Consider the following 57,671-nt stretch of genomic DNA (forward strand, 5'->3'; position numbering starts at 1 on the left):
TCATGACGGCGTCGTCGCCTTCGGCGGCGGCTCGGGCCTCGATCTCGGCAAATGCGTGGCCTTCATGGCCGGCCAGACCCGTCCGGTATGGGATTTCGAGGATGTCGGCGACTGGTGGACCCGCGCTTCGGTCGAAGGCATCGCGCCGATCGTCGCCGTGCCGACGACGGCGGGCACCGGTTCGGAAGTCGGCCGCGCCTCGGTCATCACCAATTCGGCGACACATACCAAGAAGGTCATCTTCCATCCGAAATTCCTGCCGGCCGTCACCATCTGCGATCCGGAACTGACCGTTGGCATGCCCAAGGTCATCACTGTCGGAACCGGCATGGATGCGTTCGCGCATTGCCTGGAAGCCTATTCCTCGCCCTTCTATCATCCGATGAGCCAGGGCATCGCGCTCGAAGGCCTGCGTCTGGTGAAGGAATATCTGCCCCGCGCCGTGAAGGACGGGACCGATATCGAAGCGCGCACGCATATGATGAGCGCCGCCGCCATGGGCGCCGTGGCCTTCCAGAAAGGTCTGGGCGCCATCCATTCGCTCAGCCATCCAGTTGGGGCGATCTACAACACCCATCACGGGATGACCAACGCCGTGGTGATGCCCCCGGTGCTGGCCTTCAATCGTCCGGCGATCGAGGACAGGATCGCGGCCGCGGCCGCCTATCTCGGCATTTCCGGCGGCTTCGACGGCTTCTATGACTATGTGCTGACGCTGCGCGAAGAGTTGGGCGTGCCGGACAAGCTGTCGGCGCTCGGCGTCGGCACGGACCGCATCGACGAGATGGCCGAGATGGCGATCGTCGACCCGACCGCGGGCGGCAATCCGGTGGAACTGACGCTGGATGCGGCCAAGACGCTGTTTGCGCAGTGCATCTGACGAAAACGCATCGAGTTGCAGGAGAGCCCGGCCGTTGCGCCGGGCTTTTTCGTTCAGGCGATGATCGCCAGCGAATGGGCGAGGCTCACAAGTTCGGCGCGGTTCTGCGCGGCGAGCTTCTGCTTGGCGCTTTCGATATGGGCATGGACGGCGCCGCCGCCCAGGCCGAGCATCTCGCCCGTCTTGGCGTCGGAAAGGCCCGTGGCGAGCAGCCGAAGACAGTCGATTTCCTCGGCGCCCAGTCCCGCGGGCGGCGTGCGGAAACCCTCGTTGGGCGCGAGACAGCGCAGGCGCTGATGAAATGCGAAAGCTGCGGCCGTCAGCTGCGCCTTGTCGCCAGTCGCGATCCGTCGAGCCGAAATCAGACTCGCCACCCCGTAACGCAGGCCGCCGCGGTGGATGGGCACGCAGAGCGCATCCTGCCAGCCAAACGCGGCGAAGCGCTGTAGGAGATGCCCGACATCGGCGCTGGGCCTGTTTCGGTTCATTCGTTCGCCGAGCGTGAAAGCGCCGTGATCCCGCTCGATCATTGCCAACAGGGGATCGTGATGGAGATGCCCCGCCTGGCGGCAGAAGCCCCGCCAGCGGTCGTCCCAGGAATGCGCCAGGATTACATCACGCTGGCGGCAGCCGAGATCCGTCTCCAGAATGGTGAAATTCCGTATGCCGAATGCCGAGATGAAATCCGAAAATACTTCGACGCAGGCTGAATAAGCTGTTCTACTATAAATTTCGAAAATGGTATGCGCGGCGTCCTCGGTGTTTCGCACGTTCAGTGGCCCGTTATTCTTGTCGCGTTGGTTCGTGGGACGCTAGTATTCATTTGTGGCGAAATCAGAGTCCAGTAAAATTTAGGGGTAAAATTACAGTTGAGGCCTGTGGGAATTCATTGGGCGCCGTCACGGCGAGGCTAACGTAGCGTGAGGCTCATGGTTCCACCATCACCCCGTTTAATCGGCGTGGCGCCCTATGGGTGTGGGGAAGATCCCAGCGCCGGCAATCATCATCGGGAAATGTCGAAGGGGAGCGAGGCGCGCCGACGGCGCGCCGAAAGCAGTGCCGGCGCGAGACGGGGCTTATCCCTTTCCCGCGCCGATCGAGCCTCTATTCGGCGGCTGCCGCAGTGCTGGGCGCGGCGTCGTTGGCGGCCACCAGGCGGCGTTCGCTTTCCTCATTGTCGTTGGCGGACAGCCATTCGACATGGGCTTCGGCCATGTCGCGCGATTTGACGGCGATGTCGATCATCGCGTCGATCTGTTCCTCGGTGTGATCGGCCATCACCTGCAGCCTCCAGCGGCAGGCGTTGCGCGCCACCGCCGGATGTTCGACGAGGTTGACGATGCCGCCCATCTCGACCGCATAGCGAGTCATCAGCCGGGCGAGCAGCACGTCGCCGATCAGCATGGGCACGACGGCGCTCGGTTTGCCGAGCACTTCGAAGCCTTCTTCTTCCAGACCGGCGCGCAGGCGCAGGCTGTTGCGCATCAGTCTTTCACGGCGTTCGCGGCCTTCCTCGCCCTCGATGATGTCGAGCGAGCCGAGCACGACTGCGGCCTGGATCGGCGACATGGCGTTGGTGAAAGTCGAGGGGCCGCACTGACCGCGGAGGCCGAAGCGAAGGCCGCGGCTGTTGGAGGCGACGAAGCCGCCCATCGAGCCGAAGCTTTTCGAAAAGGCGCCGACGAGAATGTCGACGCCGCCGACGATGCCGAAGTCTTCGAGCTTGCCGCGCCCGGTTTCACCGAGCGCGCCGAGATCATGGGCGCAATCGACCAGCAGGGTGGCGTTGTGGCGGCGGCAGATTTCCTGGATCTCGGGTATGTTCGGCACGTCGCTGTCCATCGAGAACAGCGTTTCGGTGACGACGAGAATGCCGCAATCCTCATCCTCGCGGCGGATGCGCGCCAGCCGGCTCTCGATCGCCTTGACGTTCAGATGCGAATGGACATGCACGTTTTCCGTGGCGTCTCGGGCGGCTTCCTGCAGGCAGGCATGGGCGAGGATGTCGATGACGACATGATCCGTCGGCTTGACCAGCGTTTTGACCGCGCCATAGCCGGCGGCCCAGCCGATCGGGAAGACGACCACGTCCTCGAAGCCCGTGAAGGCGGCGAGGCGGCGTTCGAGTTCGACGGACAGGGCGGTGTTGCCCATCAGCGCGGCCGAACCGGCGCTGTGCAGGCCGTAGCGGTCGATGGCGTCCTTGGCGCGCTGCATGAGTATCGGATGCGAGGCGAGCGACAGATAGTCCTGGCTGGCGAAATTGTGGCCGGCGAAGGTGGAGCCATCGCGATGGGCGCCTTCGATATAGTTGCCGACGCGGCTCGTCGAGTATTTTTGGTAGGGGTCGAGCTTGTGCTGCACGCGGCTTTCCCACCAGGCGCCGGATTCCGACCAGCGATCCAGAAGATTGGTCGGCTGGTTGTATTTTTCGACTGCGGGAAGACTTGTTCTCAATTGTCCGGGAATGTTTTCGAACATAACGCCACCTTTGCCAATACGCGCTGAACTACCGAGGCATGCGGTTCAGATCGGGAGATGCTAAAACCCCGCCTTTCCAGCGGTTCTCAACACTCCGCCGTAACCTTTTATAAAGATTAACGAATGATGAAAATTAGTCAATTGGCCTATAATGAGACATGCGCCAAATCGGGAATATCTCTAAAGACTTGGTTAACGTAAAAGGCCCGGCGTTATATTCGCCGGGCCTGATTTAGAAAGGGATTCAACGCTCTTAATCGATGAACTCGACTGTAACTCCAGGTTTAACCATTTTCGCGAGTTCCGTGGCGTCCCAGTTCGTCAAGCGGATGCAGCCATGGCTCTGGCTGCGGCCGATGCGCGACGGATCGGGCGTTCCGTGAATGCCGTAGGTCGGCTTCGAAAGGGCGATCCAGACCGTGCCGACCGGACCGTTCGGACCGGGCGGAATGGTCAGCACCTTGGTGTTGTTGCCCTGCTGGAAATTGATCTTCGGGTTATAGGTGTAATTGGGATTGAGCGCCACACGTTCGACCGTATGCAGGCCCGAAGGCGAGGGCGTATCGCTGGAGCCGATGGAAGCGGGATAGGCGGCGAGCAACTGGCCCGCCTCGTCATAGGCGTAGACCTGCTTGCGGAACTTGTCGGCGACGATGCGGGCGACCTGGCCGCTCTTCGGTTGGCCGGGATTGACGACCTTCACGATGGAGCCGGGAATGGTGAAGTCCACGCCGGGATTGAGCGCCTTCAGATAGCCCTCGTCCATGTGAAAACGCTCGGCCAACGCCTCGGTGACCGAGGTGTAGCTCATGCCGGGCAGGGCCGCCTTATGGGCATAATCCTCGGGGATCGCCGCGACATAGGGGCCGGCGGCGTCGGCGGCCGTGATCTCGTACTCCATGATCGGCAGACCACCCGTGTAGCCGAGCCGGGTCATGATGTCTTCGATATTGTTGGGGTCGAGAGTCTCGCCGGTGATGCGGTCATAGGCCGCGACCGCCTTGGACACGTTCATCCCCATCTTGCCGTCGATGACGCCCGGAGAGGCACCGGAACGATCGAGAAACACCTGCAGCGCGGTGATTTCGTATTGCGACTTCTTGCCGTCCAGCGTGATGACGGGGTCGGGCTGGCGCTGTTCGATTGCAGGGAGATCGGGATCCAGCGACGCCATGTCGCTGTCACCCATATTGTCGCTGGCGATCCCGTCGCCCGGCAGCGGTTGCTCCTGAAAGCCTTCGTTGTTGTCGGGATAGGTCGGGAGCGAACCGGTCGAGCCCTGATAATCCGATTGAGGGGGCGAGGGGAAGAAGCCGGGATCCTCCTGGAGTTGATCCTGGCCGGCGCGGGCATAGTCGTCGACGCCTGGCAAGCCGCCGGGCGCCCGTCGGCCTGCGCCGAAATCGGAGCGACGCATTTCCGTGGCGACCAGATTGCCGTAATGGTCGATCAACACCCGTTGGCCACGCTTGTTGGTGCGCACGATGACATCGGCGGCGTCCGGCACGTAATCGAGGACATCCCCTTCGGGCGTCATGAGGATGACATCGCCGCCAGCGGGGCTCTGGGCCGATGCGGGCATGGCGATCAACAGCGTCAATACAGAAATGGCGAACGTTCTTGTTAACATGATCCTCAGGTTCCGGCGGCGCTTCCGCCGTGGCGGGGCTGCAAGAGCCAAACATGTCGAATTTGACTCTATTGTGGAATTTCGACAAACGCAGTGAACAAATGCTGAAATTCCCCCTTTGGTTCAAGCGCTTTCGTGTAAATTGCGCGTGAGGATACAAAAGAGGACGACGTGATGAGACTAGGTGACGCGCGGTTCGAACTGGAGCTCGACGAACAATCGGCGCTCGACGTGCTCTCGGCATTGGCCGGCGGCGTCGATCTGGCTCCGGGCGGCGCGGTGCCGGACGACGGCGATCCCCGTATTTTCCGCGCGGTGCACGGCTTTCTCTTCACCTGCGGGCCGGATCACATCCGTCACCCCGAGCCCGTCGCCGCCATGGACGGGACACTGTTTCCGCTCCATGGCTCCCTGAGCGGCAACGGGGCCGTCATCACCGGCAGGCGGGTCGACGAGGCCGGCCAATCGGTCGAAGCGCGAATCAAGGTGACGCTCGCGGATGGAGGCGTCGCCGAAATCCAGAGGCTTTGGCATTTCGACGCCGCATCCGGCGCCTTCACGCTCGAAGACACGGTGCAGAATATCGGCGCGTCGCCGTTTCCGCCGATGATGATGTATCACATGAATGTCGGCGCGCGGTTGTTCGACGACGCCACCGGCTTTTCGGGCGCGTCCTTTCCGGACGGCCGCATCGGCTGGCGCTTCGGGGATGGCGAGGGCGCAGTCGTCTGTTCGCCGGCCGAGGCCGATGACGACGGCAAGGCGCATGTGTCGCTCGGCCCGATCGGCGGCGCCGGCGGCGGCCGGCTCGACGTGTGGTTCGACGCGGACGCCATGCCGCATCTGCAGATGTGGCGCAACGAGGCCGGCCATTGCAGCGTCATCGGAATCGAACCCGCCAGCCATCCCTTGGAGAAACGCGTCCAACTCGAGGCCGGCGGCCTGATGCCCGTGCTGCATCCCGGCGACGCGCGGCATTTTCGGCTGGGATTTCGTTTCGTGTGATCGAGGACGGCGCGGAAAGCGGTTTTCCCGCCGCCTGCGATGGAGTAGGGACATTCCACAAGCCCGAGGAAAGGATGAACCATGCAGATTCGCCAGTTGACCGAGGAATATTCCGTCTCGCCGCAGATCTCGCTCGAAGACGTGCAAACGCTCAAGGACATGGGCTACAAGTCCATCGTCTGCCATCGTCCGGACGATGAAGATCCGGGCCAGCCCGACTTCGGCGACATTGCCGCAAAGGCCGCCGAACTCGGTCTCGAAACCGCCCATATTCCTGTCGTGGGACAGATTCCCGCCGAGGCCGTGCGCGCCATGGTTGACGTCCTCGACGAATTGCCGAAGCCCATGCTCGGCTATTGCCGGTCCGGAAATCGCTCGACCGTCATCTATCAGCAGACATTGCATCTGCGCTGATTGCGTTGCGGGAGGCGGATCGAACCGCGTTCCCGCATCGGATGTCACGTTCATGAATTAACTTTTTAAGCGATCCGTTTACGCAAATCAGAGACATCGCCAGGTTGTTTTCGGGATTCACCCCTGATTTTCGGGGTTTTTCGCTTAACCCTTATTTAAGGGCGTCGTGATCCAATTAACGGAATTTCGGCGGAGAAGGGCTCTGCTCGACGTTGGTGGGGTGCATTGTGAAAATATCCGGAAAAATTTACAGTCTTGTCGGCGTCATGTGCGCGACATCTCTGGTGATCGGCTGCGTATCGCTGTTCGCGATTTCCAGATATGACGAGAAGTTGCACGACTACAAGAATGTGTCTGAACGCGCCTATTACGGCGAGCGCCTGAACCGCTATGTCACGGCCGTCGTCATGGAAGCCCGCGGCATCTATCATGCGCCCTCCACCGAGAAAGCCAAGAAGTTCGCCGACGGGCTGATGGACAATCTCGCCGAGATGGACCGCGTTCTCGCCAAATGGGCTCCGCTCGTTCCGGAAGCGCAGAAAACCCAGTTCGAAGCGCTCGCGGCGAAATCCGCCGAGTTCCGCCAGTTCCGCGCCGAAACCGCGCGTTTGGGGGCCGGGGTCGATCCGAAGGAGGCCGACGCACAGGGCAACAACGAGGCCAACCGCGAAAACCGCAAGGCGTTCCAGAAGCAGATCGACGCCATCGTCGAAACCGATCAGGCGGAGTTGTCGGCGATCGACCAGTCGATCACCAGCTTCAAGACCTGGATCTTTACGATCGTGATGGCCACCGGCGCGCTCGGCATCCTGGCCGGCGCCGGTCTCGGTTTCTACATCGCCCGTTTCCACCTGAGCGCGCCGATCAAGCGCATCACCGACACGATCCGCGCCGTCGCCAACAATAATTTCGAGATCGCCGTTCCCTTCCTCGGCCACAAGGACGAGATCGGCGAAATGGCCCAGGCCGTCGGCGTGTTCAAGGAGAACGGCCGCGCCGTCGTCCAGCTCAACAGCCTCGAAGCGGCGCGCCGCGCCCGCAACGACGAACTGCAGGCCCGGATGTCCGAGGTCGTGGCCGCCGCCGCCGCAGGCGATTTCAGCCGCCGCATCGACAAGGACTTCGGCGACGCCAATCTGAACGCCGTCGCCAACAATGTCGACCTGCTGCTCGCCGGCGTCGACGCGGGCATCACAGAAATGCGCGCCGTGATGGCCAATCTCGCCGAGGGCGTGCTCACCCGCTCGATGAACGGCCGCTACAACGGCGCCTTCGCCGAGTTGCAGGGCAACGTCAACGGCACCATGGAGAGCCTCAAGCGCACCATTCGCGAAGTGCTGGCGACATCGGACTCGATCAACGGCAACATCAACGAACTGGGCTCTTCGACCAACGACCTGTCGCGCCGCACAGAGCAGCAGGCCGCAGCTCTGCAGGAGACCTCGACGGCGCTCAAGGAAATCACCGGCGTCGTCCGCACCGCCACAGACAGGGCCCAGGAAGCCGCCAGCATGGTGACACAGGCCAAGGACAACGCCGCCCGCGCCGGCCAGGTCGTGGGACAGGCGATCGACGCCATGGGCCGCATCGAGCAGGCTTCGCAGGAAATCAGCCAGATCATCAACGTGATCGACGAGATCGCCTTCCAGACCAACCTGCTCGCGCTGAACGCCGGCGTGGAAGCCGCCCGCGCCGGGGAAGCCGGCAAGGGCTTCGCCGTCGTCGCCCAGGAAGTGCGCGAACTCGCCCAGCGTTCGGCCAACGCCGCCAAGGATATCAAGGCGCTCATCACCAAATCCGGCGACGAGGTGCAGACCGGCGTGCAGCTGGTTCAGGCGACCGGATCGGCCCTGACCGAAATCGAACAACGCGTCTATTCGATCAACAGCCACATCCATTCGATCGCCCATTCCGCCAGCGAGCAGGCCACCAGCCTGCATGAGATCAACCAGGCGGTGAACCAGATCGACAACGTGACCCAGCAGAACGCCGCGATGGTGGAGGAGACCTCCGCCGCCACGATGAAGCTGGCGAGCGAAGCCGATCGCCTGGTCGAACTGATCAGCCGCTTCCAGTTGGAGGACCGGTCGGGCGCGCAGCGTCGCTACGCCGCCTGAGCCTGGACCCCCAAACGTTTATCCGAAGGCCGGCGCGAGCCGGCCTTCGTCGTTTCACGATTTCGACCGGACGAAACTTGTCCTCTGTCAAAAACTTGGATAAGAGACGGTCATCCACAAGGACCCGGTGAAAATCCGGGTGGCTCTTCTGGCCGCCGATCCGCCAGACAACACAGCAACGCAACCTATTTCTGGGCCCGATCCTGTCGGCCCGTTGCCTTCAACTGTGGTTTTTTCCCTTATGCAACCGACTTTTTCTCGTTACCGCCACGAGTGGTTCCACAATATTCGCGGCGACATCCTTTCCGGCGTCGTCGTCGCGCTCGCCCTCATTCCAGAAGCGATCGGCTTTTCGGTGATCGCCGGCGTCGATCCCAAGGTCGGCCTCTACGCGTCCTTCGCCATCGCCTGCGTCGCGGCCATTGTCGGCGGTCGGCCCGGCATGGTCTCGGCGGCGACGGCGGCCACCGCGGTGGTCATGGTGTCGTTGGTCAAGGAGCATGGCCTGCAATATCTGTTCGCCGCGACTATCCTGATGGGCGTGATCCAGATCCTCGCCGGCTTCCTCAAGCTCGGACGGGTCATGCGCTTCGTGTCGCGTTCGGTGATCACGGGCTTCGTCAATGCGCTGGCCATCCTGATCTTCATGGCGCAGTTGCCAGAACTGAACGGCGTGCCGCCGCTCACCTATGTGATGATCGCGGCCGGTCTCGCCATCATCTACCTCTTTCCCTATGTCACCAAAGCCGTGCCGTCGCCGCTGGTGGCGATCGCCGCGCTGACGCTGGCGGCTTGGTGGACGGGAATGGACTTGCGCACGGTCGGCGATCTCGGCGAACTGCCTTCGGCGCTGCCGTCATTCGTTCTCCCCGATGTGCCGCTGACCTTCGAGACGCTGAAGATCATCTTTCCCTATTCGGTGACGCTCGCCGCCGTCGGCCTCTTGGAATCACTGCTGACGGCGCAGATCGTCGACGACATGACCGACACGCCCAGCAACAAGAGCCAGGAATGCCTGGGCCAGGGGGCCGGCAACATCGCGTCGGCGCTGATCGGCGGCATGGGCGGCTGCGCGATGATCGGCCAGTCCGTCATCAACGTCTCCTCGGGAGGACGGGGGCGCCTGTCGACCTTCGTCGCCGGCGCTTTTCTGCTGGTGCTCATCGTGGCGCTCGACGATCTCGTGCGGATCATACCGATGGCGGCGCTGGTGGCGGTGATGATCATGGTGTCGATCGGCACTTTTTCGTGGCGGTCGATCCTCGACCTCCGCCGCAATCCGCTGCCGTCGTCGGTGGTGATGTTGGCGACCGTGGTCACCGTGGTCGGCACGCACGACCTCGCCAAGGGCGTGCTGGTCGGCGTTCTCCTGTCGGGCGTCTTTTTCGCCGGCAAGGTGGCGCGCCTGTTCCGGGTGACGCGTCTGGCGGGCGCGACGGAAGGCGACGTGATCTATCAGGTCGAAGGGCAGATTTTCTTCGCGTCCGCCGAAAGCTTTATTGCCGCATTTGACTTCACGGAGGAGGCGCAGAGGGTGGTCATCGATGTCACGCAGGCGCATCTCTGGGATATCACGGCGGTGGGGGCCCTGGACAAGGTGGTGATCAAGTTCCGCAAAGCGGGCGTCGACGTCGAGATCCTCGGTTTCAACGCCGCGAGCGCCGACATGGTCGATCGCTTCGCGCTGCATGACAAGTCCGAAAGGGAGGCTGCGAGCGCGGCGCTTCACTGAGGCGCGGCGACAGCCCCTTTTCCTTCTCGCGCCGTGCGCCTAGTATGGGCGGGCGGCGCGCTTCGTTTGGGCGTCGCCTGCCGCAGCAATCGGAGGAGACTATGCGCGTGAGACAATTTGCCGTTTCGAGTCTGATTGCTCTGGCCGCCGCCTTTCTGACGACAGGTTATGCGCATGCCGCCGACGACTGCCACGACTATCCGCGCGCCGGCATCGACTGGCGCGATTGCAACAAGCGCAATCTCATGCTGCCCGGCGGCGAGTTGCGCGGCGCCAATCTCACCAATGTCGATTTTTCCGGCACCGATCTCGGCGGATCCGATCTCGTCTCGGCGATTTTCGAGAAGGCGACGCTGGTGCGGGCCAATCTCGCCGGCTCCACGGCGTCCGGGGCGCGTTTCGCCCGCGTCGAGGCCTACCGCACCGATTTCAGCGAGATCGATGCGCCCGGCGCGATCTTCCGCAGCGGCGAATTGCAGCGGTCGAATTTTCATGCCGCGGTGCTGACCGACGTGGATTTCACCAAAGCGGATATGGGCCGATCGCAATTCGACAAGGCCGACGTGAGCGGCAGCCGCTTTGCGCTCGCAAATCTCGCCCGCGCCGATTTTCGCGGCGCGCAGTTTTCCAAGCCGGCGGATTTCGACCGCGCCTTTTTCTTCCTCACCCGCATCGAGGGCGTGGATCTGTCCGCCGCCACGGGCCTCAACCAGTGGCAGATCGACATGGCCTGCGGCGACAAGGACACCAAATTGCCGCAGGGCCTGAAGCCGTCGAAAGGCTGGCCCTGCAAGTTTGAGGACGATTGACGCGGCGCGCCCAAACCCGAAAAGCCGGACGCGCGCTGCTTGTTTTGGTCCTCAGCCTTTGGCCGCCTCGCGGATCTGGCTCAGCGTGCGGGTGGGCGTGATGGCTTCCGGATCGAGAATGACCTCGATGATGGCGGGCTTGCCGCTGGCGCGCGCCCTCAGATAGGCGTCGGCGAAATCGGCCGTCTTCGTGACCTTCTCGCCATGGCCGCCGAAGGCGCGAGCATAGTCGGAGAAATCCGGATTTGTGAGCCCGGTGGCCGAGACGCGGCCCGGATATTCCCGCTCCTGATGCATGCGGATCGTGCCGTAGATGCCGTTGTTCACCAGCACCACGATGATGGGCAGGTTGTAGCGCACTGCGGTGGCGAACTCCTGGCCATGCATCATGAAGCAGCCGTCGCCGGCGAAACACACGACTTCGCGCTCGGGGAAGGCGGCTTTGGCGGCCACGGCGGCGGGCAGGCCGTAGCCCATCGAGCCCGAGGCCGGCGCGGCCTGGGTGGCGTAAGCCTGGAACCGATGGAAGCGGTGCAGCCAGGTGGCGTAGTTGCCGGCGCCGTTGGTCATGATCGCCGTCTTCGGCAGATTGCCTTCGAGCCAGGTCATGATCGGGCCCATGGCGACCTCGCCGGGGCCCTGTTCGGGCGGCGTGGACCAGGCGAGATAGTCGGCGCGCATCGCCTTGGTCCGCTCCGACCAGGCCACGGGCGCGCCCGGCGTCATGCCCGCAAGCGCTTCGACAAAGCTCGAAGGATCGGCGTTGATCGCGACGTCGGGACGATAGACGCGGCCGAGTTCCGAGGAGTCGGGATGAATGTGCACGAGCGACTGGCGCGGATAGGGAATATCGACCAGCGTATAGCCCGACGACGGCATTTCCGAGAAACGACCGCCGAGCATGATCAGCAGATCGGCGTTCTTCACCGCGTCGCCGAGCTTCGGATTGACGCCGATGCCGACATCGCCGGCGTAATTCGGATGCGCGTGATCGAACAGCATCTGGCGGCGGAAGGACACGGTGACCGGCAGATCCCAGGCCTCGGCGAAGGACTGGAAGGCGGCGACCGACGCTTCGCTCCAGCGCGTGCCGCCGAGAATGACCAGCGGGCGTTCGGCCTTTTCGAGCCGGGCCTTGAGATCGGCGATCTGGCTCGGCGCGGGGTGGGTGGGAACCGGCTGATAGGGGCGGGCGTCCGTCGTTTCGACGAGATCGGTCAACATGTCCTCGGGCAGCGACAGCACCACCGGGCCGGGGCGCCCTGAAGTGGCCACCGCAAAGGCGCGTGTGACGAATTCCGGGATACGGCGTGCGTCGTCTATCTCGCCGACCCATTTGGCGAATTCGGTGAAGGCGCGGCGATATTCCACTTCCTGGAAGGCTTCGCGCTCGCGGGCGTCGCGCTGCACCTGACCGATGAACAGGATCATGGGCACGGAATCCTGCCGGGCCACATGCAGGCCGGCCGCAGCGTTGGTGGCGCCGGGGCCGCGGGTGACCATGCAGACGCCGGGCTCTCCGGTAAGCCGGCCCCAGCAATCCGCCATCATCGCCGCGCCGCCTTCCTGGCGGCACACCATCACGTCGATATCGGTGTCATGCAGCGCGTCCAGCACCGCCAGATAGCTCTCGCCCGGCACGCAGGCGAGGCGCTTGACGCCATTGGCGACGAGCGCCTCCACGATCAGTTGGCCGCCGGTCTTCTTGGTCATCGCGCACACTCTTCGTCAGCTTCAAGGGAAGCCGAGAAGGCGCGCGCGACGCCGTCAATGGTTGCTGCGCTCCTGCTCGGCCAGGATGCGCTTCTGATAGCGGCCCTGAATGATTTCGACAATGATCAAAGTCACCAGCACGAAGTAGAATGTCGACTTCGCCATCGGCTCGATCGCATAGCCGAAGAAGGAGAGGTGGGCGAGATGGCCGCCTTCGGACATCAGCATGTAGCCGACCAGCAGCAGCACGAAGAGGCCGAGCACCTCATACATCCGATTCTTCTTGAGGAAGTTCGACACCGTATTGGCCATCACCACCATCAACACGCCCGAGACGACGATGGCGGCTGCCATGACGATGAAATTATGCGTCAGCGCCACGGCCGACAGCACCGTGTCGAAGGAGAAGACGATGTTCATGATCAGGATCATGGTCAGCGCCGAGGCGACGCTGCGGCGCGCGGCGCGCACCGCATTGTCTTCCGCATGCGGCGCGCCGATCATGTGAAAAATCTCCTTGATCGCCGTGTAGATGAGAAAGACGCCGCCGAACAGAACGATCAGCGAATGGCCGCTGACGGCGGCGGTGAAGAAACTCGTATGCGCCTCCCAGAGCGGCGCCTGGAACATGTCGATCAGCTTCAGGACCACGAAGAGAAGCACGATCCGCAGGCCGATGGCCAGGATGATGCCGGTGCGACGAACATAGGCCTCGCGGGCGGGATCGACCTTCTTCGCCTCGATCGAGATATAAAGAAGATTGTCGAAACCGAGCACGGTCTCGAGCGCGGTCAGGATCAGGAAGGTGATCAGGCTTTCGAAGGTGAAGAGGTTTTCGAACATCGGCAAGGGGTCCCCATCGGCCATTTTGTCGCGGCCATTGATACTGGTCCGGCTCGCGAAGGCAAGGCGCGGCGGGAAGGAAAAGACTATGGGGCGGTATCGGTTCCCGGCTGATTTGCGGAAATTACCGCGTCCAGCCAGGCGACGAAATTGCGCATGGCTTCGTCCCGTCCAATCTCGTTCAACGTCTCGTGCCGCATGTTTCGATAAACGACCGTGGTCAGGCGGTTTGCGCCGCTCTTTCTCAGGCGGTTTTCCAGCCAGATCATGTCGGCTCCCCGAGCCGTCGCCGGATCTTCGCCGCCGCCGACCAGATAGACCGGCAGATCTGGCGGAAGACGCGCGAGGCGGCTCGGATCACCACCGCCCTGCCGCGACAGCGTCATCAGATCGAGCCAGAGCGACACCGACGCCGCAAAGCCGCATCGGGGATCGGCGACATAGGCGTCGACCTCGGCGGCGTCATGGCTCAGCCAGTCGAAATCGGTGCGGGCGTCGGGAATGCTCTTCGCCCAGGCGTCGAAGGTCGCCTTGGGGCCGATCATGCTCGGCACGTCGGAGCCCTTGAAGAAGCGCTCGGCCTTGATCGCCAGCGTGCCCAGCGCTCCGGCGGCGCCGGGATTGAGCTTGCTGTTGAAGACGGCGAGGGCGGCGTAGTCGCGTGGGCGCTCCTGCACGGCATTCATGGCGATCATGCCGCCCATGGAATGTCCGAACAAGGCGACCGGCAGACCCGGATGCCGCTCGGCCACCAGCGCCCTGATCGCGGCGACGTCGTCCAGCACCTTGGCTGCGCCGTCTTTTGCCGCGAACCGTCCGAGCGGCGCATCGGGCGCGGTGGTCGAACCGTGGCCGCGATGGTCATGGGCGTAGACGTGATAGCCGCGCGCCGCGAGGAAGGCGGCGAACCGACCATAGCGCCCGGCATGCTCGGCCAGGCCGTGGCAGATCATCACCACTGCGCGCGCGCACCCGTCCGCCATGCGGCTGCGCAATGCGATTTCGGCGCCTGCGCGCGCGATCATTTCCGCCGTTTCGAATGCCATGATCTGTTCTCCGGACGGTTGCTGCGCCGATCGCGCCTCAGCTCTAACCTGCCGCGAAAAAAATCCAATCCGAGTCAAACCGTTATCGGTTGCATTTTGTAAGTCTCGATTTTCTGGATTGTAAAATCTAAAGATGTATTCATTATGTTCTCTTAGTGTTCACATGGACTTTAGGAAACCGTTATGTGCGGGCGCAAAATAACTTCAACGATCGCTAATATATTGATGCTTTTTCTTTCGCTCATCGCAAGTTCGCTCCTGGCGGCGGAAACAGAGGCGCCGGACCGGACGGTGATGGCGCTGGGTCTATCCTGGCATCCCGCTTTCTGCGAAGGGCAGCGCAAGCGGCCGGAATGCGCCGATGGCGCGGCGGACGGGCTGTCAGCGAGGCAATTTTCTCTCCACGGTCTCTGGGTGCTGCGCAAGACCTATTGCGGCGCGACCGAGGCTCTGAAGACCGCTGACAAGGCCGGCGACTGGTTGAAGATGCCCGCGCTGGCGCTCGATCCGCTACTGGCACGGGATCTGGCTGCGGCCATGCCGGGCGTCGCCTCCGGCCTCGACCGCCATGAATGGGTCAAGCACGGACTGTGCTCGGGCGGCCTCGCCGACGACTACTTCCGACGCGCGCTCGGCCTGACCGCCGAGGTCAACCGCTCGGCGGTGGGCGCGCTGTTCGTCGGCAATATCGGCAAGACGCTGGACGAGGCGCAGATCAAATCGGCTTTCGACCAGGCCTTCGGCGCGGGCAGCGGCGACAAGGTGAAGATGCGTTGCCGCAAGGATGGAGGCCGCCGACTGATCTCCGGCCTGTCGATCGGGCTCGGCGCCGAAAAAGACGGCGAGAAAGGCCTGGGACTGGCGGCGCTGCTCGCCCGCGCCAAGCCGACCAAGTTCGGTTGCCCGTCCGGAATCGTCGACGCGGCCGGCCTGCAATAGGCTGTGCGCCGAGCCGGCCTCGGCTGGGGGCGATGGCAAAACGGCGTTGCCCCTGAACGGGAATTGCCCTACATAGCCCGCAATTCCCGAATTCCGTTCATCGAGGTTATGGCATGGCGCGTCAATTCATCTATCACATGTCGGGGCTGACAAAGGCCTACGGCGCCAAGAAGGTGCTGGAGAATGTTCATCTCTCCTTCTATCCGGACGCCAAGATCGGCATCCTCGGCCCCAACGGCGCCGGTAAATCGACGATCCTGCGGATCATGGCGGGTCTCGACAAGGAGTTCACCGGCGAAGCCTGGATCGCCGACGGCGCCACCATCGGCTATCTGCCGCAGGAGCCGCAGCTCGACCCCAACAAGACGGCGCTCGAAAACGTGATGGAAGGCGTGGCCAAGAAGACGGCCATCCTCGAACGCTACAACGAGCTGATGATGAACTATTCCGACGAGACGGCCGACGAAGGCGCGGCGCTTCAGGACATCATCGACGCGCAGAATCTCTGGGATCTGGAACAGCAGGTCGAGATGGCGATGGACGCTTTGCGTTGCCCGCCGGGCGACGCCGACGTCACCAATCTGTCGGGCGGCGAACGCCGACGCATCGCGCTCTGCAAGCTGCTGCTGTCGCAGCCCGATCTCTTGCTGCTCGATGAGCCGACCAACCATCTGGACGCCGAGACGATCGCCTGGCTTGAAAAGCACCTGCGCCAATATCCGGGCGCCGTGCTGATGATCACCCACGACCGCTACTTCCTCGACAATGTCACGGGTTGGATTCTCGAGCTCGATCGCGGCCGTTCGATCCCCTATGAAGGCAATTATTCCGCCTATCTGCAGGCCAAGGCGAAGCGCATGCTGCAGGAAAATCGGGAGGAAGCATCTCGCCAGAAGGCGATCGCGCGCGAGCAGGAATGGATTTCGTCGAGCCCCAAGGCGCGCCAGGCCAAGTCCAAGGCGCGTATCCGCTCCTATGACGAACTGGTCGACGCGGCGGAAAATCAGCGTCCCGGCGACGCCCAGATCATCATCCCGGTCGGCGAACGCCTGGGCCAGGTGGTCATCGAAATGGAAGGCGTCTCCAAAGGCTATGGCGATCGCCTGCTGATCGACGGCCTGTCGCTGAAGCTGCCGCCCGGCGGCATCGTCGGCGTGATCGGCCCGAACGGCGCCGGCAAGACGACGCTGTTCCGCATGATCACCGGCCAGGAGCAGCCGGATACCGGTTCGATCCGCATCGGCGAGACGGTGCATCTCGGCTATGTCGACCAGAGCCGCGACGCGCTGGACGGCAACAAGACCGTCTGGGAGGAGATCTCCGGCGGGGCAGAAGTCATCAAGCTCGGCAAGCACGAAATGAATTCGCGCGCTTATTGCTCGACCTTCAATTTCCGCGGCGGCGACCAGCAGCAGAAGGTCGGCAATCTCTCGGGCGGCCAGCGCAATCGCGTCCATCTCGCCAAGATGTTGAAGTCCGGCGGCAACGTGCTGCTGCTCGACGAACCGACCAACGACCTCGACACCGAAACGCTGGCGGCGCTGGAAATTGCGCTGGAAAACTTCGCCGGCTGCGCGGTGATCATCAGCCACGATCGCATGTTCCTCGACCGCCTGGCCACCCATATCCTGGCGTTCGAAGGCGACAGCCATGTCGAATGGTTCGAAGGCAATTTCGAAGACTACGAGCAGGACAAGGTGCGCCGCCTCGGCGCGGACGCGCTCAATCCGAGCCGCGTCACCTATAAGCGCCTGACGCGCTGAGACGCTTCCTCGAGACGCTTCGGAAACCCCGGCCCGCGCCGGGGTTTCTTTTGTGCGGTTATCGGAATTTGACAGGCGTCAGGTCCTAGAGCCGCGATCGTTTCGAATGTGACGGAAAGTTTTCTCCGCGCGCCGTTTGATTTCCGCTTGCGCCATCAATGAAAACATATAAAGATATGTTTATGTCTTGATTGGGTGTTGCATGGCTAATGATCGCGGCTTCTCGCTGAACAGTTTGGTGGAAATTCTCAAGGCCTCGGCCGAGCCGACGCGGCTGCGTCTGCTGGTGCTGCTGTCTTCGGGCGATCTCACCGTCAGCGATCTTACCGAAATTCTCGGCCAGTCGCAGCCCCGCATCTCGCGTCATCTGAAGCTTCTCGCCGAGGCGGGACTGATCGAGCGTTACCAGGAAGGCGCCTGGGCCTGGTTTCGGCTGCTCCGCGACGGCGAGAGCGCCGCTCTCACCCGCAAGATCATCGAAAGCGCCTCCGTCGCCGACGCCGTCATCACCCGTGATCAGGCGCGTCTGGTGCAGGTGCGCGCCAGCCGCGCCGAGAAGGCCAGCGAATATTTCAGCCAGAACGCCGAGGGTTGGGATCAGCTCCGCAAGCTGCATGTCGCCGAGGCGAAAGTGGAGGCGGCGCTGCGCGCCATGGTGGGCGCGCGCCCGGTGGACGCCTTTCTCGACCTCGGCACTGGCACCGGCCGGCTGCTGCAGCTGTTCGAGGGCATCTATCGCAGTGCGACCGGCGTCGACGCCAGCCGCGAAATGCTCGCCGTGGCCCGGGCCAATCTCGAAAAGGCAGGGCTCGCCAAGGCGACGATCCGGTTGGGCGACATTTTCAATCTGCCGCTCGAAAGCGAGACCTACGATCTCGTCTCGATCCATCAGGTGCTGCACTTCCTCGAAAATCCCGAACTGGCGCTGGCGGAGGCCGCCCGAATGCTCAGGCCGGGGGGCGGCTCGTCGTGGTCGACTTCGCCCCTCACGGCCTCGACAGTCTCCGCAGCGACCATCACCACGCCCGCCTCGGTTTCTCGCATCAGCAGATGTCCGATTGGCTCGAAGAGATTGGCCTCGATATCGTCGAGGTCAAGGACCTGACCCCGGAAACGGCGGGCGAGGCGTTGACCGTGACCATATGGCTTGCCCGCGACCGCCGCATTGAAATCGCCGCCGACAGCGCGCCTGCGTTTTCGGCCACGAGCAGGAGATGCTGACATGACCAAATATTGCCGCGACATTGCCCTGTCCTTCGAATTCTTCCCGCCCAAGAACGCCGACGCCGCCAGACAGCTGTGGGATACGGTCGACGATCTCAAGAAGTGGCAGCCGGAATTCGTCTCCGTCACCTATGGAGCAGGGGGCACCACGCGTGACACGACGCTCGACACGGTCTCGACCATTCTCGGCGAGCATGGACTGGACGCCGCCTCGCATCTGACCTGCGTCGGATCGAGCCGCGACGAGGTTCGCCAGGTGGTGGCGGATCTCAAGCGGGCCGGCGTCCGCCGCATCGTCGCTCTGCGCGGCGATCCGCAGGGCGGCTTCGGCCAGGCTTACGCGCCGCATCCGGAAGGATACGCCTATGCCTCGGATCTCGTCGCGGGTCTGATCGACATCGGCGGCCTGGACATTTCCGTCTCCGCCTATCCGGAACGGCACCCGGAAAGCGCCGATTGGGCCGCCGAGATCGACAATCTCAAGCGCAAGGCCGACGCGGGCGCCGATCGCGCGTTGACGCAGTTCTTTTTCGACAATGATCTCTATGAGAGTTATGTCGACAAGGCGCTGGCCGCCGGGGTGACGATCCCCATCGTGCCGGGCATTCTGCCGATCCAGAACCTCGCCCAGGTGCAGCGTTTCGCGGGTCTGTGCGGCGCGAGCGTGCCCGATTTCGTCGTGCAGACGCTCGGCCCGGTCGAGGATCACGCAGAGGAACGTTTCCGTCGCGCCGCCGAACTTGCGGCGACCCAGGTGCTGGACCTCATTCGACGCGGCGTCGACCAGTTCCATATCTACACGATGAACCGATCCGCGCTGACCTCCGAGGCCTTGCGTTTGTCCGGCTTCGAGCCGGCCCGGTTTGAAATGCCGGCGCTCACCATCGCCGCCTGATCCCGTCATTCGCTTGCATGAAAAAGGCGCCGGATCCTGGGATCCGGCGCCTCCAAATTCCGTCGAAGCCTTGTGGTTCGGCCTCTCCCGGCGCGTCTTGTCAGATGAACAGCATTACGCCGACGAACAAAAATGCCGCGCCAACCAACACCATATTGAGGGATTGAGTAATTCCCATGCTCGAACCTCCTGCTCGTGTTGACGAAGAGAGTTAAGCGCGTTTTGGCGTCGCTGGAAAGCGGAAATTATGACGCAGTGCGGCGAAATAAGGCGGACAGGCAACAATCCACAGATCCAACTCCATGAAATTCATAGATTTTCACGATTTCACATTTTTTTCACAGAGCTGACTGAAAAATGAAGATGAACCTCTGATTCACCATGCTTTTTAAGGGGTTCAATTGTGGAGCAGGCGGCGGCGCATCAGCAGGGCGAGTCTGCCGTCGAGCACCACCAGACCCGTTGCGATCACCGCCATGCCGGCCCATTCGATGGTTTCCAGGCGCTCGCCCAGAAACACGATGCCCAGCAGAATGGCGCTCGGCGGCACGAGCAGCGTCACCAGCGACGCATTGGTTGCGCCCGCCAGACCGATGATCCTGAAAAACAGGATATAGGCGAAGGCGGTGGAGATGAGCGCCAGCGCCAGCATCGCGGCAAGCGCCCCCGGCGGCGGCAAAGCCAGGCTCCATGGCTGGTCGACGATCAAGGCCACGGGCGCCATGATCAAAGTCGAGGCGGTCAATTGTCCCGCGGCGATCGCGGTGGGATCGACGCCACGAAAACGCTTGCTGAAGATCGCGGCGAAGCCATAGGAGACCGCCGCCAGCAGCGGCAGGGCCAGCGCCCAGAGCGGCGCATCGGCGCCCGCGCCGAGATGCGGTGAAAACAGCAGCACCGCGCCGAGGAGACCGAGGACGACGCCGGCGAATTTCCGTGGCGTCAGCTTTTCGTCTTTGGTCAAACCATGCGCGATCAACACCGTCCAGACCGGCGTCGTGGCGTTGAGGATGGAGGCGAGCCCCGCTCCGATATGCGTCTGGCCGATGAAGATGAAGCTGTGCGGAATGGCGTTGTTGAGCAGGCCGAGCAGCAGGAAAGCGCCGGCGCGGCGGCGAAGCGTGTCGTAGAAGCCGTCGCGTCCACGCAGGTAGACATGCAGCGCCACCGCCGCAATCACGAAGCGCGACAGCGCCAGCGTCAGCGGCGGCACATGCTGAACGGCCACACGCGCGAAAAAGAAGGAGCCGCCCCAAAGCAGCCCCAGCAGGATCAGAAGCGCCCAGGCGAGGGGCGATATGGTGGATTTTGCGTCGGTGGCGGCGTTCACGATGCGTCCTCTCCCGAATTGCCTGCGGGAGAGGTCTAGGCGAGGGCGGACTGATCCGCCACCCGAAAAATCATAGGGCGTTCAGAAGAGCGGGCGTCGCCCAGCCGTCGGCGGGCATGCCCAGGCGCTGCTGTTCCTTCTGGATGGCGACGCGGGTGCCGCCGCCGAGTATGCCGTCGATCTTGCCGACGTCGTGGCCAAGCGCCTGCAGCTTGGTCTGCAACGCCTTCATCGAGTCGGTGTCGAGACCGGGCTCGGGATTGCCCTTCTGGTAGGGCGGCGCGCCGGCCAGCCGCGTGGCGAAATAGGCGGCGGAGGTGGTGTAGATGAACGACTTGTTCCACTCGAGATAGATGGCGAAGTTCGGATAAGTCAGGAAGGCCGGTCCAAACCTCCCCTGCGGCAGCACCAGCGCCGCGTCGAGCTGGCCGAAACCCGTATTGCCGTCGCGGGGCGTGACGCCGAGCGCGAACCAGTCCTGCGCCTTCAGACTTCCGCCGAGACCGCTTTTCTCGAATGGCACATTGTCCGGCAGGGTGACTTCCTGGATCCAGGGCTCGCCCTTGCGGAAGCCCAGGCTCTGGATGAAGCGGGCGGCGGTGAGGATGACGTCGTCGTCGCTCTTCTTGAGGTTTACATGGCCGTCGCCGTCGCCATCCGTGCCATAGGCGATGATGTCCTTGGGCAGCATCTGCACCATGCCGATTTCGCCCGCCCAGGCGCCGGTGTTGGTCTGAGGATCGAGATCGCCGTCGGCGACCATCTTGACGAGAGCGATCAATTGCGGCCGGAAGAGTTCGGGACGGCGGCAGTCATGCGCCAGCGACACCAGCGCGTTGCGGGTGTTGAAATCGCCCTGTACGGCGCCGAAATCCGTCTCCAACGCCCAGAAGGCGGTGATCACCGGGGCCGGCACGCCATAATCGGCTTCGGCCTTGGCGAAGGTTGCGGCATGGTCCTTCATCTTGCGCCGGCCGATATCGAGCCGCGCCTGGCTGACGACGCGTTTGGAGAATTCGAGGAAGGTCTGGCGGAAGACGCCCTGGCCGCGGTCCATCGAAAGAACTTTGTTGTCGATGCGCGCGCCGGCCAGCGCCTCATCGGCGGCGGTCGCCGAAATACCCTGCGCCATGGCTTCGGCCTTCACGCCGTCGAGGAAGGCTGCGAGATCGCCGCCGCAGGCGACGGCGGGCGCCGCCGGCTGAGCGGGTTCGGCCGTCTGGGCCGAAGCGGGAAGGGAGGTCAGCGCGGTTATCGCGCAGAAGAGGGAAGCGGTCAGCGATCGCTGCATGATGAACCTTCCGAAAGAGCAATTTTCGCGAAAGGTTTTTCAGAGAATTATGGCGGATGCAAGCCAAAATCCCAGAGGATAGGAAGGCGTGAAGCGGGACCGGCGGTCGTGGGCTTCACGCCCGAGGTCACATTTCTGCGACGGCCGTCAGCCAGTTGCGCCAGTTCTTTTGGAGCCGGCGAAGACGTTGATGTCGGTGTCGCCCTTGATGCCGGGAATGCGCCCGGTGCTGGTGTATTGCCAGAAAGCCCAACGGCGGTCCGTATAGATGTTGTTGGGGTGATCAGCCACCGCGCGCAGCCAGAAGTGATAATTCTTGAACTCGCCGACGAGAATGTCGCGATGGAAATCGACCGTGGTGTAGATGATCGGACGCTTGCCGTAATGGGCTTCGAGACGGTTGAGGAAGCGCTGCAATTCCTGCACGGCCGTCAGCTTGGACGGGCGATAGCGGCAGTTCTTGGACTCGCCGTTCCATTCCACGTCGAGCACCGGCGGCAGCACCATGGCGGCCTTCGGCACGTTGGCGATGAACCAATCGGCCTGCTGATCGGCGGTCGAGCAGAAGTAGTAGAAGTGATAGGGCGCATGCGGTACGCCGGCGGCCTTGGCGGCGCGCCAGTTGTCATGGAAACGGTTGTCGATATTGTCCTTGCCCTCGGTCGCCTTGATGAAGGCGAACGCGACGCCGGAGCCGCGCACCTGCCGCCAGTCGATGTCGCCGTTCCATTTGGATACGTCGATGCCATGGACAGGGTGGTGATGCGGGGTCTTCGGCCCGAAATCCTGCGGATCCATGTCTTGGAAGCGCGGAGGCACGGAGGCCGTTTCCACGAGGTCGTACTCGACAGACGAGCATGACGCCATCGCTAGCAGCAAGGGCATGACGAAAAGCGCGAAGCGACGCATTTTTCCCCCGATAAGACGCAATACAAAACCCCTGCCGCCTGCCGCTCATCACGTCAACTCAGGGCGTAAGCGCCGATCCTGCGGCATCATCGTAAAGAATCGGTTAGTTTCCAAGCGGAAATTGCATCTTTCGGCTTGCGCGTCGCTTTCGGCGAGGGCAACTGCCCGTGTCAGCCCCGGGAGCGCCGGATGATCGCCCGCCAGGCGTAACCGCGCCGCAGCGACGAAAATTCGAAATCGCCCCCATTCGCCTGCGAATGTTTCTCCATGACCGTCCCGAGATCTGCTCGGGGAGAAACGTGAAAACGCCCCAACCAGGCGAACAGCATCGTGCGGAACGGCGTCGGCAGATCCTCCTGCTGGCCGAAATCGACCACATGCAGCGAGCCGCCGGGCTTCAGCGCCTGAACGCTTTGCTCGATCGTGCGCTCCCAGTCCGGGATCATGGAGAGCGCATAGGAAATCAGGATACGGTCGAAACCCGCCACGCCGAATTCGGCCGGCGTGAAGCGCGCGGCGTCGGCCAGGCGGAGCACAGGCGCCGGCATGCCTTCGATGGTCAGCGTCTTCTCTGCGCTCGCCAGCATTTCCGCCGATATGTCGAGGCCGAATTGGCGAATGCCGGGGTGCAGTCTTGCGGCGAGCGCCAGGTTGCGGCCCGTGCCGCAGCCGACTTCCAACAGGCTCTGCCGGGCGGTCATCGTCAGCCCGCGGATCGTCTCGTCGCGGCCGAGCAGGTAATATTTGCGGGTGAGATCATAGATATGGCGCTGATGGCGGTAGATGTCGTCCATCAGGCCGGAATGATTGCGGGCGGCGAGGGTCTGGTCGGTCATGGCGTCTTCTCGTAGATGTGGAAGCCGCCATAGATGGCGGAGCGATCCCTTCTGCCGAGCGCGACCGACTGTTCTCGGCGATAAAGCCAGGCGGCGTCGATCTCCGGCGCGAGGCGGCCCGCCACGACGCTCTTGTCCGCGGCGGTGCGGAAGATGACGCGCGCGCCGGGCCGGGCGGTGCGGGTGATTTCACGCCAGAGCGTGTCGATCTGCGCGTCGGTCATCCAGTCCTGCGCGTCCAGCAGCACGTAGCGGTCCATGCTTGCGGCCGCCTTGCCCTCGAGAATATGCACGACATTGTCATGGTGCAGCGTGACGCGGTCGAGATTGGCGCGGATCGCCTGATAATTGTCGAGCGCCAGATAGGGCGGCAGCTTTCCCTCGGTCGGCCGAGGGTAGCGACGCGCGAAAGCCTGCCAGGCGAAATAATTGTCCTGGAGCGGAAAATGACAGGCCAGTTTCTCCACCCGTTCGCGCAACACGCCGGCCAGCGTCTTTTCGTCGGTCAGGCTGGCGAGTTCGTCGAACTGGCGCGGCGGAATGCCCAGGCCGAACAGCGAGCTCTTGCGCGCCGTGATCCAACGCACCGCCTTGCGATCGAAGACGGGGGCGATGCGGCGATCGAAGAAATCGCGCTGTTCCTCGAGGTTGCGGGCCTGCATGAGCTCGTTGAGGTCGACGCCGTAGAAGCGCGCGGCGATGTGGCTGGCGCCGATGAAGCGGCCGAGCAGGCCCGTGCGGTAGAAATTGCCGTTGAACACTTCGATGCGGCGCTTGCCGTTCAGGCGGCGGCCTTCCCAGTAGCGACGGCTCTTCGCATCGAGATGCGGAGCGATGAAGCGGTCATAGGCGGCGCTGTTGGCCCGCTCGTTGGCGGCGCCGAAAAAGCGCATTACGTCGGCATGGGCGGGAAGATGGCGGAAGGCGGCGATCTTCAGCCGGTTGAGCGCGATGTGGCTGGCGTTGAGATCGGCGACGTCGATGCTCTCGGGACCCTTGGCGAGATAGGTCAACATGTTGCAGCCGCCGGAAGCGATCGTCAGCAGGCGGTGATGGGGCTCCAGCTCCATCGCGGCGAGGTCGACTTCGGGGTCTTCCCAAATCTGCGGATAGACGAGACCTGAGAAGAGAAGTCCGAAGATGCGCTCCGATATTCCGTCGAGGCTGAGCGCCCGATGCTGAAGCAGAGCGCCCTTCAAGCGCTCGTCAAGGCCGATGCGTCGCTTGTGGATGATGGCGTCGATCATGTGCAATCCCCTCGATCCAACGGATGCGTAGCGAATATTGCAAATGCGCGACGGTTTGATGACGAAGATTGTGGGCGATTGGCCCGAATTGAACCGCCGGACGCGGAATCCGTTTACCGCAAGTTAAGACTTCGCGACTAGCTTCTGATTCATCACCAGGAGCGGCGAACATGATGTTGCGAACGTTTCTGCCGAGGATGTCTCAGCGATATGCTTTCGCTGGCTCGGCAATAGGGGCGTTACTGCCCATAATCGGATTGACGGCGGAAGCCGTGACGAGAGTGAAGGGAGCGCCCGTCGCATCGACGGGATTGACGCCGACCCAGGCTCTCATGCTGACGGCCCCCATCTTGTGCGGGCTGGCCTTTCATCGCATCGGCGCGCTCAAGGAGGCGCTTGAGCGTCGTCTCGAACAGCGTGACCGCGCCGCCCGGCAACTCTTCGAACTCTCGCTTCGCGACCGCTTGACCGGCGCAGCCAATCGGCGCGCCCTCGAACTCGAAATCGAGCGCTTCGTCGAAGCCAAGCGGCATGGCCGCTTCCGCCCGGCGATCCTGCTGATGGATCTCGACAAGTTCAAGCAGGTCAACGACATGCTGGGCCACGACGCCGGCGACGAGTTGCTGCGCGCCTTCGCCGCCCGCCTCGGCGCCGTTCTCGGTCCGCTGGCGCGGCTGTTTCGCCTCGGCGGCGATGAGTTCGTCGTCACCGTAGCAGGCGAGCCGCGCGACAGCGACGTCGAGCGTCTCTGCCGGGTGATCGAGACTGCGGCGGCCGAGCCTTATGATCTCGGCGGCGGCCGCGTGGCCTGCAGCGTGTCGATCGGCGTCTGCTACATCGAAGAGAACGACCAGAATATCGGCGACCTCATGCGCCGCGCCGACAGCGCGCTCTATGTCGCTAAGGACGTGGCCGGCTCGACACATATCTTTCATACGCCGGCTCTCGGCCGGGCGGTCGACGAACAGGCGCGTCTCGAAGAAGAGATCGCCTCGGGCGTGCGCAACGACGAATTCTTCCTCGAATACCAACCGATCATGCATGCCGAACAGCGGCGCGTGAACGCATTCGAAGCCCTGCTGCGCTGGCGGCATCCGCGTCGCGGCGCGCTGCGGCCGGACGCTTTTCTCGATGTGGCGCGGCGTTCCGGGCATATCATGCGCATCGGGCGGATGGTGTTTTCCAAGGCGATCGCCAACGCAGCCGATTGGCCCGAGGAAATCGGCGTGTCGGTGAATGTCAGCGGCGACGAGTTTCGCGATCCCGGTCTCGTGCGGCATGTCCGGCAATGCCTGGACCAGCATCGCGTCGATCCGCGCCGGTTGACGATTGAAGTGAAGGAAGAAGCCTTCCTCGTCGACGAAGACAGTATTCGCCTGGCGCTTCTCGCCCTCAAGGACATGGGCGTGCGTATCGCCCTCGACGATTTCGGCGTGGGTTGCTCGTCGATCAACCACCTGAGACGGTTTCCGCTCGACCAGTTGAAGGTCGATCGCTCCTTCGCACGGGGCCTGGGAGACGGAGGCCAGGACCGCGAACTGGTCGACATCATGGTTCGGCTCGGAAAGGCGTTCAACATCGGCGCGACGATCGAAGGCGTCGAAACACAGACACAATTGGATCTGGCGGTAGGACTGGGCGCGACGTCGCTGCAGGGCTACATGATCTCCCGCCCGATCGCTGCAGATACGGTTCAGTCGCTGTTTGTGGCTGCGGGTCCATCGCCCCTAGGGCCCGCCCACTTCGCAAGCGCCTGAACCGCGCTCGGAAGTTGGGGAAGGCGCGCCCCTTCGCTCTTCCCCAACAACCGATTTCCTGCTCAAGACAGGAAACCTGAACTGCGTTGACTTCATTGGAAAGCAACAGCCCCCAAAGGCTTTCCTTCGAGGTCGACGCAGTTCATTCTATTGTGGAGACTCTCTATGAAACTCATCGCCCGGATCCTGGCCTGGCTGGTCGCTCTCGTCGTCGTCGCCGCCATCGGCGCCGTCGGCTGGCTATACATCAATCCGCCCGAAGAGTTTCGCGTCGCCAACGCCTATTCGGCCAAGATCGTCTGTTCGAGCGTCTTCGTCTCCGGCCGCAAGGCGGAGGAGGTGCTGGCAGACGATGTGCAGGCCCCCGGCCACTGGCTGCTGAAATATGTATCGGTGTCCAAGGGCCAGGACCTCGTGACGGCCAAGCTGTTCGGCTTCATCGCCGCCGAAACGGCGGTTTATCGCCCTGGTCTCGGCTGTGCGTCGGCCCCGAACGGCGATCCCGACGCAGTCCGCGCCGTGGCCTTCAAGAGCCCGCCCGTGATACCGCCCGTTTCCGACTTCGAATGGCCGCTGGGCGATACGGTCAGCCGCAGCGCCGACGCGCGCGCCGAAGCGCTGCTCGCCGATCCCAAGCTGATCGGACCCGGCGCGCGGGCGTTGGTGGTGGTGAAGGACGGCCGCCTCATCGCCGAGGCCTATGCGCCCGGTTTCAATGCGGAGACGCCGCTGCTCGGCTGGTCCATGACCAAGACGGTCGCCGGCGCGCTCGCCGCGCTGCGCATGCAGGACGGCGCGCTCTCCTGGGACAAGGCCAAGCTTTTCCCCGACTGGACCGATGGTCGCGCCGACATTACCGTCGCGCACCTGATGGCGATGACTAGCGGCCTGTCTCTCAATGAGAGCTATGGCGATGTCGACGACGTCACCCGCATGCTGTTTCTCGAGCCCGACCAGGCGAAATTCGTGCGCGACAAGCCGCTCGAAGCCCAGCCGGGTGAAACGTTCGAATACACCACCGGCACGGCGGTGCTGCTGGCGCGGGCGGTGCAGGACACGTTCGCCGATCGTGACGCTGCGCTCGCCTATCCGCGTCAGGCGCTGTTTGCGCCGATCGGCATGCGCTCGGCGATTTTCGAGACGGATGAGACGGGCACGTTCTCCGCCGGTTCGCTGCTTTATGCGACGGCGCGGGACTGGGCGCGCTTCGGTCTGCTGCTCGCCAATGGCGGCGACTGGAACGGCGAACAGATCCTGCCGGTCGACTATATCGAGCGCGTCGGGCGCGCGAGCGCCCTGTCGGGTGGGCGTTATACAGAGGCTCTGGCCTGGAAAAGCGGCGCCGGTCGCGCTACGGTCGAAGAGACTGGCCTTCCCGCCGACGCCTTCTGGGCGCTCGGCCATGACGGCCAATCTATCGCGATGATCCCCTCGGCCAATCTCGTCGTCGTCCGGCTGGGCCTGACGCCCTCTGCGCTCGGCTATGATCCTGCGCCCTTGGTCAAGGCGTTGCTCGCCGCGACCTTGGAGCCTCTGCCGGAACCCGAGCCGGAACCGGCGCAGCCTTGACCATTCTCGTCGAGTGAGCCGAGACCGCACGTCGTCTTGCGCGGTGCGTGCGGTTCGGTGGCCGGACAATGATCGTCAAGCGGCGACGCTCTGTCGAGCATCCCACGATGACGCCGCGATCCGGCGCAAGCTGATTGTGTTGGTGAGGGCGTTGGCGGCGCGATATCGCCAGAGGTGGTTCGAAGCTGCGCCGGTCTGATCGGCGCCAAGCTCCAAATCAATCCGCGTGAATGACTTCCAGAAGCTGCTTCTTCTTGGCCTGGTAATAATAACCGGTGCGATAGAGCCAGTCGGCCTTGGCGACGTCCTTGTCGGCGGTCAGCCAGGCGCCGCGTAGATATTTCACCGCATATTTCAGATTGGTTTCCGCATCGAGCAAGCCGTTCGGCGAGCCTTTGTAGCCCATGCCCTGGGCGGTGCGATAGCGAATCTGCATCAGGCCGAAATTGCCGCGATGCACGGCGCCGGGATTGTAATTGCTTTCGCGCCGCGCGACCTTGTGGACCAGATGCTCGGGCACCTCGTAGAGCGCCGCATATTTGGAAATGAGCTGATTGAGATCGGCGTTCTTGCTCGACGTGATGGAGCTGAAGGCGCTGGCCGACGGCTGGGCTGCGAAAGCCGTGGCGGCCGAGGGATCGGCGCTGGCGACCTGGATGCTGGCCGCGGGCTTCGCGGCAGGCGCCCCGAGGCGCGTGGCGAAGATCGCGGCGACATCGGGCTGACCGAAACTGTCGGCCATGACCGCCGTCTTGCGCGCCTGCTTCGCAGCCGGCTCGGTCGAAGTTTCGACGGTGGACTGCGCCGCCGCCGGAGCGGTCTCGGCGGTCGCGGTCGGCTGCGCTGCAGCGTCCGCGGCGGTCGCCGTTTGCTGGAGAATCGGGGTCGGCACCGAAGTCGGCGGCAGTTCCGCCATTGCCGAAGGATCGACCGAAGCCACTTCCACCGCGTTGAAGGCCTGGGCCGCGTCGGTGATCGGCTTGGGGGAGGGGATGGCGTAGGCCATCGATACGGTCTTGTCGGTGGCGAGATCGACGGGCGAGATCGGAGTCGGCGTCGTGGTCAGCATCGCCGTGCTGGACGTATTGACCGTCTGAAGCTGCGTGGTCATCGCCACCTGCTGCGCCGCCGGCTTCGTCTCCAGTTTCGCCGAGTTGACCTTGGCGGACTGGCAGGACGCCGTCAGTCCCACCGCGCCTGAAATCAGCGCGATCCGTGTGGCATGCGTCACGTATTTTTTCATTAACCCCGTCCGCTTTGTTGAGGTCCGTCCTCCCTTCGGAGGCGGAGAGTCTTCACAAATCGTTACGTCCTGATACTCGATTAAGGAACGCCAGACAAGCCGCCGTTCCCGCCAGTTCAATCCACGCTTGATTGCTGCATCTAGAATAAAATCATCGGTTACATTCTTGTCCGCGCTAATATGCTTAACGGATGATGAAGGATCATGGTTAACGACGGGTTAATTCACGCCGTCGGGCGGACGAGGCATGAATGTCGGCGGGACGAGCGCAAGAGCAGAAGTGCCTGACTCTTCACGGTCTTGTGATGGCCTGAGAACTTCCTGACGCTGGAGCCGAATGACGGCGCATGAGGGAAAAGCGGATCGGCGGCGCAACTGCAGGCGGAGAACGACGCATCAATTCTGCTGAACGCCAGACGGTTAACCGTAAGAAAAACTAAATTAAGAAATTCGGCTATGCGGCGCGAAAACAGGCTTTCGCGCCGCATATTTCGGGTGTCAGACGGCCCGCCAGGGCTGTCCGATATAGTCCATCACCTCCGAGAACCACGGCTGGTCGGTGTCGAAATGCTTACCGCCCTTGATGCGGGAGAACTCGATCGTGCGGAGCTTGCCGTTCTGGTCCTCGTCATGGCCGGTGACGCCGGAGACGCGGTTGAGCGCGCTTTCGACGGCCAGATCCACCATGCTCTGGATCAGCCGGAGGTCGTCGCGATTGGCCGGGGCGGAACGGGCGTAGTAGCCGGACTTCTGCACCATGGCGCGTTCGGCGCCGATCATGTGGCCGATATGTTTGGAGAACCAGTTGCCGACATTGATCGTGTCGATCTTCACATGGCCGAAGGCGTCGCGCTTCACATGCTCGCCGGAGGACTCGCGTTCGGCCACGATCGTATCGAGGCCTGCGCCTTCGGAGACGAAGATGGTCACGAAGCCGGTCTTTTCCATGATCTGCCGCAGGCGGGCGCCTTCCTGCTCGAGGTCGAAGGCGATTTCCGGCAGATACATCCCGTCGATGTTCTTGAGCTGGGTGTTCATCATCAGGCCCTCGACATAGTCGCGGCCCTTGGTGTCCTGAATATAGGCGCGCGCGGTGGCGGCTGTCAGCCAGCCGCAATGGCGGCCCATGACTTCATGCACGACCAGCGTTTTCGGCGCCGCGCTCTGTTCGTTCGACACATGGTCGAAGAAGTGCGCGCCGACTTCCGCCGCCGTCCAGGCGCCGAGCGACTGCCTGATCGGCACCACGTCGTTGTCGACGGTCTTGGGCAAGCCGACCACGGTGAGCTTGTAGCCGTTGGCTTCAAGATAGGCGGCGAGATCGGCCGCCGTGGTGTTGGTGTCGTCGCCGCCGATCGTGTGGAGAATGGTGACGCCGTCGCGGGTCAGCCGTTCGGCGGCCACGCGCAGCGGATTTTCGCCTTCCTTGACCAGACCGCGCTTGACGCAGTCGGCGGCGTTGGTCAGCTTCACGCGGCTGTTCCCGATCGGCGAGCCGCCGTGATAGTGCAGAAGATGCGCCTTTTCGCGCATCTCCTTGGTGATCTGGATGCTGTCGCCGAGAAGCACGCCCTGATAACCCGAACGATAAGCGATCAGCTCCACCTCGGGGGCGACGTCGCTATAACGTTCGATCAGTCCGCCCACGGCGGAAGACAGGCAGGGCGCGAGCCCGCCGGCTGTCAGCATTGCGGCTTTTTGTTTGGCCATGATTGGAATCTCCCATGCGGCGTTAGCCTTTGCAGCCGGCATCGATGGGCCAGCCTGCTTTCTCTGTAAAGTGAAGAGATGATGAAGAACAGGCCGCCCGAGCGCGCACGCGACCGCCCCCGGAACTTAAACGATTCAAAAGCCGCCGAGATGCGAGCGCCCTTGTGGATAAGCGTCCGGTTGTCGCCGTCCTTGCCGGTCACGGAACCTTTCGGTGCATGCCGGCGTTCTCAAGCCGATGACAGATCACAGAGCTTCAAGGAGAAAATCGATGAAGACCTCGCTCAAAATGCTTGTTGCAGCATCCACGTTCGGCCTCGCCGCAGCCTTCACCGGCCCCGCCGCCGCCGACAGCCTCACCATCCGCGTGGCGCCGAATCCACCGGCCCAGCGCGTCATCGTCCGCCCGCCGGTGGTCAAGAAGGTGGTCGTCCGCCAGGCATGCTATACCAAGACCGTGAAGAAGGTCACCAACAACAAGACGGTGATCACCAAGCAGCGCGTCTGCCCGTAAGCATTCGCAGACCGACATTTCGGTCGCCAGAAGCGGTTCCGTTGAACAGACGGGACCGCTTTTGATTCCATCCGCCAGCACGGGCGGGACGAGGCGCGCTGTCGACGGAAAACGCGCGGAAAGATCGTTTCCGATCAATTTGCATTACGGAAATTTCATTCTCGTCATGGCTTGCTTTTGATCCGACAATTGGTCACCCTTTGCTTCAACTCCTCATCAGGCGGCCGGACGCAAACATGTCTTTTTGGGAAAAGCTCTTCAGCGCCGTCGCCGACACCGCGACAAACGCCTTGTCGAGCCTGATCGAGGCGATTCGCACCGTCTTCGAAGGCGACCCGGAAACGCGCCGCAAGGTCGCCTTTTCCGTCGCCGTAATCGCGCTGTCCGCCAAAATGGCCAAGGCAGACGGGATCGTGACGCCAAACGAGATCGAGGCGTTCCAGCAGATTTTCGACTATCCCGACGAAGAGGCGCGCAACGTGGCCCGTCTCTACAATCTCGCCAAGCAGGATGTGGCCGGCTACGAAGCCTATGCCGAAAAGCTGTCAGGGCTCTGCAGCTCCGGACATCCCGATTGCGCGATGCTGGAAAACGTCATGGACGGCCTGTTCCACATCGCCAAAGCAGACGGGGCGGTGCATGAGCGTGAGATGGCCTATCTCGAACATGTGGCCGCGATCTTCGAGATTTCCGAGGAGCGCTTCGCCCAGATTCTCGCCCGGCACGTCTATGTCGAAGGCGCCGACCCCTACAGCGTGCTCGGTGTGTCGCGAAAGGACGATTTCCACACCATCCGGCAGCAATATCGGTTGCTGGTTCGCGAGCATCATCCCGACATGATGATCGCGCGGGGGCTGCCGACGTCGTTCCAGGCGGTGGCGCATGAGCGCATGGCCAAGTATAACGCCGCCTACGCCGCCATCGAGCGCGAGCTTCGCGCGGCCTGACGCCAGCATCCGAGTGCATTGATGACAGAATTTCCTCCCGATTTCGCGCGCGCCGTCGTGGCTGCGTCCCCCAATTTCGGCGATCGCAAGGGCGTTTCCGCTCCCGACATGATCATCCTGCATTACACGGGCATGCCCAGCGCCGAGGCGGCCTTCGACTGGCTGCGGCGCCCGGAAAGCGAAGTGTCCTGCCACTATCTGGTCTGGGAAGACGGGCGCGTCAGCCAGCTGGTGGCCGAAGACAAACGCGCCTGGCATGCCGGCGCGAGCTTCTGGAAGGGTGAAACGGACATCAACTCCCGCTCGATCGGCATCGAGATCGCCAATGCCGGCCATCCGGGGGCTTGCCGGATTTTCAACCCGAGCAGATCGAATCGGTCATCGCGCTCTGTCGCGACATCGTGGCCCGTCACGCAATTCGAGCCGAACATGTGCTCGGACATTCCGATGTCGCGCCCGTCCGCAAGGTCGATCCGGGCGAGAAATTTCCGTGGCAAGCCTTGGCGGAAGCGGGGATCGGCCATCATGTCGAGCCGGCGCTGATATCCGGCGGACGGTTCTTCCAGCGCGGCGACGCGGGCCCGCCGGTCGAAGCGCTGCAGGCGATGCTGGCGCTCTACGGATACAACGCCCCGGTCAGCGGCGATTTCTGCCACCGCACCGAAGGCGTGGTCGAGGCTTTCCAGCGGCATTTCCGCCCCGAGCGCGTCGATGGCGTGGCCGACGCCTCGACGATCGACACGCTGCATCGGCTGCTGCGGGCGTTGCCGGAGACGTGAGCAACTTTCTGTTGTCCGGAGAGTTCACACTGACTAAGAAACACTCTGAATAAACAGTGCGCGGGATCAAAATGGCTATTGTCGGAATCGACCTCGGAACGACCAATTCCCTGATCGGCGTGTTCGAGGACGGCAAGGCCAGATTGATCGAAAACGCCAATGGCGGATTTCTCACCCCGTCGGCCGTCTATGTCGACCAGAATGGCGAGATCGTCGTGGGCGCCGCCGCCAGGGAAATGGCGCTCACCAATCCCGACGCGGCCGTGATGTCGTTCAAGCGCTGGATGGGGACGGACCGGGTGGTGTCGCTCGGCAAGCGAAGCTTTCGCGCCGAGGAACTCTCGTCCTTCATCCTGCGCGCTGGTCGACGACTACAAATCCAAGTATGACGAGGAGATCACCGAGGCGGTGATCTCCTGTCCCGCCTATTTCAACGACGGCCAGCGCAAGGCGACCATCAATGCGGCCAAGCTCGCCGGCCTGAATGTCGAGCGCCTTATCAACGAGCCGACGGCGGCGGTGCTGGCCTATGGCCTGGAGACGCGCGACGACGGCCAGTTCCTCGTCTTCGATCTCGGCGGCGGCACGTTCGACGTGTCGATCATGCACAAATATGACGGCGTCTTCGAGATCCGCGCTTCGGCCGGCGATAATTTCCTCGGCGGCGACGATTTCACCGAAGCGCTTGCGGGCCTTCTGCTGCGAAAGAGCAATGTCGATCGGGCCAGCCTCGGCAGGATCGACCAGGCGCGCATCCTGCGCGCCGCCGATACGCTGAAGATCGATCTGTCGGGCAAAGCGAGCCTCGACTATCGCATCGCGCTGGAACAGGCTGTCCTGGAAGGCGTGATCACACGCGACGAATTCGAAGCCGAGGCGTCCGACCTGATGCGGCGTCTCCGGCATCCGCTCGAACGGGCGCTGCGCGATTCGTCGATTTCCCCGGACGAACTCGACGCCATCGTGCTGGTGGGCGGCGCGACCCGCATGCCGGCGATCCGCCAGATGATCGCCCGCCTGTTCGGCAAGCTGCCTTTCGTGACCATCAATCCCGACGAGGTGGTGGCGATGGGCGCGGTGATCCAGTCGGCGCTGAAAAGCCGCGACGCCGCCGTCGAAGATGTGCTGTTGACCGATGTCTGCCCCTTTACCCTCGGCGTCGCCTCCATGCGCACCCGTCCCGACGGTAAGCGGGAGGAGGTGGTCGCGCCGCTGATCGAGCGCAACGCCACCGTGCCGATCAGCCGTGTCGAGCCCTTCACCACCGTCACCGACAACCAGACCGAAATCGCCTTGCGCATCTATCAGGGCGAAAACATCCGCCCCGAGCACAATGTCCATATCGGCACGCTGAATGTGAAGATCCCGCGCAAGCCCGCCGGCCAGGAAAGCGTCGATGTGCGCTTCACCTACGACATCAACGGCGCGCTCGAAGTCGAGGCGACGGTGCAATCGACAAAGGACGTGTTCAAGACGGTGTTCTCCAACGATTCCGGTCTCGACGAGAAGGAGTTGGCCAAACGCTTCGAACAGCTTTCGAAGATCAAGCTCGCCCCGCGAGACCAGCAGGAAAACCGTGAATTGATCGCGCGGGCCGAACGCATCTATGCCGAGGCGCTCGAACAGGACCGGCAGATCATCGCCGAGGGGCTGATGCAGTTCACCGCCGAGATCGAGGATCAGAGGCTGCGCGACATCGAGGCTGTCAGAGACGAATTCCGCGCTTTCCTCAACCAGTTCGACAAATTCGTCTTCAACCGCGATTGAGGCGGGCCAGCATGACCCGTCGCTATCCCTGGACCATTCTCGACATCGATGCGACCTCCGACCAGAAGGAGATCCGCAAGGCCTATGCGCGCAGGCTCAAGGTGACGCGGCCGGATGAGGATCCTGCAGGCTTTCAGGCGCTGGTGGAAGCGCGCGACGCCGCGCTGGAGGAAAGCCATTGGGTGACGACGGACGAGGAGCGGGATGACGCCTCCGACGGCGACGCGGTCGAGCAGATGAAGTCGGCGGAAGACCCTGTGCCGGATCTGCTCGCGCTTGGCGGGTCGGCGGCGGAAAGAACCGATGAGGATGTCGTCGCGGCCTTGGGCGACGCTCCCGAGGTCCCGGCGCGGTCCGAGAGCCAGCGTATTGTCGTCGAACTGACTTATCCGGCGCCGGCCGTCCAGCAGGACAAGCGCCCGGATGAGATCGAAGCGGACATTGGGCCCGGCTCAGACGGAGGAGAACAGCCTCAACTCTGGGAATTGCTCGAAGAAACCCGCAAGACCCAACCGTGGCGGCGACCGCTGGATCTCTGGGCCAACGTGTTCGACGCGCTCGAAAACCTGCCGCTCAGCGAGTTCGACGATGCGCTGGGCGTGGCGCTGCGCGACCTCCTCGACCAGATCCAATCCGGCGATCTCAAGCCGCATGATCAGCCGGGCGTGCTGCGCGAACTCGACCGGCGCTTCGATCTTCTCTCCAACGATCGGCGCATCCTGCGCCATATGCGGCCCGAGGACGCCGATTTTCTGATCGACTCGCTGTCGGACGCCGCCGATCGTCGCGGGCCGGCCGATGCGCCCGCCCAGCCGCAAGCGCTCGACGGCGTTGACGATCTCGATCCCGACCTGGTGGCGCGGGCTTTCGCCGACGAGCCGAAAATGCTCGCCTATTTCCAGCGCGCCATCCGCGAGCGCAGCTACCCTTGGGCGTTCTCCGTGCTCGGACTGCTGTTTCCTGTGCCCTTCGCCTTCTACTATCGGCTCGGTAAACTAGCTGTTTTCGCAGCGATCCTCTCCGTCGTCAGCGCGATCCTGCGCGCTCCGTCGATCCGGGCGGACTTTCCGAGCGCCGCCGGCCTTTCCGGCGTCGTCAGCGTCATTTATATCGTCGTGGCGCTGTCGACCGCCTTCAACTGGCGCAAGCTCCGGCTCGCCGCGCTCAGCGAACATCTCGCGCCGCTCAAGGCCGAAGGCGCGTCTTATGAGCAGTTGAGAGAGGCCGCGACCGCTTTCGGCGCCCCCGACAGGGTGAAGATGGCGCTCGGCATTTTCATTCTGCTCGCCGCTGTTTTCCTGCGCCTCGTTCTGCAATAAAACCTGGGCGACATCAGCCATTTCGAGCCCGGAGCCCGCCAATGCCCCAGTTCCAATACGCCGTGGTCGGACGCGGCCTGACCGGTTCCGCCGCCGCGCGCCACCTCGCCGAACAGCTTCCCGGCATCGTGCTGATCGGCCCGGACGAGCCAGTTGACTGGGCGAACCATCGGGGCGTGTTCGCCAGTCATTACGATGGGGCGCATCACCCGCACCATCGACCCCAACGAAGTCTGGGCGCGGCTCGCCAACCGCTCGATTGCGCGCTATCGCGAGATCGAGGCCAAGAGCGGCGTCACCTTCTATGCCGAAAAGGGCTGCCTGATCTCGGGCCTCGAGAGCGGCCGCAGCCAGGCCTATATGGCCGATATCCGCGCCGCCGCCGCTCGGGTGGGCGTCGAGCCCGTGCTTCTGGACGATGATGGCCTCAAGGCGACATTCCCTTATTTCAGCTTTCCCGAAGGCTCCGACGCTGTCTTCGAGCCGGTGAATGCCGGCGCCGTCAGCCCACGCAGGCTGGTGGCGGCGCAGACGATCGCAGCGGAAAGGGCCGGGGCGAGCGTTATCCGCAAGCGGGTTTTGTCGATCGCGCAGAAGGACGGTTACGCCGAAATCACGCTGGAGGACGGAGAGACGGTGAGCGCGTCCCGCGTCCTGGTGGCCGCCGGCGGCTTCACCAATCAGCCGGGCCTGCTGCCGGAGCCTCTCGACATGCAGGTCTATGGGCGCACCATCAGCCTGTTCGAAGTCTCCGAGGCCGAGGCTCTCAGGCTGGCCTCCATGCCGTCGCTGATTTTCGAGGACGAGCCGGAAGAGCTCGGCGTCTACATGCTGCCGCCGATCCTCTATCCCGACGGCAAATATTATCTGAAAATCGGCGGCGATATGACCGATATCCTGCTCGACGGCGTCGACGCCGTACGCGATTGGTTCAAGGGCGGCGGCAGCCCGCGCAATTTCGATCATCTCGTCGGCGTGATGAAGCGGCTGGTTCCCTCACTCGACATTAAGGACGCTCGCCCCGTGACCTGCGTCACGTCCTATCCGCATGACCAGGGCAAACCCACCAGATACCCGGCGATCGGCCCGACCAGCACGCCCTCGATCTTCGTCATGGCCGGCGGCTGCGGCGCGCGCCGCCAAAAGCTCCGACGAAATCGGCCGGCTGGGGGCGGAACTGCTCGTGCATGGAGAGATCGTCGATCCGGCCTATCCGACGGCGGATTTCAGGCCGAGGTTTGTGTGAGGACCCTGTCGGGCGGTTCCGATTGGCTCTTCAAGCAAAAACTGGTAGTGTCTGCTGATCGAGAGGCACAGCCATGGCGTCCAGCTACAATATCGGAGATCACTTCGAAGGCTTCGTGCGCGAACTCGTCGAAAGCGGGCGCTATGAGAGCGTCAGTGAAGTCATGCGCGATAGCCTCCGCCTGCTCGAAGAACGTGAGAAGGCGCGGGTGCTCGAACTGGAATTTCTCAAACGCGAATATGCGGAGGGCAAGGCCAGCGGCGAGCCGGAAGAAGTTGATCCGATCCAATTCCTCAACGAGTTGAAGGCGGAGCGGTGCGCCCAGCGTGGCTAGTGTAGATCACGTTTAACCAGATCTATCAGAGTTTTGTTGTGTCGTTGGCAGCGTCAATTTTTCATTGATAGCGTATTCGTTAAGCTTGTAAAATTCTGGTAGTTTCTCTGTGTTGCTCCTCTTTAGGCCTGTTTCAAAGATATGTAAAACGTCTGATGCCGAAACGCCGTCACATAAAAATATTTCGTTTATTTGAAATGTAATACTTTCCTGCATTTCTTCATCGAAGTCGCAAGTTTCGGTTATATGAAATTTATTTGCGTGTAATTGATAGTATAAACTTTTTACGGGTCTTGGGAGATGTCGAATCCTGCTCTCCATCGCTCCCTTAAGTTCAAGCAATTGTAATATTTCTTCGTAAAAATCGATCCCGTATTTTTTTTGATAAAATCTCAAACACTCCTCTATGACGAAGTGTAATATTTTAACGCCTTCAACCCCCTCCGCTCGGATATATCCAAAACCAATTCAAATTGCTTTTGCTCAATTTCTGTACGCATCAATACCTCTTCAAGCATATGTTCCGCCCGTACAAAGGCGGTATTCACCTGACGGCGCCATGCTTTGAAGCGGATTCAGGCGGCGTGGATTTCAGGTTGCATTGAAGCCTGTTTTTGTCTGTTTGTCTGCGCCTCTTCTCTCAGTTTTTGGGTGTCGGCCCGGCATTCTTTCCCGGTCTATCGATGAAAGTCTGCAGGAGTTTACAGTCGGCTCTGGTCCGGGTGCCTGGCACTGTAGCTGACAGTCTTGGAAATCGCGGTCGAAATCTCGTTTCCGAACCGCGCCGTCGCCAAGAGGCCTGATTGCTTCCGGTCTCCACCATCGAGGTTGGTCGACATGAATTCTCCCGAAATAAAACCTTCCCATAACCGCATCCTTGCTTTAAGGACCGCCTCGCCAGTCGGCCGGGCAGCCGCGCTTCACATTGTCGAAAGACCGTGAGGTGAGGAAAGTCCGGGCTCCACGGAAACACGGCGCCGGATAACGTCCGGCGGGGGCGACCCCAGGGAAAGCGCCACAGAAAACAGACCGCCCGGCATGCCGGGTCAGGGTGAAAAGGTGGGGTAAGAGCCCACCGCGTATCCGGCAACGGAGACGGCATGGCAAGCCCCGCCGGGAGCAAGACCGAATAGGGACGACGCGTCCGCTTCATGCGGCAGGCCTGTTTCCGGGCCAGTCGTCCGGGTGGGTTGCGAGAGGCGTCGCGCAAGCGGCGTCCCAGATGAATGGCTGCCACGTTCCGGAGCGATCCGGAGCCTTACAGAACCCGGCTTACAGGCCGACTGGCGATTATTTTTCCAAACATTGAAATTTTTTTCACGCTCGGGGAAGGGGCTCCACGCCCGCTTTCTCGGGGCATTTCTCAACCTTTCGTTAAACTTAACAGCTTATGAATGGGAGACCGGCCTCCCGTTCGCGGGCGACCCATCCCATTGACGCCCATATGGTCCCATGCTATCCCAAAAGCGCACTGAAAAAGGGCGACAGACAGCCCGCTTCAAGACTGGTGCAGACCGGCGGGATCAGCCTTCCGGTCTGGGCGCAAAAGCGAGACAGGACCTCTCTTTCGCGTTCAAAATCAAGTGGATGACGGTTTCGCCCAGCGAGGCTCGTTTTCTGGAAGCGGAAGTATTGCGTCATGAGCCGGTTCCTTTCCAATGCGACGAACAAGGTCGACGCCAAGGGGCGGGTCTCGGTGCCATCCTCTTTCCGCGCCGTGCTTGCCGCGCAGGGGGTCGAGGAGCTGTACGGCTTTCAGGATTTCCACTATCCGGCGATCAATGTCGGGGGACCCGACCTGCTGGCGCGTCTGGAAAGACGGCTGCAGGACATGGATCCCTTTGCGCCGGAAGCAAACCGGATGTCGCTGCTCATTCATGGCGGCGGCGTTCACATGAAGCTCGACACGGAGGGTCGCCTGATGGTCACGGATTTTATCCGGGGCTATACGGGGATCGAAAACGAGGCGACGTTCGTCGGTCGGGCGGATTTCTTTCAGCTGTGGCGGCCGGACCAGTTCCTGGTCGCGCAGAATGCGGCGAGACTGGAGTTGCGGGGCGAAAGCCGCGGCTCCTGATGGTGCGGGGTGACAGGACGATGACGGATCATGGCAACGGAGCGGACGATGCCATTGGCGGACCGATGCGTCATATCCCGGTCATGTTGTCCGAGGTGCTCGCGCATCTCGGGGCGGAGCAAGACCGCACCATTCTCGACGGCACTTTCGGCGCCGGCGGCTACAGCCGGGCCATTCTGGAGACGGGCGCGACGGTGATCGCGCTCGATCGCGATCCCGCGGCGATCGCGGGCGGGCAGGGACTTCTTGGCGAGTTCCCCGATCGTTTCAGTCTGCATCACACCAATTTCGGCAAGCTCGACGACTTCGCCCCGGAAGAGGGGCTGGATGGCGTCGTGCTCGATATCGGCGTCTCCTCGATGCAGATCGACGAGGCCGATCGCGGCTTTTCCTTCCAGAGGAACGGGCCGCTCGACATGCGCATGTCGGGCGAGGGCGTCAGCGCCGCCGACGTCGTCAATCGCGCCAAGGTCAACGACCTCATCCGCATCTTCTCCTTTTTGGGCGAGGAGCGCCAGGCGAGCCGCATTGCCCACGCCATCGACAAGAAGCGGCTGGACAAGCCGTTCGAGACCACGCGCGATCTCGCCGGCCTGATCGAAATCGTCACGCCGCGCAAGATGACCGACAAGATCCATCCGGCCACCCGCGTCTTCCAGGCGCTGCGCGTCTTCGTCAACAACGAGCTCGGCGAACTGGCTGCGGCGCTTTTCGCCGCCGAGCGGGCGCTGAAGCCCGGCGGTCGGCTGGTCGTCGTCACCTTCCATTCGCTGGAAGACCGCATCGTCAAGCGCTTCTTCGCCGATCGCGCCGGCAAGGCGTCCGGCTCGCGTCATCTGCCGGAGATCGCGGCGGCGCCGGTGATCTTCAAGCCGGAGCCGAAGCAGGCGGTGCAGGCGACAGAGGCGGAGGCGGAGGTCAATCCGCGCGCCCGCTCCGCCAAGCTGCGCTGCGGCGTCCGCACCGAGGCCAAGGCCGGCAAGGCCGATACTTCGATCTTCGACCTGCCGCAACTCGCCGACATCGAACGACTGAGAGGCTGACATGCTGCGCACGCTGGACATTCTGTTGATCGTGATCATGACGGCGGTGGCGACCATCACCTATACGATCAAGCATCGCGCCGAAGAAAAGCTCTCCGAAGTGCGCAAGCTCGAAGCCAATATCCGGCTGGAGAAAGATACGATCGACCTGCTGCGCGCCGACTGGGCGCTGCTGACCCAGCCCGCGCGGCTGGAGCGGCTGATTGCGCTCTATCAGGACGAGCTGAAGCTGCAGCCGACCGACACGACGCAGATGGTGCAGCCGGTGGAACTGCCGATGCTGAAGTCCGAGCTGCCGGCGGTCGAAGAGGCCGACGCCAAGGACGGCAAGAAGAAGACCGGCGACAAAGCGGCCTCGGCCGACAAGCCAAAGACGGATGACATCAAAACAGGATCGGTGGCGCGCTAATGTCCTTCCTTTCCCGCATCATGGTATTGAAGAGCAAGGCGCATTTCAGCGCCGGCCCGCGTGGATTCGAGGCCGAGAACGGCCAGATCTTCCAGGGTGTGCGAAAAACGTCCGGTCAGCAGGCGAGAAGCCGGATCGCCATCATGATCGGCGCCTTCACGCTGGTCTACGCCGTGATCGGCGGACGTCTGGTCTATTACGGCATGACGCCGCCGGAGATGGTGTCTTCCATCCGACCGGCCGACAATCAGGTCGCCTCGCGACCGGACATTCTCGACCGCAACGGCGAAATTCTCGCCACCGACGTCCGCACCGTGTCGCTGTTCGCCGAGCCGCACAAGATCGTCGACCCCGACGAGGCGGTGGAGCTCCTTTCGACCGTTCTGCCCAATCTCGACCGCAAGGCGATCTACAAGAAGCTGACCGCGAGTTCGCGCTTCCAATGGCTCCAGCGGCAGTTGACGCCCAAGCAGCAGAGCGAAATCCTGTCGCTCGGCATTCCCGGCGTCGGTTTCCGTCCAGCCAAGCGCCGTTTCTATCCGGCCGGCGACGCGGCCTCTCACGTTGTCGGTTACGTCAACATCGACAATCGCGGCGTCGCGGGCATGGAGAAATATCTCGACAACCAGGGCCTCGCCGATCTCGCCGCCATCGGCATGACCAGCACGTCGGAGCTGGAGCCGGTCAAGCTGTCGATCGATCTGCGCGTGCAGAACATCGTCCATGACGAAATCAAACGCGGCCTCGCCGATTTCGACGCCATCGGCGCCGGCGCGGTGGTGCTCGACGTCAACACCGGCGAAGTGCTGGGCATGGCGTCCGTGCCCGATTTCGATCCCAACAATCCCGGCGAGACCATCGATCTCAAGACCAAGAGCGGCATGAACCGCATGTCTGGCGGCGTGTTCGAAATGGGCTCGACCTTCAAGGCCTTCACCACGGCCATGGCGCTCGATTCCGGCAAAGTGTCGATGAACGATACCTTCGACGCCCGCAAGCCGCTCTATATCGGCGGCTTCACCATTCACGATTTCCACGCCACTCGCCGCATCCTGTCGGTGCGCGACGTCTTCATCCATTCCTCCAACATCGGTTCGGCTCGCATGGCCGACGCCGTGGGCGTGGAGGGGCATCGGGAATTCATGACGCGGCTCGGACTGCTCACCCGCATGGACACCGAATTGCCCGAAGTGGCGGCCCCGTCGCAACCGAAAACCTGGAAGAAAATCACCTCGATGACCGTGGCCTTCGGTCATGGCGTTTCGACGACGCCGCTGCAGACGGCGGTGGCCGGCGCCGCGTTGATGAATGGCGGCAAGCTGCTGCCGCCGACCTTCCTGCTGCGCGACCAGGAAAGGGCCAACGAGATCGCCAAGGTCGTGGTCAACGAGCGCACGGTGGAAAACATGCGCTACCTGTTCCGCGCCAATGTTCTCGACGGTTCGGGCAGCCGCGCCAACATCGCCGGCTTCCATGTCGGCGGCAAGACGGGCACCGCCGAAAAGGTGGTCAATGGTCGTTACGCGAACAATGTGCGCTTCAACGCTTTTCTCTCCGCTTTTCCGGTCGAAAACCCGAAATATGTGGTGCTGACCATCGTCGACGAACCAAAGAAGGCGTTCAAGGGCTGCGGCGTCACCGCCGGTTGCAATGCCGGCGTGCTGGCCGGCAACATCATCCGCCGGGGGGGGGCGCTGCTCGGCGTGAAGGCGAAATTCGGCCCCGACGGAAATGCCTTGCTTGTGTCTTATTGAGCGGCATAAACGGACCCACGGAATCGTTTCGATAGAGAAAAGCGAGGGGGCGACATGAAACTCGGGGATGTGCTTTGCGGCGCGGGCGTGCGCGTCGATGGCGCGGCGGCTCAAATCGACGTTACCGGCGTGACCTCCGATAGCCGTCAGGTGAAGCCGGGCGACCTGTTCGTCGCGCTTTCCGGCGTCAAGACCGACGGCGGCAAGTTTATCAGTGACGCGGAAGGCAAGGGCGCCGCCGCCGTTCTCGTGCAATCGGGGGCGCCGGCCATGTCCGCGCTGCCGGTGATCGCGTCGGACGATCCGCGCCGCGCGCTGGCACTGGCCGCCGCAGCTCTCCATCCCGGCCAGCCCGAGACGATGGTTGCCGTCACCGGCACCGCCGGCAAAACCTCGGTCGCCTCCTTCACCCGCCAGATATGGGCGCATGCCGGCCTCGCCGCCGCGCAGATCGGCACCACCGGCGTCATCGCGCCGGGCCGCATCGACGAGGGCTCGCTGACCACGCCCGACCCGGTGACGCTGCAAAAGCTGCTGGCGGAACTGAAGAGCGAAGGCGTCACGCATGCCGCGATGGAAGCCTCCAGCCACGGCCTCGACCAGCGTCGCCTCGACGGCGTCAAGCTGTCCGCCGCCGCCTTCACCAATCTCGGCCGCGACCATCTCGATTATCATCCGACGATGGAAGACTATTTCGCCTGCAAGATGCGCCTTTTCGACACGCTGATGGCCAAAGGCGCGCCAGCGGTGATTTTCTCCGACGATGAATGGTCGGACAAAGCGGCGTCTGCGGCGCGCAAGGCGGGGCTCGACGTGCGCAAGGTCGGCCGTTTCGGTGATTATCTCGTGCTGAAGCGGGTCGAGCATTATCGCGACAAGCAGGTCGCCGAGATCCATTTCGGCGATGACATCTATGAGATTCATCTGCCGCTGGCCGGCGATTTCCAGATCGCCAATGCGCTGGTGTCGCTCGGTCTGGCGCTGTCGACCGGCGCGGACCAGGAAAAAGCCTTCGACGCGCTCGATCACCTCAAGGGCGCGCCCGGCCGGCTGGAACTGGTCGGCAAGACCCCTGAAGGCGCCCTCTGCTATGTCGATTACGCCCACAAGCCGGATGCGCTGACCAATGTGCTGACCTCGGTGCGGCCCTTCACCACCGGCCGGATCGTCACCGTGGTCGGCTGTGGCGGCGATCGCGACAAGGGCAAGCGTCCGATCATGGGCGAGGTGGCCACACGGCTCTCCGACGTTGTGATCGTCACCGACGACAATCCGCGCAGCGAAGACCCGGCGACCATCCGCGCCGAGATCATGGCTGCTGCTCCCGGCGCCGTCGAGATCGGCGATCGGCATGAGGCGATCCGCCACGCGGTGTCGCTGCTGGCGGCGGGCGATACGCTGATCGTCGCCGGCAAGGGGCATGAGGAGGGGCAGAAGATCGGCGATGTCGTGCTGCCTTTTTCCGACCACGAGGAAATCCGCAACGCGCTCAAAGGATGATCCATGGCCTATCTCTGGACCAGCGAAGACCTGATCGCCGCCACCAATGGCCGCCCGCGCGGGACATTGCCCGCCGGGATCACCGGCATTTCGATCGACAGCCGCGCCATCAAGTCTGGCGAAGCCTTCTTCGCGATCAAGGGCGACCGCGTCGACGGGCATGATTACGCGAATATCGCCGCCGCCCACGGCGCGGCGCTGCTCGTCGTCAGCGAAGCCAAGCTGCCGGCGCTGGGCGCGATCCATGCGCCGATGCTGGTCGTGCCGGATGTGCTCGAGGCGATGGAGAAGCTCGGCCGCGCCGCTCGCGACAGGTCGGCGGCCCGCATCATCGCGGTGACGGGTTCGGTCGGCAAGACGACGACCAAGGAAATGCTGCGCCAGGTGCTGAGCGCGGCGGGCAAGGTGCATTACTCGCCGGCTTCCTTCAATAATCACTGGGGCGTGCCGCTGACCCTCGCCCGGATGCCGGCCGACACCGACTACGGCGTGTTCGAGATCGGCATGAACCATCCCGACGAGATTCGGCCCCTGGTGAAGATGGTGCGTCCGCACGTGGCGATCATCACCACGATCGCCGCCGCCCATCTCGGCAATTTCTCCGGCCTGGACGAAATCGCCCGCGCCAAGGCGGAAATCTTCGAAGGGGTTGCCGAAAATGGCGCAGCGCTGATCAACCGCGACATCGACCAGTTCGAACTGCTCGACCAACTGGCGGCCGAGGCGCGAGTGGCGCACACCTATTCCTTCGGCGCGCATGCCAAGGCGGATTTCCGGCTGGTGGATTATCAGCAGGAAGATCTGCATGGGGTGTTCTGGGCCATCGTCGCCGGCCGCACCATCGAGGTGGCGCTCCAGGCGCCGGGTCGGCACATCGCCGAAAACGCCCTCGCCGTATTGGCGGCTTCCTATCTCGCCGGCGCGGATCTCGACACGGTCGTCTCCGCCTTCACCAGTGTCGCCGCCGGCAAGGGCCGCGGCGCGCGCAGCCGGCTGACGCTGCCGGGCGGGGCCTTCACGCTGATCGACGAAAGCTACAACGCCAACCCGGCCTCGATGCGCGCGGCGCTCGCCCTGCTCGGGGCTGCGCGGCCCGAAGCGGGCGGTCGCCGCATCGCCGTACTCGGCGACATGCTGGAAATGGGGGATTATTCCCCGCAGGTGCATGCCGATCTCGCCCAACCCATTGGTGCGGAGCCGATCGATGCGATATGGCTCGCCGGTCCCGACATGGCCTATTTGCGCGACGCCCTTGGCGACAGCCGCGAGGTGCTTTATTGGCCGACCGTGGATGAGATGAAGGCCTTTGTGGTCGAAAACGTCATGCCGGGCGACGTGGTGATGATCAAGTCGTCGAACGGCTCGGGATGCGGGCGGATCGTCGCCGCGCTGATGGAACAATATCCGGCCGCTGCGTCGGCTTAAGGACGGAAGGAAAAGCGCGGATGCTGTTGTGGCTGGTGGAGTTCTCGGATCACCTGCAGGTGTTCAACCTGTTTCGGTACATCACCTTCAGGGCGGGAGCCGCGCTGTTCACCTCGGCGTTGATCGTGTTCTTCTTCGGACCGAAGATCATCGATTCGTTGCGCGTTCGTCAGGGCAAGGGCCAGCCGATCCGCGCCGACGGGCCGCAGACCCATTTCAAGAAGGCCGGCACGCCGACCATGGGCGGGCTGATGATCCTGGCCTCGGTCGTCGCTTCGTCGCTGCTCTGGGCCGATCTCGGCAATGTCTATGTGGTCAGCTGTCTGCTGGTGATGCTCGGCTTCGGCCTGATCGGCTTTTATGACGACTATCTCAAAGTCACCAAGCAATCGACCGCCGGATTTTCCGGCCGCATGCGGCTGTTGACGGAATTCGTCATCGCCGGCATCGCCGTCTTCTTCATGATGCTGGCCGCGAAGGCGGCCGGCCCCAACGGCGTCGACATCGCCTCGGCGATCGCTTTCCCCTTCTTCAAGGATCTCCTGATCGATCTCGGCTGGTTCTTCGTCGTCTTCGGCGCCTTCGTGATCGTGGCTGCCGGCAATGCGGTCAACTTCACCGACGGTCTCGACGGGCTCGCTATCGTGCCGGTGATGATCGCCTCGGCGTCCTTCGGCGCCATCGCCTATCTGGTCGGCAATGCCGTGTTCGCCAATTACCTGCAGGTCAACTTCGTGCCGGGCACGGGTGAATTGACCGTGGTGGTCGCCACCGTCATTGGCGCGGGCCTCGGCTTTCTCTGGTTCAACGCGCCGCCGGCTGCCATCTTCATGGGCGACACCGGCTCGCTCTCTCTGGGCGGCCTGATCGGCTCGATCGCCGTCGCGACCAAGCATGAGATCGTCATGGCGATCATCGGCGGCGTCTTCGTCATGGAAACCCTGTCGGTGATCATCCAGGTCGGCAGCTTCAAGCTCACCGGCAAGCGCGTCTTCCTGATGGCGCCCATTCACCACCATTTCGAAAAGAAAGGCTGGACCGAGAGCCAGGTGGTTATCCGCTTCTGGATCATCTCGGTGATCCTGGCCCTGGTCGGCCTGTCCACGCTGAAGATCCGCTGAGGGCGTCATGATCCCGGTCACCACATTCAAGAACCGCCGCGTCGCTCTGTTCGGGCTCGGCGGCTCGGGCCTCGCCACCGCCGAAGCCTTGATCGCAGGCGGCGCCGACGTCACCGCCTGGGACGACAATCCCGACAGCGTCGACAAGGCGCGCAGCCGCGGCGTCGGCGTCGCCGATCTCCGCCAGGCCGACTGGTCCAAATTCGCGGCCTTCGTGCTGTCGCCTGGGGTGCCGCTCACCCATCCCAAACCGCATTGGACGGTCGATCTCGCCCGCGCCGCCGGCGTCGAGATCATCGGCGATGTCGAACTGTTCGTGCGCGAACGCCGGGCGACCGCGCCGGATTGCCCGTTCATCGCCATCACCCGGCACCAATGGAAAGTCCACGACCACCGCGTTGATCGCCCATATCCTGCGCGCTTCGGGCCGCGACACGCAGCTCGGCGGCAATATCGGCACGGCGGTGCTGACGCTCGATCCGCCGGCGAACGACCGGTTCTTCGTGGTCGAATGCTCGTCCTACCAGATCGATCTCGCTCCCACGATCAACCCGACCGCCGGCATCCTGCTCAACCTGACGCCCGATCATCTCGACCGTCACGGCACGATGCAGCATTACGCCGACGTCAAGGAACGGCTGGTCGCCGGCGCCCGCAACGCCATCGTCGGCGTCGACGACAGCTATTGCGGCCTGATCGCCGATCGGGTGGAAATGGCGGGCGTGGCCGTCACCCGGATTTCGCGTCGCCAGACGCTGGAGCATGGGCTCTATGCCGATGGCTCGAAAATCATGATCGCCGACAGCAATGGCGTTCGCGAGATCGCCGATCTCGACGGCATCCAGACGCTGCGCGGCGGACACAACGCCCAGAACGCGGCCGCCGCCATCGGCGCCTGCCTGGCGGTCGGCGTCGGCGAGGACGAGATTCGCGCAGGTCTCCGGTCCTTCCCCGGCCTCAAGCATCGCATGCAGCCGGTGGCCCGCAAAGGCGGCGTCACTTTCGTCAACGACTCCAAGGCGACGAACGCGGAGGCTGCCGCGCCGGCGCTGTCGAGTTATGAAAACATCTTCTGGATCGCCGGCGGCCTGCCCAAGGAGGGCGGCATCGCAGCCCTGAAGCCGTTGTTCCCGCGCGTCGCCAAGGCCTATCTGATCGGAGAGGCGGCGCCGCAATTCGCCGCTACGCTCGGCAACGACGTCGCCTATGAAATTTCCGGCGCGCTCGAGCGGGCCGTAGCGCACGCCGCCCAGGACGCCGCGTCCGTCGAAGGCGCGGTGGTGATGCTGTCGCCGGCCTGCGCGAGTTTCGACCAGTTCAAGAATTTCGAGGTGCGCGGCGATCGTTTCGTCACTCTCGTCTCCGAGCTCGACGGCGTCGAGATGCTGGTGCCGGTCTCCGCCGCCTGAAACCTTCAGCCTCTCGCATGCTTCGGCGCGTAGGCTTGCGGCGGCGGGCTTCATGTCCCGCGGCGTGGTTAATGGCATATTAAGAGATTTGCTTGCATTCTCGCTGGAAAATTCCATCGCGACGGCATGAAGAGGTGATTTGATGGTGAGCAGAGCTGAACGCGGGCCTTTGGCCGAATGGTTCTGGACGATCGATCGCCTGTTCCTCGCCGTCTTCGTGTTGCTGCTCGGCATCGGCTTCATGCTGTCCTTCGCGGCCTCTCCCGCGGTCGCAGAACGCATCGGCCTCGACCAGTTCCACTTTGTCGAGCGCCACGGCCTGTTCATGCTGCCGTCGCTGGCGGTGATGTTCGGGCTGTCCTTCCTCACCCCTCGCCAGGTGCGCCGCGTCGCCATGATCATGCTGATCGGCGCCTTGGTGGCGATGGTGTTGGTGCTGTTCATCGGCATGGAAGTAAAGGGCTCGCGGCGCTGGATCACCATTTCCTTCCTGTCGATTCAGCCGTCTGAATTCATGAAGCCGGCCTTCGTCGTGGTTTGCGCCTGGCTGTTCGCGGAAAATCAGAAGCAGCCGGACATTCCCGGCAATCTTCTCGCCATGATGCTGTTCGTGATCGTGGCGGCGCTGCTCGTGGCCGAACCCGACCTCGGCCAGACCATCCTGACCTCGGCCGTCTGGGGCTCGATGTTCTTCATGGCGGGGATGCCGTGGTTCTGGATCACGCTGATGGCCATCGGCGCGGCGGGAGGGCTGTTCGTCGCCTATACGGTGCTGCCGCACGCCGCCCAGCGCATCAACCAGTTCCTGACCGGCGAAGGCAACACCTTCCAGGTCGACACCGCTCATGACGCCATCGTGCGCGGCAGCTGGTTCGGCATGGGCCCGGGCGAGGGCGTGGTCAAGCGCATCCTGCCGGACAGTCATACCGACTTCGTCTTTTCGGTGGCGGCAGAGGAGTTCGGCGTCGTGTTCTGCATGGCGCTGGTCGCGCTGTATGGTTTCGTGGTCATGCGCGGTCTGACGCATGCCCGCGGCGACCGCAACGATTTCACCCGCTTCGCCGTGGCGGGCCTCGTGCTGCAGATCGGTTTTCAGTCGATCATCAATATCGGCGTCAATCTTCAGCTTCTGCCCGCCAAAGGCATGACGCTGCCGCTGATTTCCTATGGCGGTTCGTCGCAGATTGCCATATGCGTGACCGCCGGTTTCGTTCTCGCCCTGACGCGTCAGCGGCCGGAAAAGCGGGCGCAGGAGCGCAGCCTCTTCCGCGCTCCGACATTGGCGCCTGCGGAGTAAGTATATGAGCAAAGGCATCATCGCTCTGGCTGCCGGGGGTACCGGCGGCCATTTGTTTCCGGCCGAAGCACTGGGCCACGCGCTTCGGGCGCGCGGCTATTCCGTGCATCTGGTCACCGACAGCCGCGCCGAGCGCTACGCCGGCAAGTTCCCCGCCGACGAGATCCATGTCGTGCCCTCGGCCACCTTCGCCTCCAAGACGCCCTATGCGATCCTGAAGACCGGCTGGACGCTGTGGACCGGCATGCGAAAGGCGAAAGCGCTGTTCCAGCGCATCAGGCCGCTGGCCGTTATCGGCTTTGGCGGTTATCCCACGGCGCCGCCTCTGATGGCGGCCTCCAGCCTCGGCATCCCCACGCTCATTCATGAGCAGAACGCGGTGATGGGGCGCGCCAACAAGAAGCTCGCGCCGCGCGTCGACGCCATCGCCGGCGGCTTCCTGCCGGAGAACAACGGCGCTTACGCCGCCAAGACGCTGGTGACGGGCAATCCCGTGCGCCCTGGCGTCATCGCCGCGGCGAACCAGCCCTACCAGCCCTCCTACGGCGAGGATCCGTTCGAACTCCTCGTGTTCGGCGGCAGCCAGGGCGCGCAGTTTTTCTCCAAGGCCATCCCGGCGGCGATCTGCCTGATCGATCAGGCGCAGCGCGCGCGGCTGCGCATCGTCCAGCAGGCCCGGCCCGAGGATAAGGAGGCGGTCGCCTCCGCTTACGCCAAGCTCAACCTGCCGGCCGAGGTCGCGCCTTTCTTCGGCGACATGCCGGAGAAACTCGCCAAGGCGCATCTGGTCTTCTGCCGGTCCGGAGCCTCCACCGTCTCCGAACTCGCCGTCATCGGACGCCCTGCCGTGCTCGTGCCCTATCCCTATGCGCTCGACCATGACCAGGCCGCCAACGCCGCCGCGCTCAAAGCCAAGGGCGGAGCAGACGTCATCGCGCAGGCCGAGCTGACGCCAGAACGCATCGCAGAGATCATCACTGCCGCCATGGCCGAGCCCGACCGGCTCGCCGCGATGGCGAACGCCGCCCGCCAGACGGGCAAGCCGCAAGCCGCCGACACGCTCGCCGATCTGGTCGAAGCGATCGCCCGCGGCGAGGCGGTTTCAGATTTCAAAGGGGTTCACGCATGAAAATGCCCAAGAGCATCGGGCTCGTCCACTTCATCGGCATCGGCGGCATTGGCATGAGCGGCATCGCCGAAGTGCTGCACAATCTCGGCCACAAGGTGCAGGGATCCGATCAGGCCGACAGCGCCAATGTGCAGCGCCTGCGCGCCAAGGGCATCGACGTCTTCGTGGGCCACAAGGCCGACAATCTCGGCGACGCCGAGGTGGTGGTCGTGTCGACCGCCATCAAGAAGAGCAATCCCGAACTGATCGCCGCGCGCGAGAAGCTGCTGCCGGTCGTTCGTCGCGCCGAAATGCTGGCCGAGCTCATGCGCTTCCGCAACGCCATCGCCATCGGCGGCACGCATGGCAAGACCACCACGACCTCGCTGGTCGGCACGCTGCTCGAAGCCGGCGGGCTCGATCCGACCGTGATCAACGGCGGCATCATCAACGCTTATGGCACCAACGCCCGCATGGGCGAGGGCGAGTGGATGGTGGTGGAGGCCGACGAATCGGACGGCACCTTCCTCAAGCTGCCCGCCGACGTCGCGCATCGTCACCAATATCGACCCCGAGCATCTCGATCACTACGGCACGTTCGACAATGCCCGCGCCGCGTTCCGGCAATTCGTCGAGAATGTGCCGTTTTACGGCTTCGGCGTGATGTGCCTCGACCATCCCGAAGTGCAGACCATGGTCTCCAAGATCGAGGACCGCAAGGTCGTCACCTATGGCGAAAACCCGCAGGCCGACGTGCGCTTCCGCAATCTGCGCTACGAAGGCGCGACCTCGATCTTCGACGTGGTCATCCGTCGCCGCCGCACCGGCCAGGTTATCGAGATGAACGGGCTCCGGCTGCCGATGCCGGGCCGTCACAATGTCTCCAACGCCACGGCGGCCATCGCTGTGGCGCATCGCCTCGGGATCAGCGAAGAGGCGATCGCCAAGGGGCTGGCGGGCTTCGGCGGCGTCAAGCGCCGCTTCACCCATACCGGCGAATGGAACGGAATCCAGGTGTTCGACGACTATGGTCATCACCCGGTCGAGATCAAGGCGGTGCTGAAAGCCGCCCGCGACACCTGCAAGGGACGCATCATCGCGGTGCATCAGCCGCATCGTTACAGCCGAGTCCACAGTCTTTTCGAGGATTTTGCCGCTTGTTTCAACGATGCCGACACGATTTTCATTGCGCCGATTTATTCGGCGGGCGAAGATCCGATCGATGGAGTCACGGCGGAAGAGCTGGTGTCTCGCATCAAATCCGGCGGCCACCGCGACGCGCGCTTCCTGTCTTCTCCGGATGCGCTCGCGCCCTTCGTGGCCGCGCTGGCGGAGCCGGGCGATTTCGTCGTCCTGCTCGGAGCCGGCAGCATCACAAATTGGGCCGCGGCTCTCCCCAAGGAACTCGCGTCCCTGTCAGGAAAGAAGGCATGAAGCAGGTAGATGGCAAGAAGCTGCTGGCCGAACTCGGCAGCGCGATGCAGGACGTCAGGGGCAGGCTGACCCCGGACGCGCCGATGGACCGGGTGACGTGGTTTCGCGCCGGCGGTCTGGCGGAACTGATGTTCCAGCCGCATGACGTCGACGATCTCGTCACCTTTCTGAAGGCGCTGCCGGACGAGGTGCCGCTGACGGTGGTGGGCGTCGGCTCCAACCTTCTCGTCCGTGACGGCGGGATCAAGGGCGTGGTCCTGCGTCTGTCGGCCAAAGGATTCGGCGATGTCGAACTGGTCGGCGAAAATCGCATCCGCGCCGGCGCGATCTGCCCGGACAAGAACATCGCCGCCATGGCGCTCGATCACGGCGTTGGCGGCTTCGCCTTCTATTACGGCATTCCCGGCTCGATCGGCGGGGCGCTGCGTATGAACGCCGGCGCCAACGGCTCGGAAACCCGCGAGCGCGTGGTCGAGATCGAGGCGGTGACCCGCAGGGGCGACCGCGTGACGCTCTCCAACGCGGACATGAATTACAGCTATCGCCATTCCGCGCCGCCGGAAGGGCTGATCTTCACCCATGGCCTGTTTGAAGGTTACGCCGAGGACAAAACCAAGATCCGCGCAGACATGGACGCCGTCCGCCATCACCGCGAAACGGTGCAGCCGGTGCAGGAAAAGACCGGCGGCTCCACCTTCAAGAATCCCGATGGGTATTCGGCCTGGAAACTGATCGACGAAGCCGGTTGCCGCGGACTGCAGATCGGCGGCGCGCAGATGTCGCCGCTGCATTGCAATTTCATGATCAATATCGGTCAGGCGACGGCGCATGATCTCGAAAAACTCGGCGAAATCGTCCGCCAGCGGGTGTTCGAGAATTCCGGCGTATTGCTGGAATGGGAAATCAAGCGCATCGGCGATTTCATGCCGGGCTATGAAGTGGCCGCCTTCGCGCCCTGACGAGAAAAGGCCGCTCGGATCTCGATCGAAAGGGGCTGTATGGCCCCTTTTTCTATCCCCAAGGAGCAAGCCGTCTGATTCGAGCGCTTCTTTCGCAGAAGTTGTATTTTCGCGTTTTTGGCGAATATCTCCCCACCGGTCCATAGTATTCGTGCGTATTCCGTATTTTTACCATCCAAATTTCGGTGGTTACGGTTAAAGTAGCGCTGAAAAATAAATATTATCGACTATCCTGCGATCGCCGCCCGACCAACAATCCGGCGGCGATGTTTTGTCATATTCCATTTTTACAATTTATAGGTTTTCCATGCTTTCGGTTTTGTCGAAGTTGAAACTGCGCGCGCGTTCGAGCGAAGACACGCCGCCTCGCGCACAGATCGCCTGGAAAGCTTTTTACGGCGCCCTATATTTTTCCCTTTATATAACGCTGGCGCAGTCCTCGGTCTGGTCGCTTGCCTATTTCGCGCAGATTCTGCCTGCGCATCCGATCGACATACTGGTGTGCATTTTCATCTGGACGCCGTTGCTCACGCTGAGCGGCGCCTTTCTGATCCACTACCGCACAGGGCTGCGCATTCATCGTCTGGCGATGGCGAACAAGGCGCTGGACGAGATGAGCCGCGTAGATCCTCTTTCGAAGCTTCTCAACAGGCGCGCCTTCCTGGACGCTTTCGCGCAACGGACAGAGGACGCCATCCTGATCGTCTTCGACATCGATTTCTTCAAACAGGTCAACGACCGGCACGGCCATGCGGTGGGCGACGAGGTGATCGAGACCGTGGCGAGCATCATTCGCCGTGTGTTCGATCACGCCACCGATGTGGTCTGTCGCCTTGGCGGGGAAGAATTCGGGGTTCTGAGCCAGGGCGGGCAACTCGAAGATGATTATCGCCGCGCCGATCGCGCGCGCGCCGAGACGATCCGTCACGAATTCGCCGCCGGCGATCAGACGTTTTTCGTGACGCTGTCCGGCGGCATGGCTCACGCCGGCGCCGGCGTCGCTTTCGAGGCCGCCTTCAAACGAGCGGACATGGCCATGTACGCCGCCAAGCAGCGCGGACGCAATCTGATCCTGCGGCCGCAATTCGACGACGTCCGCGAGGCCTGAGGCGGTTCAATCGCCGGCGAATGCGTCGAGGATCGGGCAGGGACCACCCTGTTGTCGCGCGCAGGCCTTCGACAGCCGGCTCAGCGAGGCTCTCGCGGCTTGTAGCTCGGCGATCTTGGCGTCGAGGGCGAGGATGCGCGCAGACGCGAGGTCACGCGCTCGCGCCCGGTCGTTGGCGGCGTCGAGGCGGAGAAGTTCCGCGATCTCTTCCAGCGTGAAGCCGGCGGTCTTGGCGGATCGTATGAACCGAAGCCGCCTGACGTCATCCTGTCCATACCGGCGCGCGCCGCCCGTGGGGCCATCGCCGCTGTTTCGCTTCGGAACGTCCAACAGGCCGCGCCGTTGGTAAAAGCGGATGGTTTCCACGCCGACGCCGCCCGCATCGGCCAGTTTCGCGATCGTGAACGCCATGTCTTGACTCCGTATCATGGTACGGAGCGTATATCGGCAGCGTTGCTTCGAAAACAAGAGGACATCATGACCAGGGATGCGACGCTCTATCGGATGGTGACGGACAAGCATGTCTGCCCCTATGGACTGAAATCGAAGGCTCTCCTCGAACGTCGAGGCTACAGGGTCGAAGACCGCTGGCTAACCGACCGCGAGGAAACCGACCGCTTCAAGGCGGAGCACGGCGTGAAGACGACGCCGCAGACCTTCATCGACGGCGCCCGCATCGGCGGCTATGACGACCTGCGCCGTCACTTCGGCCTGACGGTCGCCGACCCGACGAAGCCGACATACAGGCCGGTGATCGCGCTCTTTTCGGTGACGGCGCTGATGGCGCTGGCGGCGAGCTACGCCGCCTTCGGCGATGCGCTGACGATCCGCGCCGGCGAATGGTTCATCGCTTTCAGCATGTGCATGCTGGCGATCCTCAAGCTGCAGAACATCGAGACGTTTTCGACGATGTTCCTGAATTACGATCTCCTCGCCAAGCGCTGGATCGCCTACGGCTATCTCTATCCCTTCGCCGAAGCCGGGGCCGGCGTGCTGATGGTCGCGGGCGCGCTGTCCTGGCTTTCCATTCCCGTGGCGCTGTTCATCGGCACGGTCGGCGCAGTCTCCGTCTTCAAAGCCGTCTATATCGACAGGCGCGAATTGAAATGCGCCTGCGTCGGCGGTTCGTCCAACGTACCGCTCGGCTTCGTGTCGCTGACCGAAAACGTGATGATGGTCGCCATGGCGCTGTGGATGTTCTTCTCCATGGCGAACGGCCACGCCGCCATGTAGGCGCGTAGGCCGATTCACCCAAAATGAGTTGTCAGTTTCGGGCGGTCGCAAATCTTGCCGCTGGCGCCGAATTCGATTCTGTGGGACGAGAATGTGACGATGTTCAACGCCGGTTCAGGAGGAAATGACGTGGCGACGTTTCACAAAGTTGGTTTGATTGCCCTCGCCGTCGCTGCGGCGACGTTGTCTTCGACGAGCGCGGCCCGCGCCTGGGGCTGCATCGCGGTTTCCGAGGAAGGCTCCTACGGCTACAGCTACAATTACGACAACGAGGCCGATGCTTCGGAGCGCGCTCTCAACGAATGCGCCAACAAGACCACCACGGAATCCGTGTGCGAGATCACGGAGTGCAACGAAGACACGTGATCGCTGAAACGGGTGCGCGCGACGCCGCGCATCGTGTCGTCACGACGGTTCTGTTTTTGCCAGGCGTTCGCCGATCATCGCGGCGAGCGCCTTTCCGTTTCGTCCGACCAGCATGCTCAGATGGGTGCCGTTGGCTTCGATCCATTCGACATCGCCGAGATAGGGACTCCAGACCTGGCGTGATGGGCAATCGATCGGCGAGCCGCCGATCGACGTGAAGAAATGCGTTCTTCCCTCGTAGCGCCGCGGGCGATAGAGGCCCTTCATCCTGATGATCTGCGCTCCCATGGCCGAGTAGCGCGGCGGAAAACCGTTCGTCCATTGCGGATTGTAGAGATGGTAATCCGGTTTCGCCGGGGACAGGAAGCGAAGGAGAAGCCGGTGCCCCTTGCGCCCGTCGCTCGCCACATCACCCGATGGCCCGTGCGGCGCGGACGGCCGGTGTAGACGCCGACGCCGCACCGCCGAGAGCCGGCTGGCCGCCTGGCGACACACGACGCGCGCGATCAAGGACAACCATTGCGACGGGGTGATGCAGTGATCGCTGAGCGGCGTGTCGAGCATGCCCAGGAAATCGATCTTCTCGCCTTCGGCTTCCAAGGCGCGCGCGACTTCGAGCGCGAACACGCCGCCGAAGGAGAAACCCAGCAGGCGATAAGGCCCCAACGGCTGAACGCGGCGTATGGCGACCACCGCCTCCCGCACTTCCCGCTCCACGGTGGGCAGCGCGTGCGGGTGGAATGGGCGCTGGGCGACGGTCAGCCCAAAGACCGCGCCCGTGAAGGGAAGCGCCAGGATTGCGTCGCGCATTTCGATGAAGCAATTTGCGCCGCCGGCGTAGCAGAATAGCGGGCGGTCCCGTTCTCCAGTGCGGATGGAGACGAGCTTCTCCTCCGAATAGGCCAGGCCCCGATCGATGGCTTCCGCCATCTGGGCGATGCTGCTGCACCGAAAAGAAGATATTGACGTCCAGTTCCGTTCCGGTGCTGCGCCAGTAATCGGCGATGATGCGGAGCGCGCGGTTGACGCTCAATCCGCGCGCCCAAAGATCGTCCTGGAGAGACAGGCTCGTCTTCAGGACCTTTCCGGCAATCTCTGCGAGGCGGAGGCCGATCTGTTCTTGTCGATCGGCCCTGCGC

The 57,671-nt window shown here is 63.0% G+C and carries 44 protein-coding genes, 1 other RNA gene, 6 pseudogenes and 1 other annotated feature (1 of these 52 cut by a window edge); of the genes and pseudogenes, 36 read left to right on the top strand and 15 right to left on the bottom strand.

Annotation, left to right across the window (positions count from 1 at the left end; all coding sequences use genetic code 11):
- Positions 1 to 880, top strand: partial view of an iron-containing alcohol dehydrogenase gene (locus H2O14_RS19495; protein ID WP_182828953.1) — the 3' portion only. 266 nt of this gene lie to the left of the window's left edge; only the last 880 of its 1,146 coding nucleotides appear in the window; the start codon falls outside the window, past its left edge; the stop codon is at positions 878 to 880.
- Positions 881 to 933: 53 nt separating this feature from the next.
- Here the strand turns inward: H2O14_RS19495 and H2O14_RS19500 are convergent, their stop codons facing one another.
- From H2O14_RS19500 to H2O14_RS19510, 3 genes are all read right to left on the bottom strand, one after another.
- Entirely contained in the window at positions 934 to 1,650 is a 717-nt protein-coding gene (locus H2O14_RS19500; protein ID WP_182828954.1) for a helix-turn-helix transcriptional regulator, read from the bottom strand.
- A gap of 334 nt (positions 1,651 to 1,984) precedes the next feature.
- A complete protein-coding gene (locus H2O14_RS19505; protein ID WP_182828955.1) occupies positions 1,985 to 3,361 on the bottom strand; it encodes an aminotransferase class I/II-fold pyridoxal phosphate-dependent enzyme in 1,377 nt (458 codons plus the stop codon).
- Between the two features lie 253 nt (positions 3,362 to 3,614).
- Positions 3,615 to 4,943 (bottom strand): L,D-transpeptidase, encoded by a 1,329-nt coding sequence (locus H2O14_RS19510; RefSeq protein WP_246697670.1) that lies wholly within the window; start codon positions 4,941 to 4,943, stop codon positions 3,615 to 3,617.
- Between the two features lie 222 nt (positions 4,944 to 5,165).
- Between H2O14_RS19510 and H2O14_RS19515 the strand changes: the two genes are divergently transcribed.
- The 5 genes from H2O14_RS19515 (at position 5,166) to H2O14_RS19535 (ending at position 11,068) form a co-directional block, all read left to right on the top strand.
- Complete coding sequence (locus H2O14_RS19515) at positions 5,166 to 5,996, top strand: DUF4432 family protein (RefSeq protein ID WP_182828957.1); 831 nt, start codon at positions 5,166 to 5,168, stop codon at positions 5,994 to 5,996.
- Between the two features lie 81 nt (positions 5,997 to 6,077).
- Entirely contained in the window at positions 6,078 to 6,410 is a 333-nt protein-coding gene (locus H2O14_RS19520) for a TIGR01244 family sulfur transferase (protein ID WP_182828958.1), read from the top strand.
- A 266-nt stretch (positions 6,411 to 6,676) separates the two neighbouring features.
- Complete coding sequence (locus H2O14_RS19525; RefSeq protein ID WP_210275478.1) at positions 6,677 to 8,527, top strand: methyl-accepting chemotaxis protein; 1,851 nt, start codon at positions 6,677 to 6,679, stop codon at positions 8,525 to 8,527.
- A gap of 117 nt (positions 8,528 to 8,644) precedes the next feature.
- Positions 8,645 to 8,700 (top strand) — a sequence feature (sul1 is cis-regulatory element that is thought to sense ions involved in sulfur or methionine metabolism; They are found in Alphaproteobacteria).
- 68 nt (positions 8,701 to 8,768) lie between these two features.
- Positions 8,769 to 10,259: a SulP family inorganic anion transporter gene (locus H2O14_RS19530; protein WP_182828960.1), complete on the top strand. Its 1,491-nt coding sequence runs from the start codon at positions 8,769 to 8,771 to the stop codon at positions 10,257 to 10,259.
- A 101-nt stretch (positions 10,260 to 10,360) separates the two neighbouring features.
- Positions 10,361 to 11,068 (top strand): pentapeptide repeat-containing protein, encoded by a 708-nt coding sequence (locus H2O14_RS19535; protein WP_182828961.1) that lies wholly within the window; start codon positions 10,361 to 10,363, stop codon positions 11,066 to 11,068.
- A 51-nt stretch (positions 11,069 to 11,119) separates the two neighbouring features.
- On the opposite strand, the gene H2O14_RS19540 is transcribed toward H2O14_RS19535, so the two are convergent.
- The 3 genes from H2O14_RS19540 to H2O14_RS19550 form a co-directional block, all read right to left on the bottom strand.
- Positions 11,120 to 12,781 (bottom strand): thiamine pyrophosphate-binding protein, encoded by a 1,662-nt coding sequence (locus H2O14_RS19540; RefSeq protein WP_182828962.1) that lies wholly within the window; start codon positions 12,779 to 12,781, stop codon positions 11,120 to 11,122.
- A gap of 54 nt (positions 12,782 to 12,835) precedes the next feature.
- Entirely contained in the window at positions 12,836 to 13,648 is an 813-nt protein-coding gene (locus tag H2O14_RS19545) for a TerC family protein (RefSeq protein ID WP_246697454.1), read from the bottom strand.
- Between the two features lie 62 nt (positions 13,649 to 13,710).
- Entirely contained in the window at positions 13,711 to 14,670 is a 960-nt protein-coding gene (locus tag H2O14_RS19550) for an alpha/beta fold hydrolase (RefSeq protein ID WP_246697455.1), read from the bottom strand.
- Between the two features lie 225 nt (positions 14,671 to 14,895).
- On the opposite strand from H2O14_RS19550, the gene H2O14_RS19555 reads away from it, so the two are divergent.
- The 4 genes and pseudogenes from H2O14_RS19555 (at position 14,896) to metF (ending at position 19,491) form a co-directional block, all read left to right on the top strand.
- Positions 14,896 to 15,609 (top strand): ribonuclease T2 family protein, encoded by a 714-nt coding sequence (locus tag H2O14_RS19555; RefSeq protein WP_246697456.1) that lies wholly within the window; start codon positions 14,896 to 14,898, stop codon positions 15,607 to 15,609.
- Between the two features lie 113 nt (positions 15,610 to 15,722).
- Complete coding sequence (gene ettA, locus H2O14_RS19560) at positions 15,723 to 17,372, top strand: energy-dependent translational throttle protein EttA (RefSeq protein ID WP_182828963.1); 1,650 nt, start codon at positions 15,723 to 15,725, stop codon at positions 17,370 to 17,372.
- Between the two features lie 202 nt (positions 17,373 to 17,574).
- Positions 17,575 to 18,593, top strand: a pseudogene (locus H2O14_RS19565) (ArsR/SmtB family transcription factor).
- A 1-nt stretch (position 18,594) separates the two neighbouring features.
- Entirely contained in the window at positions 18,595 to 19,491 is an 897-nt protein-coding gene (gene metF, locus H2O14_RS19570; RefSeq protein WP_182828964.1) for a methylenetetrahydrofolate reductase [NAD(P)H], read from the top strand.
- A gap of 397 nt (positions 19,492 to 19,888) precedes the next feature.
- Here metF and H2O14_RS19575 read toward each other — a convergent pair whose 3' ends face one another.
- From H2O14_RS19575 to H2O14_RS19595, 5 genes and pseudogenes are all read right to left on the bottom strand, one after another.
- Entirely contained in the window at positions 19,889 to 20,824 is a 936-nt protein-coding gene (locus H2O14_RS19575) for a DMT family transporter (RefSeq protein WP_312858681.1), read from the bottom strand.
- 67 nt (positions 20,825 to 20,891) lie between these two features.
- Positions 20,892 to 22,112: a lytic murein transglycosylase gene (locus tag H2O14_RS19580; RefSeq protein WP_182828965.1), complete on the bottom strand. Its 1,221-nt coding sequence runs from the start codon at positions 22,110 to 22,112 to the stop codon at positions 20,892 to 20,894.
- A gap of 127 nt (positions 22,113 to 22,239) precedes the next feature.
- Positions 22,240 to 23,021, bottom strand: a pseudogene (locus tag H2O14_RS19585) (GH25 family lysozyme).
- Positions 23,022 to 23,191: 170 nt separating this feature from the next.
- Positions 23,192 to 23,857 (bottom strand): class I SAM-dependent methyltransferase, encoded by a 666-nt coding sequence (locus H2O14_RS19590; RefSeq protein WP_182828966.1) that lies wholly within the window; start codon positions 23,855 to 23,857, stop codon positions 23,192 to 23,194.
- A complete protein-coding gene (locus H2O14_RS19595; protein WP_182828967.1) occupies positions 23,854 to 25,104 on the bottom strand; it encodes a DUF3419 family protein in 1,251 nt (416 codons plus the stop codon). Before H2O14_RS19595 ends, H2O14_RS19590 begins: the two co-directional genes overlap by 4 nt.
- Before the next feature lie 272 nt (positions 25,105 to 25,376).
- Between H2O14_RS19595 and H2O14_RS19600 the strand changes: the two genes are divergently transcribed.
- Positions 25,377 to 26,861: an EAL domain-containing protein gene (locus H2O14_RS19600; RefSeq protein WP_182828968.1), complete on the top strand. Its 1,485-nt coding sequence runs from the start codon at positions 25,377 to 25,379 to the stop codon at positions 26,859 to 26,861.
- Between the two features lie 165 nt (positions 26,862 to 27,026).
- Positions 27,027 to 28,430 (top strand): serine hydrolase, encoded by a 1,404-nt coding sequence (locus H2O14_RS19605; RefSeq protein ID WP_182828969.1) that lies wholly within the window; start codon positions 27,027 to 27,029, stop codon positions 28,428 to 28,430.
- 217 nt (positions 28,431 to 28,647) lie between these two features.
- Here the strand turns inward: H2O14_RS19605 and H2O14_RS19610 are convergent, their stop codons facing one another.
- Both H2O14_RS19610 and H2O14_RS19615 read right to left on the bottom strand, forming a co-directional pair.
- Positions 28,648 to 29,661: a lytic transglycosylase domain-containing protein gene (locus H2O14_RS19610; RefSeq protein WP_312858630.1), complete on the bottom strand. Its 1,014-nt coding sequence runs from the start codon at positions 29,659 to 29,661 to the stop codon at positions 28,648 to 28,650.
- A 510-nt stretch (positions 29,662 to 30,171) separates the two neighbouring features.
- Complete coding sequence (locus H2O14_RS19615; RefSeq protein ID WP_182828970.1) at positions 30,172 to 31,383, bottom strand: pyrophosphate--fructose-6-phosphate 1-phosphotransferase; 1,212 nt, start codon at positions 31,381 to 31,383, stop codon at positions 30,172 to 30,174.
- 271 nt (positions 31,384 to 31,654) lie between these two features.
- On the opposite strand from H2O14_RS19615, the gene H2O14_RS19620 reads away from it, so the two are divergent.
- The 22 genes and pseudogenes from H2O14_RS19620 (at position 31,655) to H2O14_RS19715 (ending at position 54,933) form a co-directional block, all read left to right on the top strand.
- A complete protein-coding gene (locus tag H2O14_RS19620; RefSeq protein ID WP_182828971.1) occupies positions 31,655 to 31,897 on the top strand; it encodes a hypothetical protein in 243 nt (80 codons plus the stop codon).
- Positions 31,898 to 32,133: 236 nt separating this feature from the next.
- Complete coding sequence (locus H2O14_RS19625; RefSeq protein WP_182828972.1) at positions 32,134 to 32,844, top strand: J domain-containing protein; 711 nt, start codon at positions 32,134 to 32,136, stop codon at positions 32,842 to 32,844.
- 21 nt (positions 32,845 to 32,865) lie between these two features.
- Positions 32,866 to 33,623: pseudogene (locus H2O14_RS19630) on the top strand (N-acetylmuramoyl-L-alanine amidase).
- A gap of 71 nt (positions 33,624 to 33,694) precedes the next feature.
- Positions 33,695 to 34,012, top strand: a complete 318-nt coding sequence (locus H2O14_RS27785) for an Hsp70 family protein (protein ID WP_246697457.1) — start codon at positions 33,695 to 33,697, stop codon at positions 34,010 to 34,012.
- A 19-nt stretch (positions 34,013 to 34,031) separates the two neighbouring features.
- Positions 34,032 to 35,390: an Hsp70 family protein gene (locus tag H2O14_RS19635; protein ID WP_312858631.1), complete on the top strand. Its 1,359-nt coding sequence runs from the start codon at positions 34,032 to 34,034 to the stop codon at positions 35,388 to 35,390.
- 11 nt (positions 35,391 to 35,401) lie between these two features.
- Positions 35,402 to 36,709 carry a hypothetical protein gene (locus H2O14_RS19640; protein ID WP_182828973.1) on the top strand — a complete coding sequence of 436 codons (1,308 nt, stop codon included), beginning with the start codon at positions 35,402 to 35,404 and terminating at the stop codon, positions 36,707 to 36,709.
- Between the two features lie 41 nt (positions 36,710 to 36,750).
- Positions 36,751 to 37,955: pseudogene (locus H2O14_RS19645) on the top strand (NAD(P)/FAD-dependent oxidoreductase).
- Positions 37,956 to 38,028: 73 nt separating this feature from the next.
- Complete coding sequence (locus tag H2O14_RS19650) at positions 38,029 to 38,289, top strand: type II toxin-antitoxin system ParD family antitoxin (protein ID WP_182828974.1); 261 nt, start codon at positions 38,029 to 38,031, stop codon at positions 38,287 to 38,289.
- A gap of 897 nt (positions 38,290 to 39,186) precedes the next feature.
- Positions 39,187 to 39,580, top strand: an RNA gene (gene rnpB, locus H2O14_RS19655) — RNase P RNA component class A.
- A gap of 348 nt (positions 39,581 to 39,928) precedes the next feature.
- Entirely contained in the window at positions 39,929 to 40,366 is a 438-nt protein-coding gene (gene mraZ / locus H2O14_RS27790; RefSeq protein WP_246697458.1) for a division/cell wall cluster transcriptional repressor MraZ, read from the top strand.
- A gap of 20 nt (positions 40,367 to 40,386) precedes the next feature.
- Complete coding sequence (gene rsmH, locus H2O14_RS19660; RefSeq protein ID WP_246697459.1) at positions 40,387 to 41,409, top strand: 16S rRNA (cytosine(1402)-N(4))-methyltransferase RsmH; 1,023 nt, start codon at positions 40,387 to 40,389, stop codon at positions 41,407 to 41,409.
- Between the two features lies 1 nt (position 41,410).
- Positions 41,411 to 41,818 carry a hypothetical protein gene (locus tag H2O14_RS19665; RefSeq protein WP_182828976.1) on the top strand — a complete coding sequence of 136 codons (408 nt, stop codon included), beginning with the start codon at positions 41,411 to 41,413 and terminating at the stop codon, positions 41,816 to 41,818.
- The gene (locus tag H2O14_RS19670) at positions 41,818 to 43,572 is read left to right on the top strand and encodes a penicillin-binding protein 2 (protein WP_182828977.1); all 1,755 of its coding nucleotides are present in this window, start codon (positions 41,818 to 41,820) and stop codon (positions 43,570 to 43,572) included. The genes H2O14_RS19665 and H2O14_RS19670 overlap by 1 nt, the downstream gene beginning before the upstream one ends.
- 54 nt (positions 43,573 to 43,626) lie before the next feature.
- Positions 43,627 to 45,072, top strand: coding sequence for a UDP-N-acetylmuramoyl-L-alanyl-D-glutamate--2,6-diaminopimelate ligase (locus H2O14_RS19675; protein WP_182828978.1), 1,446 nt, complete (start codon positions 43,627 to 43,629; stop codon positions 45,070 to 45,072).
- Positions 45,073 to 45,075: 3 nt separating this feature from the next.
- Positions 45,076 to 46,497, top strand: coding sequence for a UDP-N-acetylmuramoylalanyl-D-glutamyl-2,6-diaminopimelate--D-alanyl-D-alanine ligase (locus H2O14_RS19680; protein ID WP_182828979.1), 1,422 nt, complete (start codon positions 45,076 to 45,078; stop codon positions 46,495 to 46,497).
- A 20-nt stretch (positions 46,498 to 46,517) separates the two neighbouring features.
- Positions 46,518 to 47,618, top strand: a complete 1,101-nt coding sequence (gene mraY / locus H2O14_RS19685; RefSeq protein WP_182828980.1) for a phospho-N-acetylmuramoyl-pentapeptide-transferase — start codon at positions 46,518 to 46,520, stop codon at positions 47,616 to 47,618.
- Between the two features lie 7 nt (positions 47,619 to 47,625).
- A pseudogene (gene murD / locus H2O14_RS19690) lies at positions 47,626 to 49,027 on the top strand (UDP-N-acetylmuramoyl-L-alanine--D-glutamate ligase).
- A 142-nt stretch (positions 49,028 to 49,169) separates the two neighbouring features.
- The gene (gene ftsW / locus H2O14_RS19695; RefSeq protein WP_182828981.1) at positions 49,170 to 50,324 is read left to right on the top strand and encodes a putative lipid II flippase FtsW; all 1,155 of its coding nucleotides are present in this window, start codon (positions 49,170 to 49,172) and stop codon (positions 50,322 to 50,324) included.
- A gap of 4 nt (positions 50,325 to 50,328) precedes the next feature.
- Positions 50,329 to 51,453 carry an undecaprenyldiphospho-muramoylpentapeptide beta-N-acetylglucosaminyltransferase gene (murG, locus tag H2O14_RS19700; protein ID WP_182828982.1) on the top strand — a complete coding sequence of 375 codons (1,125 nt, stop codon included), beginning with the start codon at positions 50,329 to 50,331 and terminating at the stop codon, positions 51,451 to 51,453.
- Positions 51,450 to 52,866: pseudogene (gene murC / locus H2O14_RS19705) on the top strand (UDP-N-acetylmuramate--L-alanine ligase). Before murG ends, murC begins: the two are co-directional and overlap by 4 nt.
- Entirely contained in the window at positions 52,863 to 53,825 is a 963-nt protein-coding gene (gene murB, locus H2O14_RS19710; RefSeq protein ID WP_182828983.1) for a UDP-N-acetylmuramate dehydrogenase, read from the top strand. Before murC ends, murB begins: the two are co-directional and overlap by 4 nt.
- 499 nt (positions 53,826 to 54,324) lie before the next feature.
- Positions 54,325 to 54,933: a GGDEF domain-containing protein gene (locus H2O14_RS19715; protein WP_182828984.1), complete on the top strand. Its 609-nt coding sequence runs from the start codon at positions 54,325 to 54,327 to the stop codon at positions 54,931 to 54,933.
- A gap of 6 nt (positions 54,934 to 54,939) precedes the next feature.
- On the opposite strand, the gene H2O14_RS19720 is transcribed toward H2O14_RS19715, so the two are convergent.
- Entirely contained in the window at positions 54,940 to 55,362 is a 423-nt protein-coding gene (locus H2O14_RS19720; protein ID WP_210275480.1) for a MerR family transcriptional regulator, read from the bottom strand.
- Between the two features lie 48 nt (positions 55,363 to 55,410).
- On the opposite strand from H2O14_RS19720, the gene H2O14_RS19725 reads away from it, so the two are divergent.
- Complete coding sequence (locus tag H2O14_RS19725; protein WP_182828986.1) at positions 55,411 to 56,166, top strand: MauE/DoxX family redox-associated membrane protein; 756 nt, start codon at positions 55,411 to 55,413, stop codon at positions 56,164 to 56,166.
- Positions 56,167 to 56,295: 129 nt separating this feature from the next.
- Positions 56,296 to 56,532 (top strand): DUF4189 domain-containing protein, encoded by a 237-nt coding sequence (locus tag H2O14_RS19730; protein ID WP_182828987.1) that lies wholly within the window; start codon positions 56,296 to 56,298, stop codon positions 56,530 to 56,532.
- Positions 56,533 to 56,571: 39 nt separating this feature from the next.
- Here the strand turns inward: H2O14_RS19730 and H2O14_RS19735 are convergent, their stop codons facing one another.
- Positions 56,572 to 57,462 (bottom strand): thioesterase domain-containing protein, encoded by an 891-nt coding sequence (locus H2O14_RS19735; protein ID WP_182828988.1) that lies wholly within the window; start codon positions 57,460 to 57,462, stop codon positions 56,572 to 56,574.
- Positions 57,463 to 57,671: the final 209 nt, after the last annotated feature.

Origin of the sequence: Rhizobium sp. G21 (assembly GCF_014158035.1) — a bacterium.
Taxonomy (GTDB): domain Bacteria; phylum Pseudomonadota; class Alphaproteobacteria; order Rhizobiales; family Rhizobiaceae; genus Rhizobium_E.

Bases quoted from the DNA above. Each gene is read 5' to 3' on its own strand.
- H2O14_RS19505 (WP_182828955.1), bottom strand. From the start codon at position 3,361: ATGTTCGAAAACATTCCCGGACAATTGAGAACAAGTCTTCCCGCAGTC.
- H2O14_RS19510 (WP_246697670.1), bottom strand. From the start codon at position 4,943: ATGCCCGCATCGGCCCAGAGCCCCGCTGGCGGCGATGTCATCCTCATG.
- H2O14_RS19515 (WP_182828957.1), top strand. From the start codon at position 5,166: ATGAGACTAGGTGACGCGCGGTTCGAACTGGAGCTCGACGAACAATCG.
- H2O14_RS19520 (WP_182828958.1), top strand. From the start codon at position 6,078: ATGCAGATTCGCCAGTTGACCGAGGAATATTCCGTCTCGCCGCAGATC.
- H2O14_RS19525 (WP_210275478.1), top strand. From the start codon at position 6,677: ATGTGCGCGACATCTCTGGTGATCGGCTGCGTATCGCTGTTCGCGATT.
- H2O14_RS19530 (WP_182828960.1), top strand. From the start codon at position 8,769: ATGCAACCGACTTTTTCTCGTTACCGCCACGAGTGGTTCCACAATATT.
- H2O14_RS19535 (WP_182828961.1), top strand. From the start codon at position 10,361: ATGCGCGTGAGACAATTTGCCGTTTCGAGTCTGATTGCTCTGGCCGCC.
- H2O14_RS19540 (WP_182828962.1), bottom strand. From the start codon at position 12,781: ATGACCAAGAAGACCGGCGGCCAACTGATCGTGGAGGCGCTCGTCGCC.
- H2O14_RS19545 (WP_246697454.1), bottom strand. From the start codon at position 13,648: ATGGCCGATGGGGACCCCTTGCCGATGTTCGAAAACCTCTTCACCTTC.
- H2O14_RS19550 (WP_246697455.1), bottom strand. From the start codon at position 14,670: ATGGCATTCGAAACGGCGGAAATGATCGCGCGCGCAGGCGCCGAAATC.
- H2O14_RS19555 (WP_246697456.1), top strand. From the start codon at position 14,896: ATGCTTTTTCTTTCGCTCATCGCAAGTTCGCTCCTGGCGGCGGAAACA.
- ettA (WP_182828963.1), top strand. From the start codon at position 15,723: ATGGCGCGTCAATTCATCTATCACATGTCGGGGCTGACAAAGGCCTAC.
- metF (WP_182828964.1), top strand. From the start codon at position 18,595: ATGACCAAATATTGCCGCGACATTGCCCTGTCCTTCGAATTCTTCCCG.
- H2O14_RS19580 (WP_182828965.1), bottom strand. From the start codon at position 22,112: ATGCAGCGATCGCTGACCGCTTCCCTCTTCTGCGCGATAACCGCGCTG.
- H2O14_RS19590 (WP_182828966.1), bottom strand. From the start codon at position 23,857: ATGACCGACCAGACCCTCGCCGCCCGCAATCATTCCGGCCTGATGGAC.
- H2O14_RS19595 (WP_182828967.1), bottom strand. From the start codon at position 25,104: ATGATCGACGCCATCATCCACAAGCGACGCATCGGCCTTGACGAGCGC.
- H2O14_RS19605 (WP_182828969.1), top strand. From the start codon at position 27,027: ATGAAACTCATCGCCCGGATCCTGGCCTGGCTGGTCGCTCTCGTCGTC.
- H2O14_RS19615 (WP_182828970.1), bottom strand. From the start codon at position 31,383: ATGGCCAAACAAAAAGCCGCAATGCTGACAGCCGGCGGGCTCGCGCCC.
- H2O14_RS19620 (WP_182828971.1), top strand. From the start codon at position 31,655: ATGAAGACCTCGCTCAAAATGCTTGTTGCAGCATCCACGTTCGGCCTC.
- H2O14_RS19625 (WP_182828972.1), top strand. From the start codon at position 32,134: ATGTCTTTTTGGGAAAAGCTCTTCAGCGCCGTCGCCGACACCGCGACA.
- H2O14_RS27785 (WP_246697457.1), top strand. From the start codon at position 33,695: ATGGCTATTGTCGGAATCGACCTCGGAACGACCAATTCCCTGATCGGC.
- H2O14_RS19640 (WP_182828973.1), top strand. From the start codon at position 35,402: ATGACCCGTCGCTATCCCTGGACCATTCTCGACATCGATGCGACCTCC.
- H2O14_RS19650 (WP_182828974.1), top strand. From the start codon at position 38,029: ATGGCGTCCAGCTACAATATCGGAGATCACTTCGAAGGCTTCGTGCGC.
- mraZ (WP_246697458.1), top strand. From the start codon at position 39,929: ATGAGCCGGTTCCTTTCCAATGCGACGAACAAGGTCGACGCCAAGGGG.
- rsmH (WP_246697459.1), top strand. From the start codon at position 40,387: ATGACGGATCATGGCAACGGAGCGGACGATGCCATTGGCGGACCGATG.
- H2O14_RS19665 (WP_182828976.1), top strand. From the start codon at position 41,411: ATGCTGCGCACGCTGGACATTCTGTTGATCGTGATCATGACGGCGGTG.
- H2O14_RS19670 (WP_182828977.1), top strand. From the start codon at position 41,818: ATGTCCTTCCTTTCCCGCATCATGGTATTGAAGAGCAAGGCGCATTTC.
- H2O14_RS19675 (WP_182828978.1), top strand. From the start codon at position 43,627: ATGAAACTCGGGGATGTGCTTTGCGGCGCGGGCGTGCGCGTCGATGGC.
- H2O14_RS19680 (WP_182828979.1), top strand. From the start codon at position 45,076: ATGGCCTATCTCTGGACCAGCGAAGACCTGATCGCCGCCACCAATGGC.
- mraY (WP_182828980.1), top strand. From the start codon at position 46,518: ATGCTGTTGTGGCTGGTGGAGTTCTCGGATCACCTGCAGGTGTTCAAC.
- ftsW (WP_182828981.1), top strand. From the start codon at position 49,170: ATGGTGAGCAGAGCTGAACGCGGGCCTTTGGCCGAATGGTTCTGGACG.
- murG (WP_182828982.1), top strand. From the start codon at position 50,329: ATGAGCAAAGGCATCATCGCTCTGGCTGCCGGGGGTACCGGCGGCCAT.
- murB (WP_182828983.1), top strand. From the start codon at position 52,863: ATGAAGCAGGTAGATGGCAAGAAGCTGCTGGCCGAACTCGGCAGCGCG.
- H2O14_RS19720 (WP_210275480.1), bottom strand. From the start codon at position 55,362: ATGATACGGAGTCAAGACATGGCGTTCACGATCGCGAAACTGGCCGAT.
- H2O14_RS19725 (WP_182828986.1), top strand. From the start codon at position 55,411: ATGACCAGGGATGCGACGCTCTATCGGATGGTGACGGACAAGCATGTC.
- H2O14_RS19735 (WP_182828988.1), bottom strand. From the start codon at position 57,462: ATGGCGGAAGCCATCGATCGGGGCCTGGCCTATTCGGAGGAGAAGCTC.